Origin of the sequence: Caulobacter sp. Root655 (assembly GCF_001427665.1) — a bacterium.
Taxonomy (GTDB): Bacteria; Pseudomonadota; Alphaproteobacteria; order Caulobacterales; family Caulobacteraceae; genus Caulobacter.
In genome coordinates this window covers 1-55,602 of the sequence record NZ_LMHC01000024.1, presented here as the reverse complement: position 1 = coordinate 55,602, position 55,602 = coordinate 1, and the positions used below count along the sequence as shown (strand labels likewise).

The following is a 55,602-nucleotide window of genomic DNA, read 5'->3' as shown; positions in this document are numbered from 1 at the left end:
CGCGCCAACTGGAGCTGGACGTCGTCCGTGATCCCGACGGCGGCCGTTTCGCGACGCCGCGCACCGCGCTGGGCCAGGGCGCCGACCTGACGCCGGCCTTCAAGGCGGCGATGGCGCGTCCAGGCTTCAAGGTCATGCACATGCCCGACGTCGACTTCCGATCGTCGTGCCCGGCCTTCGTCCAGTGCCTGACCCTGGTGCGGGACTGGTCGCGCGCCCATCCCGACCACACGCCGATCCTGATCCTGATCAACGCCAAGGAGGGCCCGCCCAGCCTGCCCGGCGGCGTGGCCGCCCTGCCGTTCGACGCCCGGGCCTTCGACGCGCTGGACGCCGAGGTGCGCTCGGTCTTCGCCGACAGCCAGCTGATCACGCCCGACCATGTGCGCGGCAAGCGCGCCACCCTGCGCGAAGCCGTCCTGGCCGGCGGCTGGCCAACCCTGGCCCAGGCGCGCGGCAAAGTGTTCTTCGCGCTCGACGAAAGCCCGGAGAAGGTGGCGATGTACCGGGGGGCGCGGACGTCGCTGGAAGGCCGGGCGATGTTCGTCAACACCGACGAGCAGTCGCCGGCCGCCGCCTATCTGACCCTCAACGATCCCGTCGGCCAGCACGACCGCATCGCCGCCGCCGTGCGCGCCGGCTTCATCGTCCGCACCCGCGCCGACGCCGACACCTGGGCGGCGCGGCGCAACGACGTCACCCAGCGCAGCGCGGCCCTGTCCAGCGGCGCGCAGTACGTCTCGACCGACTACATGTGGGCCGACCCCCGCCTGGCCGGCGGCTATACGGTCCGATTGACGGGCGGCGCCGTCGCGGTCTGCAACCCGGTGCGGGCCGCCGAGCGCTGCGCGGGCCTGCCTCTGGAAACCCTGCCGGGCGCGCCCCCGCGCGGCTATCTGGCGCCCGACCAACGTCCCGACCAACGTCCCGACCTGACGACGATCCTGGCGCCGCCGCCGGCGGCCTCTACGCCTGGGGACGGGACTATGCCGAAAGCCGCTACATCTGCGGCTCGCACAGCGTCGGCGCCGCCGAGGCCGGGATACAGTCGGGCGCGGTGATCCACGGCGCCGAGCACGCCTCGCCGCTGTTTCGTCAGGACATGGACGCCGCCCGGGCCAAGGCCCCGAAATCACCCCAGCGGTTGGAGATCAGCCCGACCACGCGCGGCGTGACCCTGTCGTCGGTGTTGCTGTTCTGCGGGGCGTTGGCCGACAGCACGGCCTTGAAGCCCGGATAGTCGAACGGCTGGCCGGTTCGGTCATCGACCGAAAGCCGCCGACGGATGGGGAGCCGCGAGACGGTCGCGTCCGGCCGACGGCGAGTTTGACGGAACGCTCGCCATCGATGATGCATGCGGCGTCTATGCGACTTGACAGGCGTCGATATATTCAAATTGAAATCGTCGTACTTTACTGATTTTGCATACATGTATCCAGATGCGCGAATTTTTCGCTGCATAACAAGTACTTGCTACTCATAAGTGTCGATAATAGTCTTTTTGACTACCCAATTTTGGGTGCGATTTCGCGCCGAAAATATCATCCAATGATGAAAGGAGCTTTGCTCTGCTCGTTGAAGGTGCATCTATTCTTTACGGCAATGTGAATACCTGGCGCAACTCTGCGCTTCATATTCATTTGCCCGTCCGCGCAACCTCTCGACGACCAGACAGGCGAAGGCAGCGAGGGTACGCGAATGGGGCTGGCAAAGATGATCGAAGTCGTGGATTCGGCTGTCGAGCGAGGGGTCTTCGAGGCGCATATCGCCAACGCCGTTCTCAACCTGGTGAACTTCGGCGTCATCGTCGTCGACGGTCAAGGTTGCACCTATGCCGCCAACGATCTGGCCTGGGGCTACGTGGCCCGAGGAGACGGCCTGGCCGAGAGCGGCGGCCTGTTGGCGGCCGAAAGCGGGTCCGAGACAGAGGGCCTGCGGAGTCGCATCGCCGGGGCGGTTCACCAAGGGCGCTCGGGGGCGATGCAGATCCACCGTTCGCGCAGCGCCAAGCCTTTGGTGCTGCTGATCGAACCCTTGTCGGCCGGCGACGGCGCTTTCCGCTGCGCGCTGATCACCGTGCGCGAGGTCGGTCGCGCCTCGCCGCGCTTGGCCGAGCGGGCGCGGATGATGTTCAGCTTCTCCCCGGCTGAGGCCGAGATCGTTTCCAGGGTCGCCCAGGGGCGCGAACCGGCCGAGATCGCCGCCGAGCGCAACGTCAGCATCAACACCCTGCGGGTGCAGATGGCTTCGGCCATGATCAAGGTTGGCGTGCATCGCCAAGCTGAGCTGGTCTCGGTGATTTCGTCGGCCGACATACTAGAGTGATGGTTGATTCCGGCCTGTGGAATAAAATCTACACAATATAGTAAGGCGTTGTTATTGTTAAGTGTTCTTGATGTGGTAGTATTTGTGTGTCGCGGGACAAGGCCTCCCCCGTTTTGTCTTCTCCGCGACTGGGATCGGTTCGTCGATGTTGCTGCAAAGCCATCGGCGATCATCGACGGCGCCCCCGCCCGTCGAACGCCGGATCAGGGCATCAGCACCATGCCTTGATCCGGCGTCGGTCGATCAGCCCGCACCGATCGCGCTGATACCGGGATTTTATCTCGCCAGGGATCGAAAATATTCAAGACTACTGCCCGAATATCTCACTAGTAAATTCTTACTAGTGAGATATTGCTATGTGAAGTTGCGTATCAAATATTGCATAGCGGCGATACGTCATTATTGTTACATAATTTGTTTACCATATTTTGGGGCCGGTTGCTTAACCTCGACCCGCGATGATCATTCCATCATCCGCAAATGGGGTTTGCTATGCGTATCAAAATGCTCCTGGCTGCGGCCGCCTTCCTTGGCCTGGCCACCAGCGCCGTCGCCGCGCCGAATGACGCCGCGCCGAACAATTATGAACTGCGACTCGAAGGCCATGTGCCGGTGATCTGCCGCGTGGACCTGGAAAACAGCTCCGCCTCGGCCAGCCAGGCGACCGAGCTGGGTCGCATGACCGAGTTCTGCAACAGCGCCGCCGGCTACGAGGTCTGGCTGTCGCACGCCCAGGGCCTGCATGACGCGGCGATCTATGTCGACGGCCAGCGGATCGCCCTGTCGTCGACCGGCGTCACCCTGATCAGCCGGTCCGCGACGGCCGCCTCGCAGGCGCACATGGTGCGCTTGGATCCGGGCGCGGACGCCGGCCAGATCGGTGACCTTTCGCTGCGGATCGCCGCGCTCTGACGACGACGGAGCGCCGCCGTCGGAGCGCCTGTCGCCCTTACATGCAGGCGACGGGCGCGGACGCCGGCGGCACCGCCAGGGGCGTGATCGTCACGGTCAGGATGTCCTGGTAGTTGGTCGAGGGAACCTTGCCCGCGCCGCCCTCCAGCAGGGTCGGGGTCACGGCCAGGTACTGGCCGGTCAGTCCCGCCCGCTGGCAGGTCACCGTGGCGAAGGTGGGCGAGGCCGTGGTCTTGGACTGGCCCAGGAAATCCAGAACATAGGGGATCCGCTGGTTGGTCGTCGCCAGGGATCCGCCCGGATAGGTCATCCGGAACTGGTTCTGCGAGGTCAGGTCCACCGAATAGGGACCCGAACTGGCCACCCGCACATTGCCCGTCCGCTGCTTCACCGAATTGGGCGTCGACGGCAGGGCGGCGGTGGTCAGGGTTCCGATCTCGCCGAAGTCGAGGGCCGGGCCTACGAAGCTGGCCTGCAGGGCGCTGAGCACGTTGATCCGCACGATCAGCGAGTTGGGATCGATTCCCGAGTCGTGGGGCGCGTTGCCGGTGCGCTTGCAGAAGTATTTCAGGTCCAGATTGAGGTCGGTCGTCCCGGCCGGCAGGTCCGCGCCGCTGGGCACGGTCACCGTCACCACGAAGGTCTTAACGTCGGGCTGGCCGACGCCGCCGAAGTTCAGTTCGACCTCGTTGGGGTTGACGTTGTTGGGGTCGAGGACGTGTCCGGGCGGGTTCTCGAGGATCTGGCCGCCCGTCGCGGTCTGGACGATGGTCAGGCTGGCGGGCGTGTCGGGCCGGCGCAGATAGATGAAATCGACCTCCTGCGTCTTCATGCCGCCGACCGCCGGCGGGCGGTGAGCGGTGATCGTCAGGGTCTGCACCGTCGTGCCACTGGGATTGAACGGGTCGAAATTGCCCGACAGCACCACCGGGTCGAAGGTGACGCACTGGGCCATGGCCGACCCGCCGGCCAGCAGGCTGGCGCCGGCGGCGAGTCCGAGGAGCAGCCTGGGGCGGCGGGGGTTCATGGTTGGCCTCCGGAGGTGTTGGGCTTGAGGTCGCCGGTCTTGACGAAGCCTTCGGCGCTGGCGGGAACGTCGAGCCGGTAGACCGTGGGGGGCGTGGTCCCCATCTCGATCCGCCATTGGCCAGGCCGCAGGCCCGAGGCGCCGAAGCGTCCGTCGCGGTTGGTGAACAGGATGACCGGCGCCTGGTCGGGCTTGGCGACCTCGACCGCGCGGCCCGAGATCAGGACCAGCGGCGCGCCGTCGGCGTCGAGCAGGCGACCGATGGCGGTGATCGAGTAGTCCGAACCCACCACCAGCTTGTAGCCGCCGCGATAGGGCGGGAAGACCCGGAAGGAGCCCGTGCCCAGGTCGTATCCCGGCGGGGCGTTGGTCGCGTCCACCGTGATCGTCCGTTCGGCATAGGCGCTGAGATTGGTCTCGAGCGCCGTACCCAGCGCGCCGGTGTTGGAGGTGTAGCCGAACGGCGTCGGGTTCACCGTGATGTCGGCGCCCTTCAGGCTCTTGTGGCCCTGGACGATGGCGAAGCTGTCGTAGATCGGCCGGCCGATCGACACGGCGCCGTCGGCGAAGCCGATCGAGGTTCCGAGCCGCATGGAGGTGCGGCCGTTGTCGGGCCCGTCGAAGGCGGTGAAGTGCGAAAGGCCCAGCTCCGCCCGGTTGGCGATGTAGTTGAAGCTGCCGTTGAAGGCGGAGTCGTCGGGCGAGCGCGACACCTCGGCATAGGCGTTGTAGGAGCCCACGCCCTGGCCGTGCAGCACCTGGTAGGCCAGGCGGGCCCGATCCTCGCGGCCGTCATATTCGGCGCGCAGGCTGGAATTGTTCGAGAATTGCCAGCTGAGCGAGATGAAGGCCGAGGTTTCGCGCCGTCCCGGCACGTCGTCGTACATCAGGTTGGCGGTCAGGGCGAGGTTGGAGGCCAGGCGGTAGCCGACGCCCAGGCGGTAGCTGCTGGAGTCGGGATAGTTGTCGCGGCCGTTGGAATAGCGGCCGTCGAGGCTGGCATAGACCGCGTCGCTGAAGGCGTGCGAATAGCCGACCCCCAGCTCGTAGTTGTAGCGGTTGTCGGGGAAGAACGTCCCCACCGGCCCGAACTCGCGGCTGCGGGTCTCGAGCGACAGGTTCAGGGCGTCGGCCTGGCCGCCGGCGAACTGGAACAGCCGCTGGAAGGTGACGGTCGCCGCGTAGCCCGAGCCGAAGGTGTCGATGTGCGACAGGCCGAAATCGACGCCCAGGGTGCCGAAGGGGGTCCCGAACAGGCCCTCGGCCCCGGCCATCACGGTGCGCTCGTCGCCCTGGGCGTTGACGCCCAGGGTCACCCGGTTGGTGATCCCGCGACGGTAGAAGCCGCTGGCGGTGAAGTTGTCCTGATAGTCGGGGCCGTCGGCCAGCAACGGCGCCATGACGCCGGCGTAGAGACCGAATTCCGACAGGCCGGGATCCAGCTGGGCCCGGTCGAAGAAGACGTTGAAGCGCAGGGTCTCGCGACGCCCGGTGTCGTCCTCGATCACCAGGCGCACGTCGTTGGAGCCCTGGGCGAACGGGAAGTCGCGGACGTTGTAGCGGCCGGGGTCCAGGTGCAGGCGACGGGTTAGCTGGTTGTTGAGGATGACGCTGACGTCCGAGGACCGCGCCAGGGTGAAGCTTTCCTGGCCCCGAGGCCGCGCGATGGTCTGCGGCTGCAGCACACTGTAGGAGCGAAAGATCGAGATCCCGGCGATGTCGGGCGCCGACTGGAACCCGCGGCTGGTGGCCTGCAGGTCGCCGGCCGTCCAGCGCAGGGTGTTCTTGACGTCGTCGAACACGACGCGGGTGCCCAGGCGCTGGTAGTCGTTGGTCGCGCCCGGTTGCCACACCGCCTCGTTCTCCAGCACGAAGCCGTTCAGGCGGATGGCGCTGTCGAGCAGGAAGGTCGGGTCGCCGAAGCCGTCGCCCAGACCCTGTTCGACATAGTCGACCGAGCCGCGGACGTTGAGATAGCCGCTGAACCCCGCTGGCGGGACGTACGAGCCGATGTTCGCGCGGTCCATCGCCGAGATCTGCAGGCTGCGCACGGCCTTCAGCTCGGGCGGGATCTGCAGGCGCAGCTCCAGCGTGCGCGGGTCGTAGGTCATCTGGATCCGGGCGTGGGTCACCGCGTCCGGTCCCACCATCAGCCGGCCGTTGAAGGCCGACTTCAGGGCGACCATCGAGGGACCGTCGAGCACGCCGGACAGCAGGCCCAGCAGCCGGTCGGACGGCATCGACAGCTGTCCGTCGGCCGAGATCGTCAGCGGCATGTCGCCGAGGTAGAAGTCGCCGTCCTTCAGCGGAACCGTCAGGTTCACGTCGCGGCCGGTGGGGTTCAGCTGACGCTGGGCGTCGGCCGGGCTGACGGTGCGGGTCGGTTCCTGTGCGGCGGGCGGGCCGACGGCCGGGGTCGAGGCCGGGGCCGCCAGGGCGACGACCGGAGTCGCGCCCGCCAGGCAGCAGGCCAGGAGCCAGCGGCGGTAGGCCATGAGCCTAGCGCCCTTCGTCGGACGAGAATTGGGCTTCAAGGGAGCCTCCTGCTGCCGCAGTCAAGGGCAGTTCGATGGGAACGGCGATCCGGCGCGTCTGGCCGGGTGCGATCAGGCCGAAGCCGATCGTCTGCTGGATCTCGGGGCCGGGAAGGGTCCGTTGGAAGACGGCCTTGCCGGTCGCGTCCTTCTCGGTGATCCGCAGGCGTCCGCGCGACAGGTAGCCGTGCGTGTTGGAGGTGTTGGCCATGTAGACGACGGCGATCGGCTTGCCGGCGGCGTCGACGCCGATCTCGGCCTTCGACAGCGACAGATTGGGCTTGCCGCCCGTGGGACTGACGCTGGCCAGCACTTGGAAATTGTAGAGGATCTGGATGGCCGACTGGCCTTCCGGCAGCTTCACCGGCATCTGGGCGACGGTGACGTAGTAGTGCTTGCTCTGCGTCAGGGCCGGGTCGCCGACCCACTGGATGCGGAACGCCTGGGTCTCGCCGGGCTGGATCACCGCCTGGGGCGGGAAGATCAGCAGGTCGTTGGACGGGGTGTCGCCCGGATGGGCCCCCTTCTCGTCGAAGGTCAGCTCCTCGGCGCGCAGTTCGACGGGCAGCGGGTTGGCGAAGGTGTTCTGCACCGTGACGATCTGCGACATGCCGCGGCCGGTCGGCTTCAGGTCGATGACGACCGGTTGCACCGTCATCGCCACCGCGCGTCCGCCGGCCCCGGGCAGGCCCGCCCCAGGCAGGCTGGCCAGGACCAGGCTCGCGGCGGCGACGGCCCCCAGCCAGCGCTTGCGATTGTTCTTCGAACGCATCATGCCGGTTCCATTCCTAGGGTTCAGTTGGACGCTTCGAGTTCGACGACGAGCGTTCCGGAATAGTCGCCCGCCACCAGCGGCGCTCCGCCGCCGGGGACGTCGACAATGAGGTTCATCTGGCCCGCGGCGCCGTTGGCGGTGCGCAGGTCGATGGGGGTGAGCGCGGCGCTCGAGCCGACGGCGCGGGCTCCGGCCCAATCGGCCGAGAGCTCGAAGCCGAGGCGGTCGCGGAAGCCGGGGGCGGGCGCCGCTCCGGCCGCGCGGGTCAGGCCCGTCCCGTCGGTCCGCACGGTCAGCCGGTGGGCCGAGTTGCAGACCACGGGGAAGGCCAGGCTGATCGAGGCCGCGCGCGGCTGGGCCGTTTGCGGGTCGACGAACTGGGTGAAGCGGACCACGCCGGCCTGGCCGCCCTGGGCGGAGAAGCTGGCGTTGGACCCGGCGGCCGCGGCGGGCGGCGACAGCACGCAGGCGCTGGGGGCTCGGCCGAACAGGTCCAGCGAGCTGCTGGCGCGGTCGCCGGTCGAGGCCGTCTGAGCCCAGGTGGCGGCGGGGGCGCTGGTCGCGGCGAGGGCCGCGGCGATGAGGAGGAGGGCGGTTTTCATTGGGGTTCCACCGTCAGCCGCAGGGTGTCGCGATAGACGCCGGACACCAACGGAGCATTGGTCTGCAGGTTGGTCGCGCCCGGCTGGATATCGAGCCGCAGCACGATGGCGCCGGCCACGGGCCGATCGACGGCCTGGGTGCGGTCGCGGATCCGGCGGGCGCTGGCGTCGGCCTGGAGGCTGGTGTTGATCGGCCCCCAGACCAGGGTGGCGGTGTAGGGCACCGCGTCGCTGAAGCCGGTCGGGGCCGGGGTGAGGCCCAGCTCGGACCGCCACAGGCCGTTGTTGCGGCTTTCCAGCACGACCTGGTGGGCGAAGTTGCAGACCGCCGCGAAGCTGATCTCCGCCGAGGCGGCGCGCGTCGACAGGGTGACCGGGTCGGTCAGCTGGTCGACCTCGAGGCTGCTGCCGTTCAGCGTCCGGAAATTGTTCAGGGCGCCGCCGGCCAGGGTCGGCGTGGCCAGGGTGCAGACCTGGGGCACGCGTCCCCGCACCAGCATGTTGCGGGTGTTGTCGCCATCGGTCTGGGCCCGCGCCGCTTGTCCGGCCAGGAGAAGGGCCAGGGCCGAGGCGGTGGTCAGGGCGGTCGCCGCGAGGATGTTTGGGCTGTTCATGGCGCGTCTCCTTCAGCTGGCCGCGGCCAGGGTGACGACCACGGCGCCTTGGTAGGTGTCGTCGGCCACGGGGTGCAGGGCGTCGCCGCCCGTTGTCGCGAAGTTCGACAGGCTGATCGTGATGTCGGCCGCGCCGGGAGTTTCGCGGACCTGGGTGGCGGCGGCGTTGACGCTGGAACCGGTCGAGTAGCTGGCGCTGGTCGGCGTCCAGCCCGAGGCGGTGGCCGTATAGTCGACCGCGCGCGAGAAGCCGGCCGGCGGCGTGGCGGTGAAGGCCTGGGCCGTCATCGTGGTGGCGGCGATCGTCAACAGGCTGCGCGAGCTGCACTGCGTGCCGGTCAGCACCTTGGGCGGGGCCGACAGATCGGGTCGCAGCAGGCCGGTGGCCGTGTCGATCATCACGCCGACGTCGAACAGGTTGTCGCCGTCGCTGAGGTTGCCCAGCGTGCAGATGTTGTTGGGGACGAAGCCAGAGATCTGGATCGGGCCGACGGAGTCCGACGGGCCGGCGGTCTGGGCCGCCGCGGCGGTGGCCAGGACCAGGGCCAGGGGCGTCAGGGCGGCCAGGAGGGGGAAGGAGCGGCGCATGGTTCAGCTCCCCGATGCGGTCAGGCCCGCGTCGGGCCCGAGGGTGATGGTGACCAGGGCCAGGTAGGCGCCCGGTTGCAGCAGGTCGTCGGTGGCGGCGGCGAAGTCGGAGACCACCAGGACCAGGTCGGTTTCGCGCGGAGCGGCGTTGGTCGAGCTGACGCCGCTGCCGGACGAACTGGAGGCGCTGGTGCGGACCGTGGCCGCCGTCGCGCCCCAGGCGCTGATCGTGCAGGTGTAGTTGACCGAGCCGACGAAGCCGGTCTGGGTCGTGCCGCTGGTCAGGGCCAGGGGCGAGGCGGCGATGGCCAGGGCCGCGCCGGCGTAGTTGCAGAACGAGTCGGGCAGGGTGATGGCCTGGGAGGCGATCGTCGCCAGCCGGCCGACCCGGGTTCCCGAGCCTTCGGAAATCTGGCCGAGCGTCAGGCCCGCCGGGGTTGGGGCGCCCAGCGCGCAGAGCCGGCTGACCTGGGCGTCGAGGCCGACATTGCCCTGGACGGGCCCCTGGCCCTGGGCCAGGGCGCCGGTCGCCGCGGCCGAGGCCGCGAAGGCGAGGGCGGTCGCCGCGAGTCCGACGAAACGGGTTCGATGCTGGATCATGACGACCTCCTTCTCCTTGCGCTCAGGTGACCGGCGACAGGGTCACGACCACGGAGCCCGCATAGGATCCCGCGATCAGGCGTCCCCCGGTCGGCGTCGCCGGCGTGGCGAAGCTGACGGTGATGTCGCTGCTGAAGATGCCCGTGGTGCTGGCCGTGCCACCGCCACTGGCCAGGGTGCTGTCCGACGCCGAGACCGCGCCGCCGGTCGGCTGCGCCGTGGCCGTGGCGGTGTAGTCGATCCGCCGGTCGAAACCGGACGGGGCCGCGTCGGTGAAGCTGGTGTTGAGGATCGGCAGGGCCTCGACCGCCATGCTGGCCGAGACGCCGTTGCACCAGCCGTTGAGGGTGGCCGTGCGACTGGTCACCTTGCTGGCGTCCAGGCGGCCCAGGGCGGCGGTGTCACCGCTGAGCAGGGCCAGCTCGCCCAGGTCCAGGACGACGTCGCCGGTCACGAACAGGCAGCGGTTGGCCACCGTGCCGTTGACCAGCACCGTTCCCGTCTGGGACTGGGCCAGGGCCGGCCCGGCCCCGCAGACGAGCGCGAAGCTCGCCGCGGCGGCCGACAGGAGGATCTTGTGTCGCATGATCATTCTCCCGATCGCCGTGGTCAGACCGGCTCGATGGTGATGGAGATGACGCTCGCGTAGTTGCCGGCCATCAGCAGGTCGCCAGCGCCGGTGTTGAGGGCGTAGGCCTTGACCGTCAGGTTGTTGGGGCTGTTGGCCAGGCTGGCCGACAGCGACTGGACGGTGGGGGCGGGCAGGGCGGCGGCGGTCACGTAGGCCACCGTTTCGGTGCTGCCCGAGGACAGGGCGGCGTCGAGCGCGGCGGTATAGTCGATGACGCCGGTGTAGCCGGCGGGGGCCGCGACCGACGGCGTCAGGGACAGGCGGGTCGAGCTGATCGTCACCTTGGGCGCGGCGCTGTTGCAGTTGACCCGGAACTGGGTGGACCCGGCGGGGCTGGCGTTGGTCGAGCCCGAGAGCGTCGTGGCCAGTGTGCCGTCGGTTCCAGCCAGTTCGCCCAGCGGGATCGAGCCCGAGAAGCTGGAGCCGCTGCCGCCGGTGATGACCACGCATTTGGCCGCGACGCTGCCGGTGACGTTGACCGTGCCGGTCACCGTCTGGGCCATGACGGCCGGGGCGACGGCGAGACCCAGCAGGGCGGCGCCGATCAGGATCGTCTTGTTCATCTCATCCACTCCCAATATTGATCCGGTCTGGCCGGTCTCTTGGTTCCGTTTGCCGGGGCGGTGGCCCCATCCCCTGAAATGTCGACCGGAAACCGCCGGGGAAGCGGGGCCGGAAGGGGCGTCACGGCGAGACGCTGAGTGTCACCGTGAGCGAGTCCGCATAGGCGTTGGCGGCGGTCAGGATCTCGGGGGCGGCGTAGGCGCCGCGGTGGACCCGCAGAAACGAACCGGGGGTGTCGTAGGACGAGCCGTCCAGGCGCAGCCCCTGGCCGGCGGTGGCCGGTCCCTTGAAGACGCAGCCGGCGCCCGACGAGGTTTGCAGGTCGGCCGTGTCGCAGGTGCCGCTGACCGGCGTGACACCGACGTCGCCGACCAGGTTCAGGTCGACGAGGTAGGGCGCCAGGTTGGTGTAGCCGACGGCGGGCGTGACGCTGGGGGCCAGCAGGCCGCCATTCTGCGAGATCACGGCCGCGCGGAACGGCACGGTGCATTCGAGCGTGAACGGGAAGTCGGCGGAAAAGGCGTTGTTGACCTCGCCGACGTCCGTCGAGCCGCTGGGCGCCAGGCCCGGGGCGAAGCCGCATCGCCCGCCGACCGACGCCGTCACGGGGATGGACAGCACGATGTTCGAGGGCGATCCGCCAGCATAGGCGGTGACCTGCGCTTGGGCGTCGTCCAGACACATCAGAAAGACAGCCCCCGCTAGAAGACCGCCACCGACGATCCACTCCCAGCGGGCCGGCTTACGTTCTGAACGGACGGCGCGCGGAATTCTCGCGTACTTCCCTGCCATGGCCCCAGCCCTTGTTTGCTTAACAAGTTCTTAATGTCTGGATGACGATTGCAGAGAACTTAGCCGGTGAAATCCCCCAGCTTGGGTACACTTGATAGTTTCACCTGGTGCGGGAATTTACATTGCTTAACAAAATGTAGTTTGGGCTTAGTAATACAAACGACTATTTGTGCAACTTAGATGCGACTGACTTGCACCTAACTTGCGGCAAACTGCCGCTATGGTGTTCGTGTTAATTCTAGGTTGTAGAACATTAGCCCCTAATTGGTTTTAAATAGGGAAAGATTGGACCGAAAAAACCAGGTCCAGCTAGACGCCGGCGCCACGCCGGTCGCAGGGAGGCTCAACGATGGACGGGTCGTTTTCCACCGCGAGGATGGATGATGTCGGCGCCAGCCGTTTCTGTTTGGACGAAGACGTCGCCCGGATCGTGATCGATCCGCATGGGATGTTTCTCTGGCGCTCGCGCGCCGCCGCGACCTTGCTGGCCGACGGCGGCCCCCTGGTCGACCGGGGTGGCAGGATCGCCGGCGCCGATCGCCGCGCTCAACAGTTCCTGACCGAGCGCCTGGCCGAGACGCTCGCCGGCGAAGAGGTGTGCCAGTTCATCGACAGCGACCTGGACCGGCGCTTCCTGTTGCGCATGCGCGCCGTGAGCGAGGCCGGGACCCGGGTGGTGGTCATCACCTTCAAGGACTTCGACGTCCCCGCCCACCTGCCCAGGCTGGAGCGGCTGTTCGGCCTGAGCGCCATGGAGGCGCGAATCCTGCAGCACATCATCGAGGGCAACAGCGCCGAACGCATCGCTGACAGCAAGGGCGTCTCGATCCTGACGGTGCGCACCCACATCAAACATATTCACGGCAAGATGGGCGTGCGCTCGAAGGAAGAGATCCTGGCGATGATCGTCAAGATCTTCGCCTGACGTTCAGGCTCGCGCCGGATCCAGCAAAAAGACTAGAGCGCGGGGCCTGATGCAATCAGGTCGGGCGCTCTAATCCAGCTTCAGCGCTTTGGCGATCGCCGACCAGGGCACGAGCTTGAAGTTCTGGTTCTCCGGCGGCGAGACGTTGCGGCCGTCCTGTGCGACGAAGGCGCCGCCTTCCAGGCCCGCGCCCAGCGAGGCGCTGGTCACGTCGAGGCCGTCGGTTTCCGAGATCCCGTCGATGCCCGCCGCGCCGTCGGCGACCGCCGCGAAGCTGCCGACATAGGCGTGGTCGCCCTCGCGCCGGAACAGGGCGTAGCTGTTGTTGCCCTGGCTGGAGACCACCAGATAGCCCTTGCCGCCGGGCTGGGCGTAGAGGCCGACACCCTCCAGATCGGCCTTCAGGGCGGGATTGTCGGCGATGCGAACCACGGCGGTCTTGGCCTGGCCCGCCGTCGGCTCGGCGCCCAGCTTCCACAGGGCGACGTCCTCCTCGGCCACGTAGAGCGCCCCGGTCTCGTCGTCGGCGACGCAGCCCTCGGTCTGGGTATCGAACTTCAGGTCGCGGACCTTCTCGGCGCGGACCCTGCCGGCCGGCGTGGCGACCAGCCTCCACTGGCGCACGCCGCCGTCTGGATCGCTGATGAACACATAGGTCGGGCCCTTGCGGCTCTTGTACAGGCACAGGCCATAGGGGTCGGACAGGTCGGTGGCCTGCACCCCGTCGGCGACGCTGGTCAGCATCCGGGTTTCGGGATCGATCGTGTAAAGGGCGATCGACTTGTGGGTGCGGTCGCTGGCGACGACCAGGGTCGCGGTCTTGCCGCCCAGCTTGAAGCCGCCGCGCAGGTCGACATTGTTCATCTTGCCGTCGGACAGGAACTGCAGCGGCTTGCCGGCCAGGTCGTAGACATAGAGTCCGGCCTTCTTGTCGGTGGCGACGATGACGCTGCGAGCCGGGTCGGTGGGGTGGACGAAGATCGCCGGGTCGTCGGCCGCGTCGCCACCGTGCTCCACCGGCCGGGTTTCCAGGGTCGGCTTGACCAGGGCCAGCCGGCTCGGCGCGGTCGGCGGCGCGATCTGGCCGGGCGAGACCTTCAGCGCCGCCGCCACATCCTGCCAGGACAGCAGCTTGGTGTTGGCCCCGACCTTGCGGTCGTCGGTGACCAGCAGCGCGCCGGCCGGCAGGCCCGCCCCGACCGGCGCGCGGACGCCGAACAGGCCCGAGGGACCTTCGATGGCGTCGACGCCATCGGCCTGGATGCGGAAGCGGCCCAGGAACCGGTCGTCGGCGTTGCGGTCATAGACGTTGTAGTCGCCGGCGTCGGCGTTGACGGCGACCAGGTAGTCGCCCTGCGCGCCGCCGTTCAGGATGGCCAGGCCGCCGACCTCGCCGGCGATATGGCCCAGGCGGTTGATGTCGACGACGGTCGCGACCGCTTCGGCTTCCGGATCGGCGTCGTAGCGCCAGACGCCGACCGCCTGTTGGGCGACATAGAGCACGCCGCTGGCGTCGTCGGTGACGCAGTACTTGGCCTCGGACGACAGGTGCAGGCGGCGCACGATGCGGCCGTCCAGCTTGCCGTCGGCGGTGGGGAACAGCAGCCACTGGTCGAGCTGGCCGTCGCCGCCGAGGGCGAAGGCGTACAGCGAACCGTCGCGGGCGCTCCTGTGCAGGCACAGGCCTTCGCCGGCATAGCCCAGCATCAGCGGCCGGGCGTCGATGGCGCTGACCTGGCCCGTGGCGAAGTCGTAGCGCGACAGGCGGATGCGGCCATCCTTGCGGTCCAGCACGGCCAGGACATCGTCGCGCACGTCGACGCCATAGATCTCGCCGCCGGGCAGGGCGCTCTTGCGCGCGCCGTCCAGGCCGTGGAACTCCAGGCCCCCCAGTTCGCCGGTCGTGGCGATGACGCTCTTGCCCGGGTCGGCGCGGTTGTAGAGCAGGGCGGCGGCGTTGGCGCCACCTTCGGCGGTCGGGACGGTGGCGCCGACCGGCGCGACGGCTTGGGCGGAGGCCTGTCCGGCGACGGCGCCGAGCATCAGGGCCAGGGCGCTGGCGGCGGCGAGGCGTTGGCGGCGATGGATCATGGCGTGTGCCCCTGTTGTCACGTCTTGTGTCGTGCGATTCGGCGACGCTTCGTTGCGCGCAGCCGTTTCCCGCGGATCACCGAGCCCCGAAGCGCGCTTCGTGCCCGCGGCGCGGCATCGCCACTTGACGGGAGGGTTCATCGCGATAGAGGCAGGTCTTGGCTTCGCCGGAGCAGTGGCGCGATGATCAACTTCCCCGACGACATCTTCAGCGAGCCCGAGGACGTGGACCCGGAGACCCTGGCCAATCTGGGGCCGCTCCGACCGCTGGCCGGTGTGTGGGAAGGGCGCAAAGGGGTCGACGTGAACCCGAAGGCCGAGGGCCCTGAACGGCGCGACTATCTCGAGCGCATCGAGATGCAGCCTATCGACCCCCAGGCGAACGGGCCCCAGCTGTTCTACGGGCTGCGCTACCACGTCCATATCGTCGCGTCGGACGAGGACACCACCTTCCACGACCAGACCGGCTACTGGCTCTGGGAGCCGGCCACCGGGCTGATCATGCAGACCCTGGCCATTCCACGCGGCCAGGTGGCGCTGGCGAGCGGTCGCGCCGCGCCGGACGGTTCCAGCCTCGTCGTCAGGGCCGAGCGAGGCGGCCCCGGGTACGGCATCTGTTCGACGGATTTCCTGGAATGGGCGTTCCGGACGGATTCCTACCAGCTCGATGTGAGCTTCAACGCCGACGGCGGCTGGAGCTACGTGTCGACGACCATGCTTCAGGTCCGCGGCCGATCCGAACCCTTCCGGCACGTTGACCGCAACGCGCTCACCAAGGTCGCCGAGCCGCGACCCAATCCCCTGGCGCGGATCCGGGCGGGCAAGGCCACCCTGGCCGAGGCGCACGGCTTCAGCCTGGTCGGCGACCTGGCCATTAGCCGTTAGCGGTGGAGGCTCCGGTCCGAACGCATCGACGCCAAGGCGTGCGCGCTTGTGTTCGGTGAGTGGTCGTAGAGTGGCGAAAAACGTCGTAGAGACGCGGGCGAAGGGTGAACCTGAACACGTCTCGGCGTGCTGAAACTAGTCGAAATGCAGACATATCAACCACATAGACTATCTGTCGCGCCGATGATGGACTGGAGCGACCGGCATTGCCGGTCGTTGCACCGGGTGCTGTCGCGCAAGGCGCTGCTGTATTCGGAGATGGTGACCAGCGGGGCGGTGCTGAACGGCGATCGCGAGAAGTTGCTGGGCTTCGACGCCGGCCAGCATCCAGTGGCGCTGCAACTGGGCGGCTCGGAGCCGGCCGATCTGGCCGCCGCGGCGCGGATCGGCGAGGACTTCGGCTATGACGAGATCAACCTGAACGTCGGCTGCCCGTCCGACCGCGTGCAGAGCGGACGGTTCGGGGCCTGCCTGATGCGCGAGCCGGCCCTGGTGGCCGACTGCATGGCGGCCATGGCGGCGGCGGTGTCCGTGCCGGTGACGGTCAAGTGCCGGATCGGCGTCGACGACCAGGATCCGGAGCAGAGCCTGTTCGAGCTGGTCGACCTGTCGGCCAAGGCGGGCGTCACCAGCTTCGTGGTCCATGCCCGCAAGGCCTGGTTGAAGGGCCTGTCGCCCAAGGAGAACCGCGACGTGCCGCCGCTGGATTATCCGCTGGTCCATCGCCTGAAGGCCGAGCGTCCGGACCTGACCATCGTCATCAACGGCGGTATCCCCGACCTGGACGCCTCGCTGGACCAGTTGGAGCACGTCGACGGCGTCATGCTGGGCCGGGCGGCCTATCACGAGCCGGGCTTGCTGGGGCAGGTCGACCGCCGGGTGTTCGGGGAGGGGCGCGACGTCGACGCCTTCGAGGCGGTCGAACTCTACAAGCCCTACATGGCCGGTCAGCTGGCGGCGGGGGTGCATCTGGCCGCCATGGGCCGCCACATGCTGGGCCTGTTCCACGGCATGCCGGGCGCGCGCGCCTGGCGACGCATCCTCACCGTCGAGGGCGTCGCCGCCGGAGCGGGGCTGGAGGTGGTCGATCGCGCCCTGGCCGCCGTCCGCCAGGCGGTGGACGCGCGCGAGGCCCGGACGCTGGAAGCGGCCGCGAGCTGAGCATTTTCGAGCGAAGTGGATTCCGGTTCGCGCGAAGAAAATGCGCTAAACAAATATCGTAGGCCTCTACGACCGAAGGATCAGCGCGCGCGGCGTAGCCTGGAAGCTGGACAGCCGGCCCAGATAGCTCATGCCCAGCAGCGAGGTCTCCAGGCCCTTTTCGATGACCATGGCGTCGACGTCGCGCACCTGGGCGCCGGCCACGGCCACGCTGGCCAGTTTCACCGAGGCGGCGCGGGTCTGGCCGGAGGCGGTGATCACCTTGTACTTGTAGTCCAGGCCGCGCACGTCGATGCCCAGGCGCTGGGCGTCGGTCTGGCTGAGGGCGACGGTGGTGGCGCCGGTGTCGATCAGGAAGCGCACGGCGCGGCCGTCGACCTTGGCCTCGGCCCAGAAGTGACCGTCCGGACCCTTGACGATCTGGGCGGCGCCGTCGTCCGCGACGGCGGCGGCCGGCGCGGGGCCGCGCAGGTCCGGTTGGCGCAGATCGTCCAGCGACACGACGGCTTTCGCCGCCCCGACCGCCGAGAGCGCGCCTACGATCGCGATGGTCGCGAACTTGAGCATCGAAGTCACCCCGCCTTGCAGGCTGCTGGCCGTTTCTACGACCGTTGCCTGGAGAATAGAGGCAAAGGGGTTCTCAACCCGTGAATCAACGGGTCGGCAAAAATTTACAGTTAATGAAGCGGTAACTCAGCGGCAAATTAAAAAAGTGTAATACTTGCCACTACTCAGATTACACCCATGTAATGTGCAAGATAACTTCGATGTAACTTAATATCCGCGCGGTTTTGCGGCACGTTGCCGGTCAGCAAGTAAGTGCCTATCGAGGGAACACCGCCATGAACAAGATCATTGTCGCGACCGTCGTCGCCGTTTCGGCTCTGGCGGGCGCGGCCCAAGCCGCGACCCCCATCAGCAATTTCGATTTCCTGCAGGCCGCCCGCTGCCGCGGTCTGGCCGCTTCCGAAGGCCTGGGCAAGCTCGACACCGCCGGCATCGACGCGTTCCTGACGCAGGAAACCGGCAACCGCGAACTGCCGATCCGCGCCTCGGCCAAGAACAAGATCGCCGGCGCCCAGAAGGAAGGCGACAAGGCCGACAGCGCCAAGAAGGAAAAGCTGCTGGCCGAACGCTCGGGCGTCTGCTCGGCCTGGCTCAGCGGCGCGACGACCGGCGCGGCCGTCAACACCTCCAACTAGGCTTTCGGGCAACTAAGGTTTCAGACCTGGCCAGCCATCAGGCTGGCCATCGGGTCCGGGCGCTGGGGCAGGGCGGCCATGATCGCCGCCCGCTCCTCGTCGCTCAGCCGCGACCAGCCCGCGATCTCCGGAAGGGTTCGCCGGCAACCCAGGCAAACGCCCGTCAGGCCATCGACGGCGCACACCTTCACGCAGGGCGTCACGATGGCGCGGGGAGGGGCCAGGGTTGGCGGGATCGGATCCGAAGACATGCGTAAATCTCGCCGCTCCGGGCCAGCCGCGCAAGGGCCGCCTGAAGGGACGGGGTCTGTATCGGATTTCACATCCCGTCACCCTTCCTTCGGAGATCGGACCATGCCGGCCTTGAAGCCCTCGCTCGCCCTGGCGCTGGCCGTCGCGTGCGTGACGACCGTTCCCGCCTTCGCCGCGCCCGCGCGCATCAGCGACGGGGACCTGTTGCGCGCCTCGCGCTGCCTGGGCCTGGCCAGGGCCCAGAACCTGGGCGCCGTCGACGCCAAGGCGCTCTCGGATTTCGTCGAGGTTCAACGCAAGGGCCGTGACCCGGGTATCCGCGACCGGTCCGATTCCCTGGAGACGACCGCCAGGCGGGAAGGTTCCAGCGGCAACGAAACCCGCAAGGCGGCGCTGACCGCCGAGCGGGATGGGGCCTGCAAGGGCTTGATCGAGAACCCGACCGGCGCCTGATCGACCGACGATCGACGTCACGCCCTTTGCATCGGGCGCGGGCTGGCTTAAGTCCGCGCCCATGACCGTTTCCCCCTTCGACGACATCCGCAAGCTGGCCGCCGACGCGCCGGTTGTCGCGCCCCCGGCTTTCACGACCGGCGGCGATCGCCTGGCCGAGATTTCGGCGTGGCTGACGGCCTGGACCGGCAAGACCCCGCCCGCGGTCCTGCGCCCCGTCGTCGCCCTCTATGCCGGCGCCCGCCAGGGCGTGGGGCCGCGCGGCTACGCCCGTGAGCGCCTGGAGGCCGTGGCCTCGGGCGGAGCCAATGTCTGCCGCATCGCCGGCGCGCAGGGCGCGGGGCTGGAGGCCTTCGACCTGGCCGTCGACCGCCCGACGCCCGACGCGACCCTCAAGGCTTCGATGAGCGAGAAGGAATGCGCCGCCACCATGGCCTTCGGCATGGAGGCCCTGGCCAAGCAGCCCGACCTGCTGATCCCCGGCGTCATCGCCGCCGAGGCCGAACGGGCCGTGGCGGCCATCGCCCTGGCCCTGTTCGGCGGGGAGGCCGGCGACTGGAGTGACGCGCCCGAGCCGGTCGCCGCCGCCGTGGCCCGCGCCGCCGGCGAGGCCGACCTCTCCGACCCGTTGCAGGCCTTGCGCGAACTGGGCGGACGCGAGACCGCCGCCCTGGTCGGCGCGATCCTGGCCGCCCGGGTCCAGAAGATCCCCGTCCTGCTCGACGGCTACGCCGCCTGCGCGGCCGCCGCCGTGCTGCATGCCCTCGACCCCGCCCTGATCGCCCACTGCCTGGCCGCCCATGTGGGGCCGGCCAAGGGGCACGCCCGCCTGCTCGCCGTGCTGGGCAAGCGGCCGCTGATCGACCTGGACATCGCCGAAGAGGAGGGCGTCGGCGGGGCCACGGCCCTGGCGCTGGTACGCCTGGCCTGCGAGGTCCTGTGACGCCGTGCGTCCTTCGAGGCCCGCTGCGCGGGCGCCTCAGGATGAGGAATTCAGAGCCGACCCACGCGCCTCATCCTGAGGTGCGAGCCGCTTGGCGAGCCTCGAAGGACGCACGGCGGCTCCCTCGAACTAACCATCGTTTACGTTGACGCTAAGGTCATCTTTCCAAACGCTCGTTCGAACCCTATTGTGACTCCCGACAGTCAAAGACGGCCCCTTGAGAGGCCGATTACGGGAGCCCGCCATGAATCTCGATTTCTCGCCTGAAGACGTCGCCTTCCGCGACGAAGTCCGGGCCTTCATCGCCGAAAACTACCCGGCCGGCCTGCGCGAGAAGCAGGAAGAGGGCGAGGAAATGGCGAAGGAGGACTTCCTGTCCTGGCACCGCGTCCTGGCCAAGAAGGGCTGGGTCGCCCCGGCCTGGCCGGACAAGTTCGGCGGTCCGGGCTGGACCTCGGTGCAGCGCTACATCTGGTCGGAAGAGACCGCCCGCGCCGACTGCGTGCCGATCCTGCCGTTCGGCATCAACATGGTCGGGCCGGTGATCTACACCTTCGCCACCCCCGAGCAGAAGGAACGCTTCCTGCCGCCGACCCTGTCGGGTGACATCTGGTGGGCCCAGGGCTACTCGGAGCCGGGCGCTGGGTCCGACCTGGCCAGCCTGAAGACCAAGGCCGAACGTTTCACCGGCGACGACGGCAAGGAATACTACCTGGTCAACGGCCAGAAGACCTGGACCACCCTGGCCCAGCACGGCGACTGGATCTTCTGCCTGGTCCGCACCGACCCGGTCGCCAAGATCCAGGAAGGCATCTCGTTCCTGCTGATCGACATGAAGTCGCCGGGCGTCACCGTGCGGCCGATCATCACCCTGGGCGGCGAGCACGAGGTCAACGAGGTCTGGCTCGAGAACGTCAAGGTGCCGGTCGAGAACCGCATCTACGAGGAGAACAAGGGCTGGACCTGCGCCAAGTTCCTGCTGGCCCACGAGCGTTCGGGCATCGCCGGCGTGGCGCGCTCCAAGCGCGGCATCGAGCGCATCCGTCAGATCGCCGCCGAGGAGCTGGGTGACGACGGCACGGCGCTGATCAACGACCCGATGTTCAAGCGCAAGGTCGCCGACCTGGAGATCGACCTGACGGCGCTGGAATATACCGAGCTGCGCACCCTGGCGGGCGAGGCGGCCGGCAAGGGTCCTGGACCCGAGTCCAGTGTGCTGAAGATCAAGGGCACGGAGATCCAGCAGCGGATCACCGAGCTGGTGCTCGAGGCGGCCGGCCACTACGACGCGCCGTATTTCCGCGGCTTCCCGAAGGACGGCGACAACGCTCATCCGATCGGCCCCGACTTCGCCCATCGCGCGGCGCCGACCTACTTCAACGTCCGCAAGACGTCGATCTACGGCGGCTCCAACGAGATCCAGCGCAACATCATCGCCAAGATGGTGCTGGGGTTGTGATCAAGGCCTGAGTATTTGCAGTTCCCCTCCCCCTTGCGGGGAGGGGGTAGGGGGTGGGGGTGTCAGCACGAACGCCAGGACCTTTGCACACATCGGAGCGGGCCGATCGATCAGCCCGCCGGATGCGTCGTGAACCAACCTTGGCCGAAAAGCTGTTCTGGAAGGCGCTGCGGAAGGTCGAGATCCCCGGATCGCACTTTCGCCGCCAATCCCCCTTCGGCCCCTACGTCGTGGACTTCGTCTGCCACCATCATCGCGTGATCATCGAGGTGGACGGCGGAATTCACGAGCTACCCCACGTGGCGTCCCGCGACGCCGAGCGCCAATCCTGGCTTGAATCGCGCGGCTATACGGTGATCCGTATTCCAAACGAGCAGGCCATCCACGACCCGCATACCGCCGCTCAGCGCGTAGTCTCGATCATCGGCGCTGACATCCCCACCCCCAACCCCTCCCCGCAAGGGGGAGGGGGGCAATAAGAGGAAACCGCCCTCATGGACTTCAACTTCACCGAAGAACAGTCGATGGTTCGCGACACGGTCGCGAGCTTCCTGCAGGACAAGTACGACTTCGAGACCCGCCGCAAGATCGTCGCCTCCGAAAGCGGCTGGCGCGCCGACTACTGGCAGGCCTTCGCCGAGGAGCTGGGCATTCTGGGCGCCTCGTTCAGCGAGGAACTGGGCGGCCTGGGCGGCGGCGCGATCGACAACATGATCATCATGGAGGAGTTCGGTAGGGCGCTGGTCATCGAGCCCTATCTGGGCACCGTGGTGATCGGTGGCGGCTTCATGAAGCACTCGGGCTATGCCGGCGCGACCTCGGTCGTCGAGGGCATCATCGCCGGCACGACCACGATCGCCTTCGCCTATGCCGAACCGCAGGCCCGCTACACCTGGCAGGACCTGAAGACCACGGCCAAGAAGGACGGCGCGGGCTACGTGCTCAACGGCCACAAGGCCGTGGTGGTCGGCGCGCCGTTCGCCAGCCACCTGGTGGTCACCGCCCGCACCGGCGGGGCCCAGCGCGACGCCGGCGGCGTCTCGGTGTTCCTGGTCGACAAGACCCTGCCGGGCATCGTCACCCGCGACTATCCGACCGTCGACGGCGGCCGCGCCTCGGAAGTCTATTTCGAGAACGTCTCGATCCCGGCCGACGCCCTGATCGGCGAAGAGGGCGGCGGCCTGCCCCTGGTCAACAAGGTGATCGACGAGGCTACCGCCGCCGTCGGCGCCGAGGCCGTGGGCGTGCTGCGCAAGCTGCACGAGGGCACCCTGGATTACGCCAAGCAGCGCAAGCAGTTCGGCACGGCGATCAGCAACTTCCAGGTCCTGCAGCATCGCATGGTCGACATGTTCATCGAGGTCGAGCAGGCCGTGTCGATGACCTACATGGCCACCATCAAGCTGGACGAAAGCGACGCCGAGCGCGCCAAGGCCGTTTCCGCCGCCAAGGTGCGGATCGGCCGGGCCTGCAAGTTCGTCGGCCAGAACGCCATCCAGATTCACGGCGGCATGGGCATGACCGACGAGCTGGCGATCGGCCACTACTTCAAGCGCGCCTCGATCATCGAGGGCCTGTTCGGCTCGGTCGACCACCACCTGAAGCGCTACGAAGGCCTGTCGTTCGGCCAGGTGGGCGGTAAGGCGGCGTAAGCGCGATCAGCTGAAGTGGAGGCCGGTTCGGCGTCTGATCGCGCGTCAAAACAAAGAGACCGCCTACGGACAACCGCCGATTGAAGTCGAAACCGCCCGCGACACGCCGTCGCGGGCGGTTTTTCTTTGCGGTTCGACGGTTTCCCCGCCCCGCCGGCCAAGGGATGAGCGTTCAACACCGCAGGACAACAGATGGACCGCGCCGTGACCGATTTCCGCCTCGCCAAGACCGCCCAGCCGCTCGCCGAGGTCTTGGCCGGGCGCTTTTCGTCCGTGCGCGAAGCGTCGCCTTGGCGGATGAAACCGGGTCGTTCGGGGCGTTCATCCGTAGGCGGATTTCATCCGTGTTCGGATTATTTTTCTTGCTTTCGTCAAGCTCTGGCGCATGCTTTTCGACGACGCGCTGACGACTAGGAGGGTGAGCCCCTGTAAGCCGCGCGCGTCTCCTGGTCCAACGGCCTGTCTGGGAGACGCCGCCAATGAACGTATCGAAGATGAACCACGCCATGCTGTCCTTCGCCTTGCTCGGCGGGATGCTGGTCGGTGGAAGGCAAACGCCCAAGCCGCCGGTGGCGGAGCCGTCGAAGAGCCCGGAGCGCAAGTAAGAGAAAGGGGCGGCCCGCCGTGCGGACCGCCCCTGGTCTTCGGCTGAATGTCGGCCGCGTCTAGGATTTGGCGGCGGCGTTGCAGTCGGTGAGGCCGGCGGCGTCGAGTTCGGCTCCGCGATAGTTGAACGAAACGACGGCGCCCAGTTCGGCGGCGACCTTGCGGCAGGCGCGGCCGATCGGCAGGGCCTTGACCTGGGGCGCGGCGCAGACGTCGCCGGTGCAGCGCCAGGCGGCGCCGTCCTGGATCAAGGTCGGGACCTTGGCCGGAGCCTGCAGCTTGATGACAGCGCCTTCGGCGGCCAGGGCGGCGGTCGACATGGCGGAAGCCGCGACAAGCGCGGCGACAAAGATACGCATGGTTGTTTCCTATATCCCCAGGCCGGCAATGGGAGGGCGGCCCAACCCTAGGTTCGTTTCTTTTCGCAACTAAGTCAACAGGCGAACCGTGTCTGAAACGTCCGTTTGCCCGCTTTTTACGCTCCAGGAAAGGAGGGTGGGCGTTATGTCGCCGGCCTTCTCGACGGATCGCCAATAGTCGGCCAGGGCGGGTGGGGTCAGACCCTCGTCGATGGTGTGCCGCAGCAGGGCGAACAGAGGGTCCCAGAAGCCGCGGGGATTGTGGAAGACGATGGGCTTGCGGTGCAGGTCCAGGCGTCGCCAGGACAGCAGTTCGATGATCTCCTCCAGCGTCCCGATGCCGCCGGGCAGCACGACGAAGGCGTCGGAGCGCTCGAACATCAGCATCTTGCGCTCGTGCATCGAGGTGACGATCACGGTCTCGACATCGTCGAACGGCTGCTCGCGGTCGCGCAGGAAGTCCGGGATGATGCCCAGCACCGCGCCGCCGGCCGCGTGGGCTCCGCGGGCGGTGGCGCCCATCAGGCCCACGCCGCCGCCGCCATAGACCAGCTTCAGCCCCGCCCTGGCGAAATCGGCGCCGATCTCGAAGGCGGCCTCCAGGAAGGCCGGGTCGGCCGCGTTGGACGAACCGCAGTAGACGCAGACCGAGGTCAGGGGAGCGTCTTGGCCGCTGGACAGGTCGGGCATCGTCGTCCACTCCAGAAAAATAAATAGCGCGCCGGTCCTTGTGAATAAGGTCGGCGCGCCGCACGTGAACACCCAGGAAACGGGCCGCCAAGGCGTCGGCGACCGTTGGATACGCCATGATCAGGATTCGCAGGATCGGTTTCAAGTCGGCCTCGGCTTTCGCCGTGCTCGTCGCGGTGGCGCTGGGGGGCTGCGATCGCGACGAACAGGGCTGGCGGCCCGACGCCGCCCCGGCCAATTCCGGGCAGGCCGCGCCCCACGCCGGCTATCTGAAGCCGCCCCGCGTCTTGTCGGCCGAGCGCAAGGGCGACGCCGTGGCGCTGTCGGGCGAAGCCGCGCCCAAGGCCAGCGTGAGGCTGGGCGCGCCGACCGGCGAGGCCCTGCTGGGCAAGGCCGACGCGTCCGGCCGCTGGCGGCTGGTGGCCCCGCTGGCCGCCGAACCGCGGCTCTACGGCCTGTCGATGACCCTGGAAGGACGCACCGTGCAGGCCCAGGGCTATCTGATGGTCACGCCCAGCGGAAACGCCGTGATGCTGCGGGCCGGGGCGGGCGCCGAGGTGATGGCGCCGGACTCGGCGTCGCCCAGGATGCTGGCCATCGACTATGACCGCAGCGGCGGCGGGGTGATCTCCGGCGTCGCCGCGCCCGGCGCCGGCCTGGGCGTGCGCGTCGACCGCGCCACGCGCGGCGAGAGCAAGACCGACGCCGCCGGCCGGTTCACCGTGTCGCTGAGCCAGGCCCTGGAGGCCGGCCCGCGGGTCATCCAGGTGTCCGGTGAGGGCGGCGAGCAGCAGATCGTCCTCGAAGTGGTTCCGCCACAACCGCCCTCGGGGGGGCCGGCGCGCTCGACCCTGACGCCGCTGGGCTGGCGGATCGACTGGATGACGCCGGGCGGCGGCGTCCAGACCACGCAGTTGCTGGAAGGCGCCCGGTGAGGGGCATGTCGGCGCGCGGCGCGCCCGTGGCCGGCGCGGTGGCGGCCCCCGAGGTCAAGCCCGACGGCTGGAAGGCCCTGGCCGACCTGGCGCGCCTGGTGATGCGTTCCAAGGCGCCCGGCCTGCGCTGGCGGGTGACCCTGGCCCTGGCCTTCACCTTCGTCGGCAAGTTCCTGGGCGTGATCGCGCCGCTGCTGCTGGGCAAGGCGGTCAACGAGCTGGGGGCGGGGCACAGCGCCGCGGTCCAGGTCAGCTACGCCTTCGCGGGGCTGGCCGCCGGCTGGGCCCTGATCCGCTTCATCGCCGCCGCCGCCCCCCAGGCCCGCGACGCGGTGTTCACCCCGGTGGCCCAGGCCGCCCAGACCCGGGCGGCGGTCGAGACCTTCGCCCACGCCCTGTCGCTGTCGATCGACTTCCATCAAACCAAGCGCACCGGCTCGCTGTCGCGGATCATCGATCGCGGCGCGCGGTCGATGGACTTCCTGCTGCGCGGCCTGGTGTTCAACATCGCCCCCACCGCCGTCGAGCTAGTGATGGCCGCCGTTGTGCTGGCCAAGGCCTATGACTGGCGCTTCGCCCTGACCGCCATCGTCACCGTGGTGATCTATGGCGTGCTGACCTTCGCGATCTCCGACTGGCGGATCGGCCACCGGCGGGTGATGAACGAGGCCGACGCCGAGGCGGCCGGTCGGGCCGTGGACGCTCTCTTGAACTACGAGACGGTCAAGGCCTTCGGGGCCGAGGACCGGGCCGTGGGCGGCTACGAGCGCGCCCTGCGGACCTATGGCGAGGCCAACATCCGGGCGACCAATTCGCTGACCCTGCTCAACGTCATCCAGTCGGCGGTGATGAGCCTGGGCCTGGGCGTGATGGCCATTCTGGCCGGCAGCGAGGCGGCCGGCGGCCGCATCGGCCCCGGCGACGTCACCGCCGCCGTGCTGATCCTGGTCAACCTCTACGGACCGCTCAACATCCTGGGCTTCGCCTATCGCGAGATCCGCCAGTCGTTCATCGACATGGAAGCCATGCTGGAATTGCGCCGCGCCCAGCCAGACGTCGCCGACGCCCAGGACGCCATCGACCTGCCGCCGCCCGCCGACCGGCGGGGCGGGGCGGTGTCGTTCGAGGCGGTGTCGTTCCGCCACGGCGCGCGCTCCGAGGGCCTGCAGAACGTCATCTTCTCGGCCGAGCCCGGCACGACGGTGGCGATCGTCGGGCCGTCGGGGGCGGGCAAGACCACCCTGGTGCGCCTGGCGCTGCGGATGATCGATCCGCAGGGCGGCCGCGTCACCCTGGACGGCCACGATCTGAAGGCCCTGAAACAGGCCTCCTTGCGCCGGGCCGTGGCCCTGGTGCCGCAGGACGTCGCCCTGTTCAACGACACCCTGATGGCCAACATCGCCTTCGCCCGTCCCGAGGCCTCCGAGACCGACGTCTGGGCCGCCGCCGAGGCCGCCGAGCTGGGCGAGTTCATCCGAAGTCTGCCCGAGGGCATGGACACCAAGGTCGGCGAGCGCGGGCTGAAGCTGTCGGGCGGCGAGCGCCAGCGGGTGGGCATCGCCCGGGCCCTGCTGGCCGATCCCCGGGTGCTGATCCTCGACGAGGCCACCAGCGCCCTGGACAGCCGCACCGAGGCCGCCATCCAGGCCACCTTGCGCAAGGCCCGGGCCGGCCGCACCACCCTGGTCGTCGCCCACCGCCTGTCGACCATCGCCGACGCCGACGAGATCGTGGTCCTGCGTCGCGGCAAGGTGGTGGAGCGCGGGACCCATGCCGTCCTGCTGGAAGCCGGCGGCGAATACGCGGCGTTGTGGCGGCGGCAGACTCGGGAGAAACCGGTGGCGGCCGAGTAGGGCGGACATTGACTCACGCGGCCGTCGGGCTAGAACAAAACTAGAACTGAAACGGCGGTTATTGTCATGTTGACGCGAAAGATCGATCAGGCCCTGGACGCCATGGCCGCTTGCCAGGACCGCGTGCCGGCCCTGCGCGAGATCTATCGCGCCGACAGCCCCGAGAGCCTGGCCCTGGGCAACCTGCTGGAGGCCGTGGAGCGGGCGCGGCGCGTTCTGCGGGGCGAGACCGCGCCGACGGCGAAATAGCGCCTGACGGACCGCTTCGGCGACAATTGTGGGCTGCGGGAAGGGGCGCGCCCGCTGTATCCTCGAGGCCAAGCCCCCGTTCGAGATCAGGAGCAGCCCCTTGCGCTATCTGCACACCATGGTTCGCGTGAAGGACCTAGACGCCTCGCTGCGGTTCTATTGCGAAGGCCTGGGCCTGACCGAGATGTACCGGATGGAGAACGACAAGGGCCGCTTCACCCTGGTGTTCCTGGCCGCCCCGGAAGACGCCGAGCTGGCCAAGGAGCGCAAGGCGCCGCTGGTCGAGCTGACCTACAACTGGGACCCCGAGGACTATGACGGCGGCCGCAACTTCGGCCACCTGGCCTATCGGGTCGATGACATCTACGAGACCTGCCAGCGGCTGATGGACATGGGCGTGACGATCAACCGCCCGCCGCGCGACGGCCACATGGCCTTCGTCCGCTCGCCCGACAACATCTCGGTGGAACTGCTGCAGGACGGCAATCTGGACGCCGCCGAGCCGTGGGCGTCGATGCCGAATACCGGGGTCTGGTAGGGGGCGAGGAGACTCTGTGACCCCCTGACCCCGCTCATCCCGGCGAACGCCGGGACCCAGATCCCAAGGCGCAGGGATGATGGGAAGGGCTCGGCGTGCTTGGCGTCAGCCCCACCGCTATTCCATCTGGGTCCCGGCATTCGCCGGGATGAGCGGAAGTACGGGGCGTATTGGACGGCGGCCCTAAACCAGTTTGACGCGCGGCTCGAGCGGCGCGTAGACGGCGGCCAGGGCCTCCAGCCGGCGGGCCGGGTGGTCGATGATCGCCAGCCACACCAGGCGGGCCAGTTCAAGCTTGTAGGCGGTCGCGTAGCCCGTCGAGAACGGCGACGGCGTGCTGCCCGGCGGCTCGGCGGCCTTGGCGGTCAGCAGCCGCTGGCGGGCCAGGATGGCCGGCCGATCGATCAGCACCTCGCCTTCGCCGCCCGCCACCCAACTGTCCACCACCGCGGCGGCGGCCACGGCGTGGAAGACCATCACCGGCAGGGCCCGCTTCTGGGGCGCCGGCTCGGCGATCATGGTTGGCGAGGCGTTGGGAGGGCTGGTGATCTGGAAGTCCAGGGCCGTGACGCCCCGCTGCAGGACGGTCTTCCAGTGATGGTTGCTCTGGCTCATGGTTAAGCCTGTATCCGCTGCGCGGCGCGGGGTGAAGACCCAACGCGGCAAATGGCGCAGCGGATACAGACACGGGCGGAAATGCCGCGCCCGGAGCGGTTTCGGCTATTCCGCGGCGACGGCCACGGGCGTCTTCAGGGCGGGATAGTCGACATAGCCCTCGGCCCCGCCGCCGTAGAAGGTGGTGGGGTCGGGGGCGTTGAGCGCCGCGCCGGCGCGAAGGCGCTCGACCAGGTCGGGATTGGCGATGAACGCCTTGCCGAAGGCCACGGCGTCGGCGGCGCCGGCGTCGAGGGCCGCCTGGGCCGTCTCGCCGGTGAACTTCTCGTTGGCGATATAGACGCCCCCGAACGCGGCCCGCAGGTCCGCGCCCAGGCTGTCGGGGCCGTGGTATTCGCGGGCGCAGAGGAAGGCGATCCCGCGCTTGCCCAGTTCCGTGGCCACATAGCCGAAGGTGGCGGCCAGGTCGCTGTCGCCCATTGAGTGACCATCGGCGCGCGGCGCCAGGTGCATGCCCACGCGGCCCGGACCGAACACCGAGATGGCGGCATCGGTGGCCTCAAGCATCAGCCGGGCGCGGTTCTCGATCGAACCGCCGTATTGGTCGGTGCGCTGGTTGGAGCCGTCCTGCAGGAATTGGTCGAGCAGGTAGCCGTTGGCGCCGTGCAGTTCGACGCCGTCGAAGCCGGCGTCCTTGGCGTTCTGGGCGCCGATCCGGAAGGACTCGACCACGCCGGCCACTTCCTCGGTGCTCAGCGCGCGCGGGGTGGGGTAGGGGCGCTCGGGACGCAGCAGGCTGACGTGACCGTTGGCGGGCAACGCGCTGGGGCCGACCGGCGCGGCGCCGTTGTGGAACGAGGGGTCGGAAATCCGGCCCACGTGCCAGATCTGCATGAAGATCCGGCCGCCCTTGTGGTGCACGGCCTTGGTGACCAGCTTCCAGCCTTCGACCTGTTCCGGCGACCAGATGCCGGGGACGCCCTGATAGCCGACGCCTTGCGGCGAGACCGGCACGCCCTCGGTGATCAGCAGGCCGGCCGACGCGCGCTGGGCGTAGTACTCGGCCATCAGGGCGTTGGGGATCTGGCTGTCGCCGGCCCGAAGACGGGTCAGCGGGGCCATCACCACGCGGTTGGGCAGGTCCAGGTCGCCGAGGCGAAGCGGGTCGAACAATGTGGGCATGAAAGCGGTCCCTGAAGGATTGGCCGACGACCGCGCCGGCATCCCGCTTATCTGGAGCGTCGCGGCTTTATCGCAACTGCCACAGGAGCTGATTTTATTCTGACGGCCGACCCAGGGAATCTGAAGGGTCGCCTGGCGGATCGACAAAAAGGCCGGCGTCGTCCTCGGCAAGGGCGGATCAAGGCTCGACCAAGGCGCGTGGTCCGGTCTATTCGCGACAGGACCTCTTCCACGCGCCACAGAGAACGCCCATGCCCTCCGGCCTTGCCGCCCTGCTCGACGACATCGCCGGCATCACCAAGCTCGCCGCCGCTTCGCTGGACGATGTGGCCGGGGCGGCCGGCAAGGCGGGGACCAAGGCGGTCGGGGTGGTGGTCGACGACGCCGCCGTGACGCCCGGCTACGCCATGGGCTTCACGCCCGATCGCGAGCTGCCGATCGTCTGGAAGATCGCGGTCGGCTCGTTCCGCAACAAGCTGCTGTTCCTGCTGCCCGGCGCGCTGCTGCTCAGCGCCTTCGCGCCCTGGGCCGTGACGCCGATCCTGATGCTGGGCGGCGCCTATCTCTGCTTCGAGGCCACCGAGAAGATCATCGAGGCCTTCAGCCCGCACGAGGCGGGGGAGGAACTCGAAGAACTGGCCCTGAGCAGCAAGGACCTCGAGGCCCAGAAGGTGGCCGGGGCCATCCGCACCGACCTGATCCTGTCGGGCGAGATCATGGCTATCGCCCTGGCCGACGTCGCCGACCGCCCCCTGGCCATTCAGGCCGGATCCCTGGCCCTGGTCGGGGTGCTGCTGACCATCGCCGTCTACGGCGTCGTCGGCCTGATCGTGAAGATGGACGACATCGGCCTGCACCTGGCCCAGCGGCGGACGCGACTGGTGCGCGGACTGGGCCGGGGGCTGGTGAAAGCCATGCCGGTGACAATGGAGGCGCTGACGGTGATCGGCACGGCGGCCATGCTGTGGGTCGGCGGCGGGATCATCGTCCATGGACTGGAGCATTTCGGCCTGGACACCGTGCCGCACCTCGTTGAGGGCGCGTCGCACTGGGCGGCCGGCGTCCCGGGTGTCGGCGTCGTGACAGGCTGGATGGCCATGGCGGCCGGCTCGGCCGTGGTCGGCTTCATCATCGGCGGGGTGATCGTCGCCGCCGTCCATCTGATTCCGCGCAAGAAGGCCCACTGAGGCCGGTCGCGCCCCTAGACCTCGGCGGCGATCTTGCGCAGGGCCTGCTCGAAATACTCGGCCGGCTGGCCGCCCGAGATCAGGTAGCGGTCGTTGATCACCACGGCCGGCACCGATTTGATGCCCGCCGCCTGCCAGGCGCGTTCGGCGTCGCGAACCTCCTGGGCATATTGGCCGGACCTCAGCACCTGTCGCGCCGCGGCTCCATCGAGGCCGACCTTCTCCGCGGCGGCGACCAGGACGTCATGGTCGGCCGGGCTGAGCCCATCGGTGAAATAGGCGTCGAACAGCGCGCGCTTCAGCGCCGGCTGGCCGCCGACGATCCCGGCCCAGTGCAGCAGGCGGTGGGCGTCGAAGGTGTTGTAGATGCGGCTGTTCTCGTTGGTGGTCATCGTGAAGCCCACGGCCGCCGCGCGGTCGTGGATAGCCTTGCGGTTGGACGCCGACTGCTCGGGCGTCGCGCCGTATTTCTCGGCGACGTGCTCGACGATGTTCTGGCCTTCGGGCGGCATGTTGGGATTGAGCTCGAAGGGCTGGAAATGGATTTCCGCCTCGACCAGGTCGCCGACCCGTTCGAGGGCCTGTTCCAGCCCGCCCAGACCGACGATGCACCAGGGGCAGGAGACGTCGGAGACGAAGTCGATCTTCAAAGGCTTGGTCATGGCGGAGTCCGGTCGAGAGGAGATCCGACATATAGGGAGCGATGTGGAGAATTCAGGGGGTGGTCGCTGATCGATTCCGACGAGCTCAGACTTGCGAACTTCGAGTCCCGAAGTTCGCAAGTCTGAGAGGTGGCTCCCCTTCGTTGACCGCCGTTTCCAAAGGCGTTCTCGGCGACTTTGATTTTCGTTAGAACTTGAAGCGCACGCCGGTGCGATAGATGCGGCCGACGATGTCGTACAAGGCGGGGTTGGCATATTGAGGCGACTTGGCGGGGTCGTGATCGAAGACGTTGTCGACCTTGAAATAGGCTGTGACGTCCTTGCGAATATTATAGGTTCCGCCGATGTCGAGGTAGAACGCCCCCGGCATGAAGTTGTTGTCGATCGTAGGCGCGTTGACGGTCGAGGCGGGGCAGCTTCCCGCGGCGCAGACGACATATTGGTTGCCGTAGTTGCCGTCGCTGAACCAACGCTCCTGCACCGTCAGGCTGAAGCGATCGCCCTCGTAGGTCTGGATCGCCAGCCATTTCCAGTCCGGCGTCGATCCGGTGTTCACACCCGCCGAGTCGGTTGGAATAGTGCCCGGCAGCCCCGTGTCGGTGATGAATTCACGGATGTGGGTGGCCAGCGCTCGCAGGGTGAAGTTGCCGTCCAGACCGAACGGGCGCTGCCAGCGATAGCTGGCCTCGATGTCGAAACCGCTGGTCTTCCACGAGGCCAGGTTGAACGACTGGACATTGATGTAGTTGGGGCCGCTGGTGTTGTTGAGATTATAGGTTCCGCAGGTCTCGGGCAGGATGTTGCGGAAGCAATAGTCGACGATCTGGGCCGCCCCCAGGCTCGAAACGACGTCGTCGATCTTGATCTTGTAATAGTCGAACGAGGCGCTGAAGCCGGGCAGCCACGGGGGATTGGCCAAGACCACTCCGAGCTGGGTGTTGCGGGCGATCTCAGGGGTCAGATTGGGATTGCCGACCACACTCTGGATCGCCACCACGCTCACATTGCGCGCCGGATCGAGGAAGTTGGGCAGGGTGGTGGTGACCGGCGCGGCGAACAGTTCCGACAGGTTGGGCGCGCGCACGTCACGCGAGGTGACGCCGCGCAGGCGCAGCCCCTTGATCGGCGTGTCCCAGGTGCCGCCGGCCTTCCAGGTCCAGACGGTTCCCGACGTGCTGTAGTCGGTCACCCGCGCCGCGGTGTTGAAGTTGGCGCGCCCGAGGGCCTCGGTGTCGATCAGGGGAAGGTCGACTTCGAGATAGGCTTCCTTGACGTGATAGGCGCCGTTGCCGTTCTTGTAGTTGCCCGCGTACCAGTTGTTGCCGATGGTCGACAGGACAGGATCGGCCGGGAACTCGGTGGAGTTGGGACTACGGTCGGAAACGCCGGCGCCATAGGGGTCGGCGTGGACGGTGTAGAATTCGCGGCGATATTCGGCGCCGAACGCCACCGATAGCGGCCCGGCCCACAGGTTGAGCGGAGCGCCCGAGAAATTCAGGCTGGCCACGTCTTGCGTCATGCGCAGGCGTTGGAACGGGCCGTTTTCCGGCTGGACATAGGCGAGCGCCGCCGCCGATGGCGTCTTGCCGCCGATGATGTTGAGCGGCTGGCAGCCGTTGGCCCGGGCGATGGGGTCGGCGCAGACGATCGCGCCATTGAGCGTGGTGGCCTGGATCGCCTGATTGAAGCGCGGGTTCAGGATGATGTGATCGACGTCGACCGCCGTCTTGTTCACCCCGTGCTCGTAATAGGCGTCATAGCTCCAATCGGTGTCGAGGAGCGCGAACTTGCCCTTCAGCCCCCCGACGACGCGATACTGGCGACGATCGGTGTGGACCTCGGTGTTGGGCAGCAGCGCATTGCTCGTGCCGAACTGGAAGCTGGTGACGCCCGCGCTCGCGCAGGCCGCCTGCACCGAGGCGGGCACGTACGGGTTGGCGCACTGCAGGGTCAGGCCCGGGCGATTTTCCCCGTTCACCGGCTGGTTGCTGGTTTTGACCTGGCCGAGATTGAACGAGACATAGGCCTCGTTGTTGTCGGCGAAGTCGTAGCCGACGCGGCCATAGGCCACCCGGCGCTCGATCGCCGACTGCAGCGTGCGGCCGCTGTCGATATTGCCCGACAGGTCGCCGCCGACGCAGGAGCCGGGGAAGCAGCCGGTGACGCTGCCCGAGGCGTTCTTGTCGGGCACGCCGTTCGAGCCGTACTGGAACTGGAAGGGTTGGCCGTTCTGGTCGAAGGCGATGCCTTGCAGCGGGCCGGCGGAGATCAGGCCGTACTTGGTGTAGGCGTAGGGCTGGGCGTAGTCGCGCATCAGGTACTGCGGCGAGCCGTCGTTGGTGACGTTGCGGTTGATCATCGTGGTCTGGGTGAACCAGTCGCGGTCGCCGGCCAGATCCAGGCCAAAGCCGCCGGGACCCACGCCGTCCTCCTTGGCCCATTCGCCGCTGGCGACCACGTGCAGGCGGTCATTGAGGAAGCTGCGGCCGCCGGCCAGTTGCACCAGGCCTTGCTCATCGTCGCCGTAGGTGGTGATCCCGGCCTGGACGTTGCCCTTGAACCCGGTGAAGCGGGTGTCGGTGATGAAGTTGACGACGCCGCCCACCGCATCGGACCCGTAGGAGGCCGAGGCCCCGCCGTTGACCACGTCCACGCGCTGGATCAGCAGTTGCGGAAACAGGCTGACGTCGGTGACGCCGGTATAATAGGCGCCGACCACGCGCTGGCCGTCGAGCAGGGTCAGGGTGCGGATCGTGCCCAGGCCGCGCAGCGAGAAGGAGCTGAGGCCCTGCTGGCCGCTGGAAGTGCTGAAGGTGTTCGTCGTCGAGCCGCTCGACCCTTGCAGCGACGGCAGCTGAACGATGGTGGCGAAGATATTGGGTTGAGCATTGTTCTGGATCTGAGCCTCGCCGATCACCGACGTCGGCGTCGGTGCGGTGAAGCCCGTGGTCTGAATGCGGGTTCCCGTGACGACGATCTCGCTGACCGCGGCGGTTTCCGGCGTGGCCCCCGGCGCGGGCACCACGGCCTGGGCCAGGGCCGGCCCGGCGAACAGGCTGGCAAGCAAGGCGGCCGCGCCGGCCGAGCCGAAAGCCTCGCGCCTTATTTGCCGGACTAAACGGCCTCTGACGGTCGGGGCCGCGGCGCTGTCCTGGTGGGAGCCCCTGGCGCTCTTGGCGCGCGAACTCGAAGGCTCAATGCCCTTTGAAAACATGTTCATTCCCTCCCAAGCGCCGTTGGCCGGCGCGATTTGGCGCTCTCCCGCGGGCTTGGACCGCCGCGATGGTAGCGTTACCTCAAAATTGGGTATGTCTGCTGTCCTGGCAAGTCAATACTCTGACATAATAACATTGAAACAAGCGTCAGCCTTCGCTAGACGGGAGCGAAGACGGTGCTGTCGCGCACAAATTCGGCGCGAATGGCCGGAAAAGGACGTGTCATAAGACGACGTTCGGGGATGGTAACGTTATCGGAGGCGCGGTGCGCGGTTCTCACGGCAGCTTCGGTCTCGGCCTGGAGCCAAGGCCCGGATTTCCCATGGTGCGATGGACCATCATCGGACTGTTCGTCCTGGCCATGGTCCTGAACTACCTCGCCCGCTCGGTGCTGGGCGTGTCCGCGCCGATGATCCTGAACGAACAGTCGATCTCGAGCGAACAGTACGCCTGGATCACGAGCGCCTTTCAGCTGGGCGTGATGTTCCAACCGATCGTTGGCTATTTCCTCGACGGGGCAGGGCTGAGGCTTGGCTTCACCGTGTGCGTGGCGCTCTGGTCGCTGATAACCATCGCCCACGTGGCGGCCCAGGGATGGGCTCCGTTCGCGGGGCTGCGCTTCGCCCTGGGGCTGGCCGAGGGCTCGGCGCAGCCGGCCGGTCAGAAGCTGACGGCCGAATGGTTCCCGGCCCGGGAGCGCGGCCTGGCCAGCGGCGTCTACAATATCGGAGCCTCGTTCGGCGCGGTGTTCGCACCGCTCCTGGTGGCGTGGGCCGTGGCCACCCACAGCTGGCGGCTGGCCTTCGTCGTGGCCGGCGCGCTGGGCCTGGTCTGGACGGTGGCTTGGTTGTTCTGGTACCGCCCGCCCGAGCGACATCGTCGGCTGGGCGCGGCCGAGCGCGCCTACATCGAAGCCGGGCAGGAGATGCAACTGGCTGCTCGGGACAAGCGGCCAAGCTGGGCCGACTTCGTGCGACGCCGCGAGATGTGGGGGATCGCCCTGCCGCGCCTGCTGGCCGACCCGGTCTGGGGCATGCTCTCGTTTTGGATGCCGCTCTACCTGGCTCGTGTCCGCGGCTTTGATCTGGCGCACATCGCGATGTTCGCGTGGCTTCCGTTTCTCGCCGCCGATCTGGGCTGCTTGTTCGGTCCGGCCATCGTGGCGTTCCTGCAGGGACGCGGCGTGCACCTGATCGACGCGCGGCGCTGGGCGTTCACGCTCGGGGCTGTTCTGATGACCGGCATGATCTTCGTCGGCCTGGCGGCGAACCCCTATGTGGCCATCGCCCTGCTGTGCCTGGGCGGCTTTGCCCACCAGACCTTGTCGGTGACGGTGATCACCATGGCCTCGGATCTGTTCGCCCGCAACGAGGTGGCGACCGTGGCCGGTATCGCCGGACTGGCCGGCAATCTTGGGGTCCTGGTGTTCACGCTGGTCCTTGGCCGTCTGGTCGATCAGATCGGCTATGGCCCCTTCTTCATCGTGCTCGGCCTGCTCGATCTGGTCGGCGCCGCCCTGCTCTGGACCCTGGTGCGCAAACCCGCATGAACACGTTTCGCAATCCTATCCTCAGGGGGTTCAATCCCGATCCCTCGATCGTCCGCGTGGGCGACGACGCCTACATCGCCACCTCCACCTTCGAGTGGTTTCCCGGCGTCCAGATTCATCATAGTCGAGACCTGGTTCACTGGCGCCTGGCGGCCCGGCCCCTGACACGGCCCGCGCAATTGGACATGCGCGGCGATCCCGATTCCTGCGGTGTATGGGCGCCGGACCTGACCCATGCCGACGGCCGTTTCTGGCTGGTCTATACCGACGTCAAACGGTTCGGTCAGTCGACGCTCGACGGCGCCAACGGCGTGACGCTGCGTGACTTCCACAACTACCTGGTGACCTGCGATCGCATCGACGGCGAGTGGTCCGACCCCGTCTATCTCAACAGCAGCGGGTTCGATCCGGCCCTGTTCCATGACGACGACGGCAAGAGCTGGCTGCTGAACATGCTCTGGGACCATCGCCCCGACCGGCCGCGCTTCGCCGGCATCGTCGCCCAGGAGCTCGACCGTCGCACCGGCGCGCTGGTGGGTGAGCGGCGGCTGATCTTCACGGGCACGGAGCGCGGCTTCACGGAGGGGCCGCATATCTACAAGCGCGACCACTGGTATCATCTCCTGGTCGCCGAGGGCGGAACCGGCTGGGGACACGCGGTCGTCATGGCGCGTTCGCGCAGCCTGTTTGGACCCTACGAGCCGCACCCCGATGTCGTGGTCTTGTCCTCGGGCGGAAGCCGGGAGGGTCCGCTCGCCCGCGCGGGTCATGGCGACCTGATCGAACTGGCCGATGGAACCGTGTGGATGGCCTATCTCTGCGGGCGGCCGTTGCCTGACCGCCAGCGCTGCGTTCTTGGCCGTGAAACGGCCCTGCAGCCGATGCGATGGTGCGAGGACGGCTGGCTCAGAACCATGACCGCCGACGCCGCGCCCGATCCCCAGCCGCCGGCGCCCGGTCTGCCGTCCGCGCCGTGGCCGGAAGACGTCTGGGACGGCGGCTTCGACGCAACCTCGCTGCCGGCCCAGTTTCAATGGCTTCGCACCCCGTATCCCGACGAGATCTTCAGTCTCACCGCTCGCCCGGGCCATTTGCGCCTCTATGGTCGCGAGACCGTCGGCAGTCCGTTCCGGCAGGCCCTGGTCGCGCGTCGCCAGGAGCATTGGCGCTATTCGGCGACGACGCGGCTGGATTTCGAGCCCGCCGACTTCCAGCAGGCGGCGGGGCTGATCTGCTACTACAACAGCACAAAGTTCCACTACCTGCATGTCACCCGGGACGACGGCGTTCGGCGCTTGCAGGTCATGACCGCGTCGCCTGATCTCGGCGGCTGCGCCCTGAAGGTCGTCGAGGCGGCCTTGCCTGACGGCCCCGTCGAACTGCGGGTGGAGGTCGATCACGATCGGCTTTGGTTCGCCTGGCGCGGGGGAGAGGAGGTCGCGTGGCGGCGATTGCCCGACGTGCTCGACGCCAGCATCCTCTCGGACGAAGCCTCGCTGCCGGGGCTGCCCAATTTCACCGGCCCCTTCGTGGGCATGGCCTGTCAGGACATGGCCGGCGCCGCCACGCCGGCCGACTTCGCCTATTTTCGTTATGAAGGGCGCGAGGGCGACTAGCGCTCGGGAGGCGAGGCCGACAGGCGCGTGATGATCTCGTGCTCGAGCACGCGGTCGTTTTCCTGGCCCAACGGTTCGCCGCCGGCGATCTGAGCGGCCAGCAGGCCAAGCGCCTCGGCCGCGAGCTTGCGGACGGGCTGATGGACCGTCGTCAGGGGCGGCCAGAGGGTGACCGCGGCCGAAGTGTCGTCAAACCCGACGACGGTCAGTTCGCTCGGCACGTCGAGGTGGCGTCGATGGGCGACGGACACCACGGCGGCCGCCATGTCGTCGTTGCTGGCGAAGATCGCGGTCGGCGACGGGGTCGCGTCGAGCAATTGTTCGGCGGCCGCCAAGCCGGAAGTGAAGCTGAAATCGCCCTGGGCAATCGCCGTCGTCACGCCGCCGGCCTCACGCACGGCCGCATAGAAGCCCGCCAATCGTTCGGCGCTCGCCGCCTGGTCCGGATTGCCCAAGATGAAGCCCAGACGGCGATGGCCAAGATCGATCAGTTCGCGCGTCATCTCGTAAGCGGCCTTACGGTCGTTGATGCGCACGCAGATCGCGCCCTCGACGTCGTAGGCGCCGACGGCCGCCATCGGCAGCCGCGCCTTGCGAAGCACCTGGAGCACGACGGGGGACTCGCCAAGCGGCGGGGCCAGGATCAGGCCGGAAACACCTGATGCGATCAGGTGTTTCAGCGCCGCGGCCTCGGGCGGACGTCCGCCTTGCCCGCCCTTGAGCAGGATCAGGTGGGCTCCACGTGCCGAGGCTTCCTCGTACACGCCTGTCAGGAAGTCGCTCATGAAGGCGGCGCTGGGGTTGGAGTAGATCACGCCGATCCTGAGTTCGGCGGACGTCACCAGGCTGCGCGCGGCCACGTTGGGCGTATAGCCCAGAACCTGAACCGCCTTGACCACCGCCGCGCGTGCGTCAGGTCCGACGCCCGGGCGTGCATTGATCACGCGCGAGACGGTCATCGGCGACACGCCCGCCTCCGCCGCGACGTCGAGAATGGTCGGGCGAGCGCCCCCAGCGTTCCTTGCCAACCCGTCCCCCGTCACCGTCGCGTTTGACGCTACCTAATCCATTGCGCACTCGACGCAATCAGCGATCGTCGTGGCGCCTCCAACGCCAGCGTTGGATAGCAGGCCGCCTGTCGAACGAAGTTTCGATCTTTAGTCGGAGCTTACGGCGCATCCAAGGCTCATTGCTCGCGCCATCGTGGCCGCTTGCGTTCGGTTCTGGACCTTGAGCTTGCGCATCAGCGCCGTCATATGCGCCTTGACGGTGGCTTCGGCGATGCCGAGATCCCACGCGATCTGTTTGTTCGGCAGGCCCAGGTTCACGCCTTGAAGCACCTTCCGCTCAGCCGGCGTCAATCGACTAAGGCCGGCGTGCGGGTCGTTGGCGGCTTGGCGCCGGACATCGGCCCTGGGCGTGCTTTCCATCGCTGATTTCCGTCCGACATTTGTATGCGATCGGCCAGGACGATCTGGTTGATGGATAGATTTTATCTCGACTGCGGTATGATATTGGTTGGACAAATCCAAGTAAATAGACCAATGTTAACGCAACCATTGTCGTAACTAGGCGCTGTTGGGTGAATCTGTTGTGCAGATTTCCTAAAGCTGCTGCGGCCATTGGCTGTCTTGGACCGCCCGCCCTCCCTTCCCCCTGGGCGGTCTCGCCCGGGCCCAGGCCGGCCTCAGCGCCGCCCTCAGGCCCGGGCGCTTCTTTTTCTATCGAAATGCTCAGACGGTGGTGGTTGCAGCGATTGGCGACGCCGCGGTCCTCGCCGCGCCGGCTTGGCGCGACGGCTTTCGGGCGCCAGCTCGCCGCCCGCGCGGAGCGGGCGGCGAGTATCTTCGGGACGAGGCTTCCGAACACGCTAAGGCTTGGGCTTCAGCATCCCATGCATGCCGATCCAGCGCACATAGGCGTCGAACCAGCGCCGGTGATGTCGGCGACGTGGCCCGACAGGTCGTGGATCTGGCCGTCGGCGTCGAAAGGCCGAGCCCCAGCCTTTTGGCCAAGGCGCGATGGTCGGTTCGTCTACTTGGCCACCGCGACGGCCGCGTCGACCGCGAAGTCCGCCGACCGGCTTGCAACCCCGGTGTCAGGCTGGCCCGAACCGACGCTGACGCGATAGCGGCCCGCGCTCACGCGGCGCTGGCCATCAAGATCGACAGAACTGAGATCGCGAGACGAGAGCGTGAAGGTGAGGTCGCGGGTCTCGCCCGGCTTCAGCGCGATCCGCTGGAAGCCGCGCAGGGCTAGACGGGGCGCGCCAGGCGCCTTGGGGAAGTCCAGATAGAGCTGAGCGACTTCTGAGCCGGGCCGAGCGCCTGTGTTCTTGATCGTCGTGACCACGCGCACGCCCTGGCCCGCCCCCTTGGCCGCCGGTTCCACCTTGAGCGGGCCGTAGTCGAAGCGGGTGTAGCTGAGGCCGTAGCCGAAGGGATAGACGGGCGTTCCTTCGAAATAGCGATAGGTGCGGCCGGCCATGGCGTAGTCGTCGAACGAGGGAAGATCGTCGGTCGACCGATAGAAGGTCAGCGGCAGACGCCCTGCCGGATTGGTCTTGCCGGTCAGGACATTGGCGATCGCCAAGCCGCCGGACTGGCCGGGGTACCAGGCTTCCAGGAGAGCCGAGGCGTTGTCCTTGGCCCAGGAAAAGTTCAGCGGGCTGCCGTTCATCGCCACGACGATCAGCGGCTTACCCAGGGCCTTGGCCTGTTCGAGCATGGCCCGCTGGTCGGCAGGCAGATCCAGCGTGGTCTTGTCGCCGCCCTTGAAGCCCGGGATCTCGACTGGAGACTCCTCGGCTTCCAGGTCCGAGGTCAGGCCAACGACCGCCACCAGCACGTCGGCCTTGGCCGCGGCGGCCTTGAGTTCGGCGGTCGGATCGGTGGCGACCCGTTTCCAGACCAGGTTGACGCCGGACAAGGCGTGCGACTCCGACGTCACCTCGATCGGGTAGCGACGGTCTTTTTCCAGGCGAATGGTCTTCAGGGTCGGCAGGCTCGCCCAGCCGGCCTTGCGAAGATCGGCGAATGGTTTGCCGTCGAACTTCAGCTCCCCGTTGAAGCCCGCCAAGCCCAGGCGATAAGTCCCACTCTCGGGCGGAACCAGGAAGCCTGTCCAGACAACCCGGTGGTGGTCGGAGACGCTGGCCAGGTCCAGGCTGCGGGCCGCCACGTCCGCCTCGACCCGCGTGGCCACCGGCTTGTCGGCATAGGTCATCTTGGCGACGGTCTCGCCGAACGTCCCGGGGGCGAACCGGGCGGGCGCGGGTTCGGCGGTGTTGAAATAGCGCGCCAGCAGACCGGCCTTTCCGTCGGGGGTGCGCAAGGCGGCGGTCGGAACGCGATCGCCATCGGTGAACGAGGGTCCAAACGGCGCGTAGCTGACCTGAGCGGAGGGGAGGGTGCGCCGCAGACCGTCGACCACCGAGATGGGCGGCGCCGACAACGCCGAGGAGTAGTTGCCACGCAGCACGCGGGTGGCGTCGCCCAGGGGGCCGATCACCGCGATGCGCAGACCCGGCTTGAGCGGCAGCACTCCGTCGTTCTTGAGGAGTACGAGACTCTTCTCGCTGGCGGTCAGGGCCAGGGCCTCGTGTTCGGGCGTCGTCACCCCGCTCGGAGCCGCGCGTCCGCCGGGCTGGCCCTTGGCCGGCAAGTCGCCATTGCGAAGCCTGGCCGAGAACAAGCGCACCAGAGCCGTGTCGATCTCCGCGGTGGTGATCAGGTCGCGATCCAGCGCCTCGCGGTATCGACCCGCCAGGCCGTCCGTATCGGTCAGGGTCGCGCCGTTGCACTCGTTGTCGACGCCGGCTCGCAGTGACGCGGCCACGGCGCTGGCCGCGTCGGGCGCATACTTGTGATGATCGGCGATGTCCTTGACCGCGTCGCAGTCGGACACGACATAGCCGTCGAATTTCCACGCGCCGCGCAGATGATCCTTGAGCAGGAGATCGCTCGCGCAGGCCGGCTGGCCGTCGATGCGATTATAGGCGCACATGATCGAGCCGGCGCGGCCTTCGACGACGGCGGCACGGAACGCCGGCAGGTAGGTGTCCTCCAGATCGTGGCGCGAAACGAAGACATTGGCGCTGTGGCGCGTGGATTCTGGCCCACTGTGGACCGCGAAATGCTTGGGGGTCGCGATAATGCGCGGATGATCAGGGTCATCGCCTTGGACGCCCTGAACGAAGGCCACGCCCATCCGCGCCGTCAGGAACGGATCCTCGCCGTAGGTCTCCTGGCCGCGGCCCCACCGCGGGTCGCGAAAGATGTTGATATTGGGCGACCATGTGTTCAGGCCTGTGCCGATGCGGCCCATGCGGCCGGTCGCGCGCGCCAGGGCGTGCAGGTCCTGCATCTCCGTTCCGATCGCGCCGGCGACGTCGTGAACGAGCGCGGGATCGAAGGTCGCCGCCAGGCCGATAGGCTCGGGGAAGTTCGTGGTGGGCAGAGCGCCCAAGGCGCCGTGCAACGACTCTGTCCACCAATTATAGGCCGGGATTCCCAGGCGCGGGATCGCCGGCGCGGTGTTGAGCAGTTGCTCGAGCTTCTCGTCGAGCGTCATCTGGCCCACCAACTCCGTGGCCAGTCGATCGGCCTTGGCGCGTTCGGCCGACGTCGGCGGCGAGACGGGCACGCTTGGCGCCACGGGCGCGGCGTGGACGGGCGGGGCGCTCACGGACAGCGCCGCACAGAGCGCCGTCGCCAAGCCGCATCGTCGCCAATTGGACCTGAACATGTAAGCTACCTCGAGGATTGAGCGGATTTTCGGGGAGGGGCGTCAGCGGGACGGAGCCGGGCCGGCGCGCGCGATCACGCCGCGCGCGCCTTCAGGCCAGGCCTGGCCCTCGACGGGGATGTTTTCGACAAGGCGATTGTTGGCGTAATCGGACCAGCTCGCGCACGGCGGCCTGGGCCCGAGCGAGACTGGCGAACGGGCGGGCGGTCGATCCGTCGCCGGCGTCCGAGCCGCGCGGCGAAACCTCGAAGACCAGCGGAACGGGCTTCGGGCGTTCGTGGATCTCCACCGCGGCGAAGGCCTGTTCGGAATTTGGCCGATCGCTCGACGTGACCTTGGGGATCGCGACGGTCGGTAGCGACTGGGCCTGAGCCAGATCCGCGCCCAGCAGGCATAGCGCCAAGACAGAGGCGGACACGCCGGGCAGCGTCATACGGGCTGCAGGCCGTGTTCGACGATCTTGCGGATCAGGTCGCGGTGGCGCGGCAGGCTGGCGCGCAGTCGCTCGGTCTGGGCCGCGGTCTCGCGCAAGGCGCGCTCGGCGAGCACCCGCTCATCGGCCAGGGCTTGCGGCTCGATCTGCGTGCGAAACCCCATGCCGTAGAGGACGTATTGATAGCTGGCCGCCGGAAAGACCTCGTCGGCGCGGTCGAACTCGTCGTGCAGCCACGGCGGTTGATGGCTCCAGAGCAAGAGCAGATCGGCCAGCCGGTCGGGGATCGTCTCCCGCGCGCGGTTGTCCCGCCAAAAGGCGCTGTCCGACCGCTGGCTGAGAACGTAGTGCAGCTTCAGGAAGTCGATGATGCGGCCCCACCGGTAGTGCGTGGTGGCGTTGAACCGCGCGGCGACGATGTCCATTACCTCGCGGCAGGCGGGCATCTGCTCGGCGATCAGTTTGGCCGACAGCTCGATCAAGACGATGGCGGACGCTTCCAACGGCTCGAGGAAGCCGGCGGCAAGGCCGACGGCCACGCAGTTGCGCTTCCAGAACGTCTCGCGATGACCCGAACGGATCGGGATCTTCCTGGCCGGAAGGTCGCGGCCCGCCGGGCCGATATAGGCCCGCAGTTCGCGCTCGGCGTCCTCGTCGCTGATGTGGCGACTGGAATAGACGTGCCCGACGCCGCGGCGGGTGGGCAGGCCGATATCCCAGATCCATCCGGCCGACTGGGCCGTGGAAATGGTGTGGCTGGCGATTGGGCTGGTTTCGGTTTCGTAGGGAACCTGGATGGCCAGCGCGGTGTCGCAGAACAGCACGTCGCCGCAGTCGCGGAACGGCACGCCCAGCGCGTCGCCCAGCAGCAAGGCGCGAAAGCCGGTGCAGTCGACGAACAGGTCGCCCTGGATCTCGCCATGCTGCTTCGTCACGACGCCGCGAATATCGCCGTCGTCGGTCATGGACACGCTCTGCACGTCGGCCAGGACGTGGCGCACGTCGAGCTTGTCGCAGCAGTGTCGCTGCAGGAAGGGCGCGAACTTGCCCGCGTCGAGGTGGTAGGCGTAGTTGGCCGCGCCTTGATAGGGCGCCGCGGTGATGGTTTTGGGGGCCAGCCCCTCGTCGCAGAGTCGTCCCTGTGGGGTGACCGCGTCGCAGAAGCTCTGCCCGCGGGCGCCGACGAGCCAGTGCGGCGCGAGGTTCACCTGCGCAAAGCCCTGCGGCAGCATCAGCGGATGATAATAGGCGTCGTCGGCCGCGCCGGTCGTCCAGCGCGCGAACTTGGCCCCCTGCTTGAACGCCGCGTCGCATTCGCGGAAGAAGTCGGTCTCGGAAACGCCGATCTTGGCCAGGCTGGTGCGCAAGGTCGGCCAAGTGCCTTCGCCGACCCCGATGATCGGCGTGTTCGGCGATTCCACCAAGGTGACGGTGAAGCCCGTCGCCAGGCGCGCGCGGTGCTTGGCGGCGATGAGGCCGGCGGTGAGCCATCCGGCGGTCCCGCCGCCGACGATCACGATGTTTTTGACAGGACGCACCATGGCCTCGGCACAAAGAAGCGGCTGGGAACGCCGCCGAAGCGACGTTCCCAGCCAAGGGGACCTAGAAGCGGAAGCGAGCGCCGGCGGTGTAGCGCCGGCCGTAGGCGAACACGTCCAGCAGCTGGTTGTCGAACCGTCCGTGCGTGCTTTGCGTCTCGTTGGTGAGGTTCAAGGCCTCGAAGAACAGATTGATCTGCTTGGTCAGCGCGTAGCTGGTGCTGAAGTCGATCTGCAGGTTCGGGTTTTCGAAGGTCGGTTCCGAACCGAAGGCGCCGGTATTCTGGTTCTGGCCAAAGCCGCGCAGATATTCCTTGCGGTAGTTGATCGCGACCCGCGCCTCCAGGCCGTTCTTGTCATAGAAGGCCACGAGGTTGGCGGAGTCCGCCAGGCCGGTGATCGCAAAGCCGCTCTGGGAAATGTCGGTGCGATCATAGGGCTTGTTGGTGTCGACCAGAGTAACGTTGCCGTTGAAACCAAAGCCGCTGTCGCCGAACACGTGCTGCCAGGCCAGTTCGACGCCGCGCACGGTCGCCTCCGGTCCGTTCACCTGCTGGGTGACGCTGAAGATCGCCGGCTGGCCCGTGGAGGGATCGATCACGCCGTTGATCGTCTGCCGCTGGGTGCCGCCGACGATGAAGTTGCTGACGTCCTTCACGAAGAAATCGATCGAGGCATAGGAGTTGGGCCGGTAGTACCACTCCAGCGCCGCGTCGAAGTTGTCGGCCAGATAGGGCTTGAGCGCCGGGGCGCCGCCGCTGGCCGTCAAGGCGCCGACCCGTTGGCCGGTCCCGACGCTGAGCACGGGCGTCAGCAGGTTGAGGCCCGGACGGGTCAGGGTCCGCGAGGCGTCCAGACGCAGGTGTAGGCTCTCGGTCAGTTCCAGCTTCATGTCGAGGCTGGGCAACAGGTAGGAGTAATTGCTCTTGGTCGAGACGGCCTGGGGATCGCTCAATTTCACGGTCAGCAGGGTCGGATCGCCGGCCCCGCGCGTGATCTCCGTGGGCAGCTGACCAAAGCCGTTGGCCGTGACGTGGGTGTTTTCTTCACGCACGCCGGCGTTGAAGTGGAACGGCATACCGGCCACGTCGACCTCGAAATTGGCCTTCACGAACAGCGCCCAGGTCTTTTCGGTGATGTCGCGGATGCTGCCGTTGTCGAGCGCCATGTCGAACGCGCCGGTAAAGTTGGCCCCGACGGTCCCAGGGACCTTAGGGGGGGGGCCATAGTTGAAGCCAGGAATGTTCTGGGTCTGGGGATTGCCCAGGCTCGTCAGGAACTGCTGATAGGCGTGGGCGTCGAACTTCAGCAGGTACGGCGGCAGGGCGCCGTCGAAGCCGGGGATGAAGTTGTTGGTGCTGACCTTGCCGGTGAACAGGCTGGCCGGAACCATGACGCCGCCGTTGGCGCCCGAGGCAGGGCCGTAGCCGGGATAGGCCTGCCAGTAGTTGTTGACGAAGGTGTTGCTCTGCTGGAACTGGTAGTGGTCTTCCAGGTAGCTGCCGCCCGCCTTGATGCGGAAGCCTTCCTGCTCCCAGGCGCCGGCGAACCGCAGTTGCTTGACGACGTCGGTGTTCTCCTGGGCCTGGCGCACGGTGACGTGCGAGCCGATGACCGAGGTGTCGACCCAGCGCGCGGCGTCGCCGTTGGGGCCGTAGCCGTGCAGCACCGGCAGGGTGTTCTTGCTGTCGCCGCCGATGCTGATGCCCAGGGACGGCCCGATGCCGAAGCCGTAGCCCACGTCGGCGTTGTCGCTGGTGATTTGGCCGCCGGGATTGAGCCAGCTCTTGGCGTAGCTGGCGTCGGCCTCGAACTTCAGGTTGTCGGACACGTCCCATTTGAGGTTCAGGCCGGTCTGGTTGGTCTGCAGGACCGAGCGATCGGTCCCCGCCGTGAAATCGGTCTGTGCTCCGGACTGCGTGAAGTCGACCGTCGTGCCGTTCTCGTCCAGCTTGACGTTTCTCAGGTTGTCCTGGTTGAACCAGATGCCGTAGCCGAAGTTGTCTGAGCGGATGGTCTGGCGCGAATAGTTGTCGTCAAGCGTCACCGTCACGCCGTCGACCGGGCTCCATTGCAGGGCGATGCGGCCGTCGACCCGCTCATCCTTGGTGTAGACCTGGGTGGCCCCATACTGCTGCTCGAACCAACCGAGGATGGTCTTGTTGGTCGGGTCGCGCAGCTCGGCGTCCGTACAGGTGGGCGTCAGCTGGCAAGGCCTGTAGTAGCCGCCCGGCCAGCCGCTGACGAAGACGCGGTTGGTCTGGGTGTCGTGGCGCGTGTACATCGCGTCGACCAGCACCCCGAACTTGTCGTCGGCGAAGGTGTCGCTGAACAGGGCGCCGATGGTCGGCACCACCTTGCCGGCGTCGTCCTGCAGCGAACCGGAGGCGGTGAACGCCATGCGCCGGCCGGGACGGTCGAACGGCTTGGGAAACTGGACATTGACCGTCGCGCCGATCGAGCTGCTCGACAGCGACACGTCCGGGGTCTTGAGCACCGACAGGCCGCCGACGAAGTCGGCGCCGACGGTGCTGAAGTCCACCGAACGTCCGCCCGTGGCGGTCGAGATCCGGCGCCCGTCATAAAGGGTTTCGTTGAAGTCGCCGCCAAAGCCGCGAACGGTGATGCCTTGCGGTTCGCCGCGGGCGCCGGACCGCTGGATGGAGACGCCCGGCAGGCGTTGCAGCGACGCGGCCACGTTGGAATCGGGGAACTTGCCGATGTCCTCGGCCGAAATGGCGTCGACAACGCCCTCCGAGTTGCGCTTGATGTCGAGATTGCGCTGCAGCGAACCGCGCAGGCCCGTGACGATGACTTCGCCGACGGTGGTGGAGTCGTTGGACTGGGGAGCGGCGGCCGGTTCAGCGGCGGGCGCGGACGTGGCCGCGGCCGTGGCCATCGGCTCATCTCCGGCGCGCTCGGCGGCGTTGGCCGCGCCGCAGAGCACAAGGGTCAGAAGACTGGAAGCGCCAACCAGGGCGGCCTTGGAAACGCGCTGACGCGCGGTCGTATTACTCTGATTAGAAAGCTTGGGCTTTTTCATTTTTCCCCTCCCGGTTCAATGGAATGAACGCGTGCGTACTCGCTCGGCCGAACGCATGTTTCGGCCGTAACTTATTGTATTCACGAGTAAAGGGGATTCAGCCGTCGTCCTTGCGGTCCGATCGCATCACAACCTCCCTGCGTAATTTTATATTCTTGTTACTAGGAAGGTAGCGCTAACAGGTACCGGTATCAAGAGTATTTGTCGGTGTAATCGCTACTGGGTTGGACGTGCGTTCTGATCGCCGCTATCGATCGTTCGAAGACGCATGCAGGCCAAGCCGACAAGCGGCCCGCAAGGAGGAAGAACCATGGCGATGGACTTGGAATTGCTGAACGCTCAGCATCACGCCGGCTTGCGCCAGGCGGATCTTCCGACCGAAGAACCGTATTTCGTCCAGATCGTGGCCGCCGAATTCGCGGCCGCCGCGGCGACTTGCCCGATCTTCTTGACCAAGAATCCGGAGACGGGGCAATTCTACGCCGGGGCGATGTTCGGCTTCGAGCCGGGCGAGAATCTGCTGCTGCGCGACGCGCCCGGTCGATGCGCGTTCCTGCCGTTGGATCTTGAACGTCAGGGGTTTTTCCTCCCGTCCGGGGGCGCGATCGCGATCGATCCCGGCCATCCCCGTTTCGCCACCGAGCGCGGAACCGCGCTCTTCGAGGCGGACGGGCAGCCGAGCCAGGCGTTGCGGCGAATCCAGCATGTGCTGGGTCAGCTCAGCGTCGGCGTCCCGGAGACCGACGCCTTCATCCAGGCGATCGTCGCCCGTCGCCTGGTTGAGCCGATCGATGTCGATCTGTCGTTCGACGATGGGCGGTCCCTCAGTCTTGGCGGTCTCTACACCGTCAGCCTCGACACGCTGGCCGAACTGGAAGACGCGGCCGTGCTCGATCTTTTTCGCCGCGGCTACCTGCAACTGATCTTCGCCATGGCCGGATCGCTCAAGCAGGTCTCGGTCCTGGCCCACCTGAGAAACGAGCGGCTGGCGGCATGACCTCGGGGCGACCGGTCGAGGTTGTCGAGCTCGATCCCGCGCCGGAATGGGACGCGGCGGGCTTCGCGCGCGACGTGGCCCAGTCCTGCGGGCCCGTGGTGCTGAGAGGTCTGTGCCGCGACTGGCCCTCGACACGGGCGGCCGCCCGATCCTGGCAGGATCTGGCCGACTATCTCCTGGTCCTCGACGCCGGATTGACCGGCCAGGCCTTCATCGGCGCGCCCGCCATCGCCGGGCGGTACCACTATGGCGAAGGTCCTGACGGCTTCAACTTCGATCGCGAGTCGCTGACCCTGCGCCAGGCCTTGGAGCGCATCGGCCAGGCCGCCGCCGACACGAGCCGCGCCACTGTCTACATGGGCTCGCTCCCGACCGAGGACTATCTGCCCGGCTTCGACCTCGAACACCGGGTCGCCTTCCTGCCGCGAACCGCACGGCCGCGCGTCTGGCTCGGCAACGCCAGCCGGGTGGCCTGCCACTACGACACCTACGACAACCTGGCTTGCGTGGTCGCCGGCCGGCGGCGCTTCACGCTTTATCCGCCGGACGCCGTCGGGGATCTCTATGTCGGACCCATCGACCACACCCTGGCGGGCCAACCCGTGGGGCTAGCGGTCGGCGCCGAGCCGGGCGATCCACGCTATCCGCGCTTCGAGCAGGCGCGGGATCGGGCCGCCGTGGTCGAGCTCGCGCCTGGCGACGCGCTCTACCTGCCCAAGCTGTGGTGGCATCAGGTCGAGGCGCTCGAGCCCAGGAACCTGCTCGTCAACTACTGGTGGGATGGGTTTTCAGCCGGACCCGACGCGCCGTTCGCCACGATGATGCTGGCCATGATCGCCATCGCCGAGCGTCCGCCGGCCGAGCGCCAGGCCTGGCGCGCGTTCTTCGATCATTACGTTTTTCGCCCGGATGGGCATCCTCTGAGCCACCTGCCGCCGTCGCGTCACGGCATCCTCGGGCCGCTGGCGGACGGCGCCTACGGAAAGATCCGCGCTGGCGTGATGCGGATGCTACGAGGCGGTTGAGGGCGCCGATCGCCGAGGTCGACGCCCCGCATCCCTATCGATCGCCGGCCGCGACGGGAAACTCGAACACGGTCGCCGAGATCGGCCCAACCACTAGGCGAGACCCAGGGCGATAAGCCGAGCTGGTGACCGTCACGCCGGCGGGCGTACCGACCTTGTTGGCCGCCTCCAGCGACGCGCCGGTCAGAATCCAGCGCCGACCCGCGCCGCGAACCGCCAGCGACTTCAGGTCGAGGTTCAGGGACTGCTCGGTGAAGGTGGCGTTGACGACGCCGATCCGCAAAGTCTTGCCGTCGGGGCTCAGACCCGCGATCACGTCGAGCGGATAGGTGGGGCTGCCGGCCAGCACCTTGGGGTGATCATAGCCGACCGGATATTTTGGCTCGGGCTGCGGCGCGTTTCCCGAGATGGCGATCGGGACGACGCCGGCGCCGAAGTGCTCGCCATAGAACTTGAATACCGCCCCGGTCGAATTGAGCGTCGCGTCGGTCGAGGTGATGTCCATGGTCGAGGCGCCGGTCGTGAACGCCCCCATGGTCAGGAAGTCGGTGTGGCGCAACATCTCCTGCAGGACCAGAGCGTAGGCCAGGGCCGACTTCAGATTGACCTCGCCGAAATAGGCGTACTCGTCGATCGACAGGAAGACCTTCTTGTCCTTCATGGCCGGGAAGCGCTGCTCGTAGATCTTCCATTCCTCGGCCTTCATCCGCACCTGGTTGGAGGGCGAGCGCGCATATTCCATCAACTCGGCGTCGGCCGGGGCGTTGGGACGCTTCTCGGGCCGGTCGTACCAATGCTCGGAAATGCCGTCGAAATTGCCCCAGGCCTTGGCCAGGAGGCCGCCCGTCCAGTCCTGTTCGGTTCCGAATTTCGGCGCGATGCTCTCGAGCGAAGCGTTCTCCTGGGCCTCGCGCGGATGCAGCTGGTCGGGCATGGCGCCGGATCCGATCAGGGTGATCGTCGGGTCGACCGCGCGCATCGCGGCGGCGAAGGCGTTGTGCTTGATCATGAAATAGTCGAGCGAGGTCTTGCCGATCTGCCACCAGCCATAGGGCTCGTTGCCGATGTTCCAGAACTTGACTCCATACGGCTCGGGGTGGCCGTTGGCGGCCCGGCGCGCGCCCCAGACGCTGGTCGCCGGCCCGTTGAGATATTCGACCTCTTCGGCCGCCGAATTGGCGTCTCCAAGTCCGGCGTCGACGGTGACGTAGGGCTCGACGCCGAGGATCTTGGTCAGGTCCATCCATTCGTCCATGCCGATGTCGTTGGGCTGCATCGCGCTCCAGGCGTGGTCGAACATCGGGGCGCGCTTGTCCCGCGGGCCGAGCGCGCCGTGCCAGTCCCAGTTCGACAGGAAGTTGCCGCCGGGCAGGCGCCACATGCCCGAATTGAGCGAACGGGCGATCGCCGTACTGTCGGCGCGCCAGCCGCGAACATTGTCGGAAGGCATCAAGGACACCGCGCCGACGCGGAACGAGCCCGAACCCAGGCCGGTGATCTCCAGGCGCGCATCGGCGGCGTCGGCGGCCGGGGTGAAGCTGAACGCGGCGCGCTTCCAATCGGCGCCGGGAGAGGGAAGGGCGATGGTCTGTCGGTCGTCCGTGCCGGGGCCCCAGACCAGCGCGACCTCGACCTGGGCCGACGCGTCGCCCGACAGCAATACATAACCGTCGTAGCGCTTGCCCTTGGCCAGCCCGATGCCCGATTGCGAAAAGCCCTTGCGGATCGTCCCGTCGAGGGCGACGCGAGGGCTCTGGACGCCGACATAGGCCGCCTTGGAATCCATGATCACGGCGTCGTCGCCGCCGATGGGCCGCCACTTGCGATAGCTGACGCCGGGGCGTCCCTCGGCGTTCAGGGGCGGCGGCGCGTCGAGGGCCGCCGGCACGACCGGATAGTAGAACTTGCGGTCGTCCAGCATTTCCGCCCACAGCGTGCGCGCCACCAGGCCGCCGATGGGTTCGATGAACATGCCGTATTCGTACTTGGTGACCGGGGCGGCGCGGCGCGCGCCGTCGATCGTCACCTTGACCGGTTCGGCGTCGACCCCTGTCGGCACGGCCATCGCCCAGCCCAGGCAGGTGGCCAGCATCCATCCATAGCGCATGACGTTCTCCCTAATTACTCAGTCATTTTATCCTTCCGCCCCTTTGCAATCAGGCGGTGGTGCTTTTGCCCGTCGTCCGCGCGAATTCGATGGAGCATTGGGTTGGTGGCGGCGCTGGCGGCGTTCGTTCTGACGAAGTTGGTCCACGAAAGGCAGCTCAGGCCCTTCGGCGTCCCTTGACATGACTATATTTAGCCCGACAAATGGTAGCGCTAACAAGTCGCGCCATGCAATGTCAAGATGTGCGACGGGGGAGGATTGAATGATCGCCTGTGACACGCGGGGCGGCGGCGTCCGCGGTCTTCGGTCCTGTGTTCGCCTCGCGGCGATCATGGCGCTCGGACTGACTCTACCGACCATGGCGGGCGCCCAGGTGACGACGAACGCGCCGCCTCCAGTGGCCGGCGCCAAACCCGCGACGGTCGAAAGGATCAAGGTCCATTCCCTCGCCATCGAAGGCAATCTGGAAGGCGAGAGCGCCGATCGCGACGTGATCGTGGTCTTGCCGCCGGGCTACAAGAGCCATCCTGACCGGCGCTATCCGGTCGTCTACGCCCTTCACGGCTATTCGATCGGGGCGGAGCAGTGGATTGGCGAAATCCACGTTCCCCAGACCATCGAAGGCGCCTTCGCGCGCGGCGCGGCCGAGATGATCGTCGTGCTGCCCGACAGCAAGACGGTCCACAACGGATCGATGTATTCCAGCTCGCAGACGACGGGCGATTTCGAGACCTTCATCGCCAAGGACCTGGTCGGCTACATCGATGGCCACTACCGCACCCTGCCCAGACGTGAGAGCCGGGGCCTGGTGGGCCATTCGATGGGCGGCTATGGCGCCAGCCGCATCGGCATGCGCCATGCCGACGTGTTCGGCGCGCTCTACATGATGAGCCCGTGCTGTCTTTCGCCGCGCGACCCTGGCCAGTTCAACGCCGAGGCCGCGACGGCCCTGGCCCAGGTCAAGACGCTCGAGGACGCGCAGAAGCTGCCTTGGGGCCTTCGGGCCCAGATGGCGACGGCGGCGGCCTGGTCGCCAAACCCCAAGAAGCCGCCGCTCTATCTGGACCTTCCGGTGGAGAACGGCCAGGTCCAGCCCGACGTGCTGGCCAAGTGGGCGGCCAATGCGCCCTTGGCCTTCGTCGACCAGTATGTCGGGGCGTTGCGCCGCTACAAGGCGATCGCCATCGACGTCGGCGACCGCGATAGCCTGAAGACCGACGCGGCCAAGTTGCACGAATCCATGGACCGCTACGGCGTCGCCAACAGCTTCGAGATCTATCCCGGCGACCACACCAGCGACGTGGCGCGGCGGATCCAGGATTACGTACTGCCGTTCTTCGGCGCCAACCTGGCCTTCACGGCGCGCTAGACCGACGGACCAAGCCTTTGCCCAGGACGCCCATGATCTTCGCTCGCTCCGTCGCCGCGGTCCTCGCCGTCGTGCTCGCCGGCTTCGCCACCGCCGCGAACGCCGATCCGCTCGCGGCGGCTGGCCGCTGGACCGCCTACGAGCGCGCCGCGGCGCGCACGCCGCCGATGGGATGGAACAGCTGGAACGCCTTCACCAGCGACATCGATGAAGAAAAGGTCATGGCCTCGGCCCAGATCCTGGTCGATGCCGGCCTGGCGGCCAAAGGCTATCGCTATGTGAACATCGACGACGGCTGGTGGCTCAAGCGCCGCGCCAGCGACGGCCGCATGCTGATCCGCACGGCCCGCTTCCCGTCGGCCGCGACGCCGGACGGCGGGACCAGTTTTCGGCCCCTGACCGACCGGCTCCACGCCATGGGCCTGAAGGCCGGTATCTATTCCGACATCGGCCGCAACAGCTGCGGCCAGGTCTTCACCTCGACCCTTCCCAACCAGCCCGAAGGCGACGTGCGCGAACGGGAAGTCGGCCTCTATGGCCACGTCGACCAGGACATCGCCCTCTATTTTCAAGAGTGGGGCTTCGATCTGATCAAGGTCGACGGGTGTGGGGTGCGGGGCTTGCCGCCCACCGACGCTCGGGTCAAGGCGGGACAATATCGCGCGCTGGGGCCACTGGTCGACGTCGACTCCCTCGGGCGCACGGACATTCCGGCGGTTCGGTCTCTCTACCAGGCGGTGGGCGCGGCCTTGGATCGCAGCAACCCCGACGGCGACTTCGTCTATTCGATCTGCCTGTGGGGCGCGGCCGACGTGCGCGCCTGGGGCAAGGACGTCGGCGCCATGTCGCGCACCAGCGAGGACATTTCGCCGACCTGGAGCCGGATGCTGCACAATCTCGACAGCGTCTCCCGGCGGGCCCTCTACGCGCATCCCGGCTCGTGGAACGATCCGGACATGCTGTACGTCGGCAAGGGCGACTTTGACGAAGCGCACCTGGTCGAGGCTCGATCGCATTTCGCGCTCTGGGCGATGGTCAATGCGCCGCTTATCATCGGCTACGACCTGAGGACGGCCGCGCCGTCGCTGCTGGACGTGCTGGGCGCTCGGGACATCATCGCGCTGAACCAGGATCCGGCGGGCAACCAGGCCGTGCTGGCCTTCGATTCCGGCGACCTCTCCATCTTCGTCAAGACGCTCGCCGGCGGCGACAAGGCCGTGGCGATCCTCAACCGCACGGCCGCGCCGGCCGAGGCCGTACTCACCGCGGATCACCTGAAGTTCCTGGCCACGGCCGACATCGAGCTCACGGATCTCTGGACCGGCGCGGCGAGCCGCTTCCGCGCCGACCAGAAGTTCCAGTTGGCGCCGCGCCAGACTCTGGTGTTCCGAGCCAGGGGCGCGCGCAAGCTCACCGACGGCGTCTTTCTCTCTGAACAGCCCGGGGCGGTGAACCCCGCGATCGACGGGGTCGTGACCCCGCAGGCCGACCCGCTGGTCCACCGCGCCATCCTGCCCTGGCGCGGCACGCGCGGCTTTGGCGAGCCGCCTCGTTACGGCGGTTGGGGCGGGGCCCAGGCCGACCGCACCCCCTACGACCAGGAACTGGCGATCGCCGGGCGGCGGTTCGAGACCGGCCTTGGCGTCCTGGCCAATTCGCGCCTGGAAGTGCGCAACGCCGGCTTCCGTCGCTTCACCGCCAGCGTCGGCGTGGACGATTCCGCCCAGGATCGCTCTGGGCCCGTGACCTTTCTGGTCTATGGCGACGGCAAGCTTCTGGCGAAGTCGCGGCCGCTGAGATTCGGCCAGCCGCCGCAGAATCTCGGCGTCGAGGTTTCAGGGGTCAAGCTGCTGGAACTGGTCGCGCGAACGCCCGGCGCCTCGCGACATCCTGATCCCGTCACCTGGGGCGACGCGGCGCTGCATCGTTAGCGCGAGGCGGCGATCCAGCCGCGAGGAAACCGAAGTGCGATTGAAGACCTGTACGAAATGGGACGATTGACGTCATGAGCTCTGCCGCCGTTCCGCCCCGCGCCCTTCGTTCGCGCGCCTGGTTCGACAATCCGGACAACGCGGACATGACGGCGCTGTATCTGGAGCGC

52 protein-coding genes (1 of these 52 only partly in view) are annotated in these 55,602 nt (G+C 67.6%); 26 read left to right on the top strand and 26 right to left on the bottom strand.

Annotated features, from left to right (window positions below; translation table 11 throughout):
- The 4 genes from ASD79_RS18170 to ASD79_RS18155 all read left to right on the top strand — a co-directional run.
- On the top strand, positions 1-1,061 hold the 3' portion of the coding sequence (locus ASD79_RS18170; protein ID WP_082585011.1) for a phosphatidylinositol-specific phospholipase C1-like protein. 226 nt of this gene lie to the left of the window's left edge; 1,061 of the gene's 1,287 nt are visible here — the last part of the coding sequence; its start codon lies beyond the left edge, outside the window; the stop codon is at positions 1,059-1,061.
- On the top strand, positions 1,058-1,240 hold the full coding sequence (locus tag ASD79_RS25200) for a hypothetical protein (protein ID WP_156400573.1): 183 nt from the start codon (positions 1,058-1,060) through the stop codon (positions 1,238-1,240). The genes ASD79_RS18170 and ASD79_RS25200 overlap by 4 nt, the downstream gene beginning before the upstream one ends.
- A 473-nt stretch (positions 1,241-1,713) precedes the next feature.
- Entirely contained in the window at positions 1,714-2,325 is a 612-nt protein-coding gene (locus ASD79_RS18160) for a LuxR C-terminal-related transcriptional regulator (RefSeq protein WP_235524514.1), read from the top strand.
- 492 nt (positions 2,326-2,817) lie between these two features.
- Entirely contained in the window at positions 2,818-3,237 is a 420-nt protein-coding gene (locus tag ASD79_RS18155) for a hypothetical protein (protein WP_156400572.1), read from the top strand.
- Between the two features lie 37 nt (positions 3,238-3,274).
- Here ASD79_RS18155 and ASD79_RS18150 read toward each other — a convergent pair whose 3' ends face one another.
- From ASD79_RS18150 to ASD79_RS18105, 10 genes are all read right to left on the bottom strand, one after another.
- The gene (locus ASD79_RS18150) at positions 3,275-4,264 is read right to left on the bottom strand and encodes a hypothetical protein (protein WP_056724229.1); all 990 of its coding nucleotides are present in this window, start codon (positions 4,262-4,264) and stop codon (positions 3,275-3,277) included.
- Entirely contained in the window at positions 4,261-6,759 is a 2,499-nt protein-coding gene (locus tag ASD79_RS18145; protein ID WP_235524513.1) for a fimbrial biogenesis outer membrane usher protein, read from the bottom strand. The genes ASD79_RS18150 and ASD79_RS18145 overlap by 4 nt, the downstream gene beginning before the upstream one ends.
- Positions 6,760-6,763: 4 nt before the next feature.
- Positions 6,764-7,573, bottom strand: a complete 810-nt coding sequence (locus ASD79_RS18140) for a molecular chaperone (RefSeq protein WP_056724226.1) — start codon at positions 7,571-7,573, stop codon at positions 6,764-6,766.
- Between the two features lie 20 nt (positions 7,574-7,593).
- On the bottom strand, positions 7,594-8,175 hold the full coding sequence (locus ASD79_RS18135) for a hypothetical protein (protein ID WP_056724224.1): 582 nt from the start codon (positions 8,173-8,175) through the stop codon (positions 7,594-7,596).
- A complete protein-coding gene (locus ASD79_RS18130; RefSeq protein WP_056724222.1) occupies positions 8,172-8,789 on the bottom strand; it encodes a hypothetical protein in 618 nt (205 codons plus the stop codon). The genes ASD79_RS18135 and ASD79_RS18130 overlap by 4 nt, the downstream gene beginning before the upstream one ends.
- A gap of 12 nt (positions 8,790-8,801) precedes the next feature.
- Positions 8,802-9,377, bottom strand: a complete 576-nt coding sequence (locus tag ASD79_RS18125) for a hypothetical protein (RefSeq protein ID WP_056724219.1) — start codon at positions 9,375-9,377, stop codon at positions 8,802-8,804.
- A gap of 3 nt (positions 9,378-9,380) precedes the next feature.
- Positions 9,381-9,977 (bottom strand): hypothetical protein, encoded by a 597-nt coding sequence (locus ASD79_RS18120; protein WP_056724217.1) that lies wholly within the window; start codon positions 9,975-9,977, stop codon positions 9,381-9,383.
- Between the two features lie 22 nt (positions 9,978-9,999).
- A complete protein-coding gene (locus ASD79_RS18115) occupies positions 10,000-10,563 on the bottom strand; it encodes a hypothetical protein (RefSeq protein ID WP_156400571.1) in 564 nt (187 codons plus the stop codon).
- 23 nt (positions 10,564-10,586) lie between these two features.
- Positions 10,587-11,171, bottom strand: coding sequence for a hypothetical protein (locus ASD79_RS18110; RefSeq protein WP_056724214.1), 585 nt, complete (start codon positions 11,169-11,171; stop codon positions 10,587-10,589).
- Positions 11,172-11,292: 121 nt separating this feature from the next.
- Positions 11,293-11,856, bottom strand: a complete 564-nt coding sequence (locus ASD79_RS18105) for a hypothetical protein (protein ID WP_056724212.1) — start codon at positions 11,854-11,856, stop codon at positions 11,293-11,295.
- Positions 11,857-12,412: 556 nt separating this feature from the next.
- Between ASD79_RS18105 and ASD79_RS18100 the strand changes: the two genes are divergently transcribed.
- The gene (locus ASD79_RS18100) at positions 12,413-12,889 is read left to right on the top strand and encodes a helix-turn-helix transcriptional regulator (RefSeq protein WP_162252382.1); all 477 of its coding nucleotides are present in this window, start codon (positions 12,413-12,415) and stop codon (positions 12,887-12,889) included.
- A gap of 69 nt (positions 12,890-12,958) precedes the next feature.
- Here the strand turns inward: ASD79_RS18100 and ASD79_RS18095 are convergent, their stop codons facing one another.
- Positions 12,959-14,980, bottom strand: a complete 2,022-nt coding sequence (locus ASD79_RS18095; protein ID WP_056724209.1) for a phytase — start codon at positions 14,978-14,980, stop codon at positions 12,959-12,961.
- A gap of 183 nt (positions 14,981-15,163) precedes the next feature.
- On the opposite strand from ASD79_RS18095, the gene ASD79_RS18090 reads away from it, so the two are divergent.
- A complete protein-coding gene (locus ASD79_RS18090) occupies positions 15,164-15,865 on the top strand; it encodes an FABP family protein (protein ID WP_056724207.1) in 702 nt (233 codons plus the stop codon).
- 144 nt (positions 15,866-16,009) lie between these two features.
- Positions 16,010-17,026 carry a tRNA dihydrouridine(20/20a) synthase DusA gene (gene dusA / locus ASD79_RS18085; RefSeq protein WP_082585009.1) on the top strand — a complete coding sequence of 339 codons (1,017 nt, stop codon included), beginning with the start codon at positions 16,010-16,012 and terminating at the stop codon, positions 17,024-17,026.
- A gap of 66 nt (positions 17,027-17,092) precedes the next feature.
- Here the strand turns inward: dusA and ASD79_RS18080 are convergent, their stop codons facing one another.
- On the bottom strand, positions 17,093-17,593 hold the full coding sequence (locus ASD79_RS18080; RefSeq protein WP_056724203.1) for a TIGR02281 family clan AA aspartic protease: 501 nt from the start codon (positions 17,591-17,593) through the stop codon (positions 17,093-17,095).
- Positions 17,594-17,868: 275 nt separating this feature from the next.
- On the opposite strand from ASD79_RS18080, the gene ASD79_RS18075 reads away from it, so the two are divergent.
- Entirely contained in the window at positions 17,869-18,228 is a 360-nt protein-coding gene (locus ASD79_RS18075; protein WP_056724201.1) for a hypothetical protein, read from the top strand.
- A gap of 20 nt (positions 18,229-18,248) precedes the next feature.
- Here the strand turns inward: ASD79_RS18075 and ASD79_RS18070 are convergent, their stop codons facing one another.
- Positions 18,249-18,479 (bottom strand): DUF1289 domain-containing protein, encoded by a 231-nt coding sequence (locus tag ASD79_RS18070; protein ID WP_056724199.1) that lies wholly within the window; start codon positions 18,477-18,479, stop codon positions 18,249-18,251.
- Positions 18,480-18,582: 103 nt separating this feature from the next.
- Here ASD79_RS18070 and ASD79_RS18065 point away from each other — a divergent pair, with 103 nt between their 5' ends.
- From ASD79_RS18065 to ASD79_RS24055, 6 genes are all read left to right on the top strand, one after another.
- Entirely contained in the window at positions 18,583-18,933 is a 351-nt protein-coding gene (locus ASD79_RS18065) for a hypothetical protein (protein ID WP_056724196.1), read from the top strand.
- 61 nt (positions 18,934-18,994) lie between these two features.
- Complete coding sequence (locus ASD79_RS18060) at positions 18,995-19,876, top strand: nicotinate-nucleotide--dimethylbenzimidazole phosphoribosyltransferase (protein WP_056724195.1); 882 nt, start codon at positions 18,995-18,997, stop codon at positions 19,874-19,876.
- A gap of 244 nt (positions 19,877-20,120) precedes the next feature.
- Positions 20,121-21,335 (top strand): acyl-CoA dehydrogenase family protein, encoded by a 1,215-nt coding sequence (locus tag ASD79_RS18055; RefSeq protein WP_056724192.1) that lies wholly within the window; start codon positions 20,121-20,123, stop codon positions 21,333-21,335.
- A gap of 53 nt (positions 21,336-21,388) precedes the next feature.
- On the top strand, positions 21,389-21,814 hold the full coding sequence (locus tag ASD79_RS18050; RefSeq protein ID WP_368664871.1) for an endonuclease domain-containing protein: 426 nt from the start codon (positions 21,389-21,391) through the stop codon (positions 21,812-21,814).
- A gap of 15 nt (positions 21,815-21,829) precedes the next feature.
- Positions 21,830-22,987, top strand: coding sequence for an acyl-CoA dehydrogenase family protein (locus ASD79_RS18045; protein WP_056724188.1), 1,158 nt, complete (start codon positions 21,830-21,832; stop codon positions 22,985-22,987).
- Positions 22,988-23,466: 479 nt separating this feature from the next.
- Positions 23,467-23,592, top strand: a complete 126-nt coding sequence (locus ASD79_RS24055; protein ID WP_156400570.1) for a hypothetical protein — start codon at positions 23,467-23,469, stop codon at positions 23,590-23,592.
- A 60-nt stretch (positions 23,593-23,652) separates the two neighbouring features.
- Here ASD79_RS24055 and ASD79_RS18040 read toward each other — a convergent pair whose 3' ends face one another.
- Complete coding sequence (locus tag ASD79_RS18040; protein ID WP_056724187.1) at positions 23,653-23,952, bottom strand: hypothetical protein; 300 nt, start codon at positions 23,950-23,952, stop codon at positions 23,653-23,655.
- Positions 23,953-24,021: 69 nt separating this feature from the next.
- Positions 24,022-24,642 carry a TIGR00730 family Rossman fold protein gene (locus ASD79_RS18035; protein WP_056724185.1) on the bottom strand — a complete coding sequence of 207 codons (621 nt, stop codon included), beginning with the start codon at positions 24,640-24,642 and terminating at the stop codon, positions 24,022-24,024.
- Positions 24,643-24,758: 116 nt separating this feature from the next.
- On the opposite strand from ASD79_RS18035, the gene ASD79_RS18030 reads away from it, so the two are divergent.
- The 4 genes from ASD79_RS18030 to ASD79_RS18015 all read left to right on the top strand — a co-directional run bounded on the left by ASD79_RS18030 (position 24,759) and on the right by ASD79_RS18015 (position 28,217).
- Positions 24,759-25,577, top strand: coding sequence for a hypothetical protein (locus ASD79_RS18030; RefSeq protein WP_056724183.1), 819 nt, complete (start codon positions 24,759-24,761; stop codon positions 25,575-25,577).
- Positions 25,508-27,430 (top strand): ABC transporter ATP-binding protein/permease, encoded by a 1,923-nt coding sequence (locus tag ASD79_RS18025; RefSeq protein WP_156400569.1) that lies wholly within the window; start codon positions 25,508-25,510, stop codon positions 27,428-27,430. The genes ASD79_RS18030 and ASD79_RS18025 overlap by 70 nt, the downstream gene beginning before the upstream one ends.
- 66 nt (positions 27,431-27,496) lie before the next feature.
- Positions 27,497-27,679: a hypothetical protein gene (locus tag ASD79_RS18020; protein ID WP_056724179.1), complete on the top strand. Its 183-nt coding sequence runs from the start codon at positions 27,497-27,499 to the stop codon at positions 27,677-27,679.
- A 100-nt stretch (positions 27,680-27,779) separates the two neighbouring features.
- Positions 27,780-28,217 carry a VOC family protein gene (locus ASD79_RS18015; protein ID WP_056724177.1) on the top strand — a complete coding sequence of 146 codons (438 nt, stop codon included), beginning with the start codon at positions 27,780-27,782 and terminating at the stop codon, positions 28,215-28,217.
- A 183-nt stretch (positions 28,218-28,400) separates the two neighbouring features.
- On the opposite strand, the gene ASD79_RS18010 is transcribed toward ASD79_RS18015, so the two are convergent.
- Positions 28,401-28,832, bottom strand: a complete 432-nt coding sequence (locus ASD79_RS18010) for a hypothetical protein (protein WP_056724175.1) — start codon at positions 28,830-28,832, stop codon at positions 28,401-28,403.
- Between the two features lie 105 nt (positions 28,833-28,937).
- Positions 28,938-30,014 carry an alkene reductase gene (locus tag ASD79_RS18005; RefSeq protein WP_056724742.1) on the bottom strand — a complete coding sequence of 359 codons (1,077 nt, stop codon included), beginning with the start codon at positions 30,012-30,014 and terminating at the stop codon, positions 28,938-28,940.
- A gap of 251 nt (positions 30,015-30,265) precedes the next feature.
- On the opposite strand from ASD79_RS18005, the gene ASD79_RS18000 reads away from it, so the two are divergent.
- Complete coding sequence (locus ASD79_RS18000) at positions 30,266-31,201, top strand: DUF808 domain-containing protein (RefSeq protein WP_056724173.1); 936 nt, start codon at positions 30,266-30,268, stop codon at positions 31,199-31,201.
- A gap of 14 nt (positions 31,202-31,215) precedes the next feature.
- On the opposite strand, the gene ASD79_RS17995 is transcribed toward ASD79_RS18000, so the two are convergent.
- Positions 31,216-31,863, bottom strand: a complete 648-nt coding sequence (locus ASD79_RS17995) for a DsbA family oxidoreductase (RefSeq protein ID WP_056724171.1) — start codon at positions 31,861-31,863, stop codon at positions 31,216-31,218.
- Positions 31,864-32,050: 187 nt separating this feature from the next.
- The gene (locus ASD79_RS17990) at positions 32,051-35,077 is read right to left on the bottom strand and encodes a TonB-dependent siderophore receptor (RefSeq protein ID WP_082585036.1); all 3,027 of its coding nucleotides are present in this window, start codon (positions 35,075-35,077) and stop codon (positions 32,051-32,053) included.
- Between the two features lie 323 nt (positions 35,078-35,400).
- Here ASD79_RS17990 and ASD79_RS17985 point away from each other — a divergent pair, with 323 nt between their 5' ends.
- Positions 35,401-36,627, top strand: a complete 1,227-nt coding sequence (locus ASD79_RS17985) for an MFS transporter (protein WP_056724169.1) — start codon at positions 35,401-35,403, stop codon at positions 36,625-36,627.
- Positions 36,624-38,243, top strand: a complete 1,620-nt coding sequence (locus tag ASD79_RS17980) for a glycoside hydrolase family 43 protein (RefSeq protein WP_056724167.1) — start codon at positions 36,624-36,626, stop codon at positions 38,241-38,243. Before ASD79_RS17985 ends, ASD79_RS17980 begins: the two co-directional genes overlap by 4 nt.
- Here the strand turns inward: ASD79_RS17980 and ASD79_RS17975 are convergent.
- From ASD79_RS17975 to ASD79_RS17950, 6 genes are all read right to left on the bottom strand, one after another.
- Entirely contained in the window at positions 38,240-39,238 is a 999-nt protein-coding gene (locus tag ASD79_RS17975; RefSeq protein WP_255356999.1) for a LacI family DNA-binding transcriptional regulator, read from the bottom strand. The two genes, ASD79_RS17980 and ASD79_RS17975, sit on opposite strands and share 4 nt — an antisense overlap.
- Positions 39,239-39,400: 162 nt before the next feature.
- Positions 39,401-39,673 carry a helix-turn-helix transcriptional regulator gene (locus ASD79_RS17970; protein WP_056724163.1) on the bottom strand — a complete coding sequence of 91 codons (273 nt, stop codon included), beginning with the start codon at positions 39,671-39,673 and terminating at the stop codon, positions 39,401-39,403.
- Between the two features lie 604 nt (positions 39,674-40,277).
- Positions 40,278-42,929: a glycoside hydrolase family 3 C-terminal domain-containing protein gene (locus ASD79_RS17965; protein WP_235524511.1), complete on the bottom strand. Its 2,652-nt coding sequence runs from the start codon at positions 42,927-42,929 to the stop codon at positions 40,278-40,280.
- Between the two features lie 151 nt (positions 42,930-43,080).
- Complete coding sequence (locus ASD79_RS24050) at positions 43,081-43,407, bottom strand: hypothetical protein (protein ID WP_235524510.1); 327 nt, start codon at positions 43,405-43,407, stop codon at positions 43,081-43,083.
- An 11-nt stretch (positions 43,408-43,418) separates the two neighbouring features.
- On the bottom strand, positions 43,419-44,963 hold the full coding sequence (locus ASD79_RS17955; RefSeq protein WP_082585007.1) for a tryptophan halogenase family protein: 1,545 nt from the start codon (positions 44,961-44,963) through the stop codon (positions 43,419-43,421).
- Between the two features lie 61 nt (positions 44,964-45,024).
- Complete coding sequence (locus ASD79_RS17950; protein WP_056724157.1) at positions 45,025-48,003, bottom strand: TonB-dependent receptor; 2,979 nt, start codon at positions 48,001-48,003, stop codon at positions 45,025-45,027.
- A 310-nt stretch (positions 48,004-48,313) separates the two neighbouring features.
- Here ASD79_RS17950 and ASD79_RS17945 point away from each other — a divergent pair, with 310 nt between their 5' ends.
- Together ASD79_RS17945 and ASD79_RS17940 are read left to right on the top strand one after the other, a co-directional pair.
- Positions 48,314-49,000: a SapC family protein gene (locus ASD79_RS17945; RefSeq protein WP_235524508.1), complete on the top strand. Its 687-nt coding sequence runs from the start codon at positions 48,314-48,316 to the stop codon at positions 48,998-49,000.
- A complete protein-coding gene (locus ASD79_RS17940; RefSeq protein ID WP_056724154.1) occupies positions 48,997-50,025 on the top strand; it encodes a cupin-like domain-containing protein in 1,029 nt (342 codons plus the stop codon). Before ASD79_RS17945 ends, ASD79_RS17940 begins: the two co-directional genes overlap by 4 nt.
- 34 nt (positions 50,026-50,059) lie before the next feature.
- Here the strand turns inward: ASD79_RS17940 and ASD79_RS17935 are convergent, their stop codons facing one another.
- A complete protein-coding gene (locus tag ASD79_RS17935) occupies positions 50,060-52,132 on the bottom strand; it encodes an alpha-L-arabinofuranosidase C-terminal domain-containing protein (RefSeq protein ID WP_156400568.1) in 2,073 nt (690 codons plus the stop codon).
- 331 nt (positions 52,133-52,463) lie between these two features.
- Here ASD79_RS17935 and ASD79_RS17930 point away from each other — a divergent pair, with 331 nt between their 5' ends.
- The 3 genes from ASD79_RS17930 to ASD79_RS25195 form a co-directional block, all read left to right on the top strand.
- Positions 52,464-53,501 carry an alpha/beta hydrolase family protein gene (locus ASD79_RS17930; protein ID WP_235524507.1) on the top strand — a complete coding sequence of 346 codons (1,038 nt, stop codon included), beginning with the start codon at positions 52,464-52,466 and terminating at the stop codon, positions 53,499-53,501.
- A gap of 32 nt (positions 53,502-53,533) precedes the next feature.
- Entirely contained in the window at positions 53,534-55,432 is a 1,899-nt protein-coding gene (locus tag ASD79_RS17925) for an NPCBM/NEW2 domain-containing protein (protein ID WP_056724149.1), read from the top strand.
- 74 nt (positions 55,433-55,506) lie between these two features.
- Positions 55,507-55,602, top strand: a 96-nt coding sequence (locus ASD79_RS25195; RefSeq protein ID WP_235523774.1) for a hypothetical protein, incomplete at its 3' end; no start/stop codon positions are given.

What these genes read in the sequence shown, in the direction of transcription:
- ASD79_RS18150 (WP_056724229.1), bottom strand. Translation starts at nt 4,264, where the DNA reads ATGAACCCCCGCCGCCCCAGGCTGCTCCTCGGACTCGCCGCCGGCGCC.
- ASD79_RS17945 (WP_235524508.1), top strand. Translation starts at nt 48,314, where the DNA reads ATGGCGATGGACTTGGAATTGCTGAACGCTCAGCATCACGCCGGCTTG.
- ASD79_RS17930 (WP_235524507.1), top strand. Translation starts at nt 52,464, where the DNA reads ATGGCGCTCGGACTGACTCTACCGACCATGGCGGGCGCCCAGGTGACG.
- ASD79_RS18030 (WP_056724183.1), top strand. Translation starts at nt 24,759, where the DNA reads ATGATCAGGATTCGCAGGATCGGTTTCAAGTCGGCCTCGGCTTTCGCC.
- ASD79_RS18130 (WP_056724222.1), bottom strand. Translation starts at nt 8,789, where the DNA reads ATGAACAGCCCAAACATCCTCGCGGCGACCGCCCTGACCACCGCCTCG.
- ASD79_RS18140 (WP_056724226.1), bottom strand. Translation starts at nt 7,573, where the DNA reads ATGATGCGTTCGAAGAACAATCGCAAGCGCTGGCTGGGGGCCGTCGCC.
- ASD79_RS18160 (WP_235524514.1), top strand. Translation starts at nt 1,714, where the DNA reads ATGATCGAAGTCGTGGATTCGGCTGTCGAGCGAGGGGTCTTCGAGGCG.
- ASD79_RS18045 (WP_056724188.1), top strand. Translation starts at nt 21,830, where the DNA reads ATGGACTTCAACTTCACCGAAGAACAGTCGATGGTTCGCGACACGGTC.
- ASD79_RS17970 (WP_056724163.1), bottom strand. Translation starts at nt 39,673, where the DNA reads ATGGAAAGCACGCCCAGGGCCGATGTCCGGCGCCAAGCCGCCAACGAC.
- ASD79_RS18135 (WP_056724224.1), bottom strand. Translation starts at nt 8,175, where the DNA reads ATGAAAACCGCCCTCCTCCTCATCGCCGCGGCCCTCGCCGCGACCAGC.
- ASD79_RS18090 (WP_056724207.1), top strand. Translation starts at nt 15,164, where the DNA reads ATGATCAACTTCCCCGACGACATCTTCAGCGAGCCCGAGGACGTGGAC.
- ASD79_RS18040 (WP_056724187.1), bottom strand. Translation starts at nt 23,952, where the DNA reads ATGCGTATCTTTGTCGCCGCGCTTGTCGCGGCTTCCGCCATGTCGACC.
- ASD79_RS18120 (WP_056724217.1), bottom strand. Translation starts at nt 9,977, where the DNA reads ATGATCCAGCATCGAACCCGTTTCGTCGGACTCGCGGCGACCGCCCTC.
- ASD79_RS24055 (WP_156400570.1), top strand. Translation starts at nt 23,467, where the DNA reads ATGAACGTATCGAAGATGAACCACGCCATGCTGTCCTTCGCCTTGCTC.
- ASD79_RS18100 (WP_162252382.1), top strand. Translation starts at nt 12,413, where the DNA reads ATGTTTCTCTGGCGCTCGCGCGCCGCCGCGACCTTGCTGGCCGACGGC.
- ASD79_RS18115 (WP_156400571.1), bottom strand. Translation starts at nt 10,563, where the DNA reads ATGCGACACAAGATCCTCCTGTCGGCCGCCGCGGCGAGCTTCGCGCTC.
- ASD79_RS17925 (WP_056724149.1), top strand. Translation starts at nt 53,534, where the DNA reads ATGATCTTCGCTCGCTCCGTCGCCGCGGTCCTCGCCGTCGTGCTCGCC.
- ASD79_RS18065 (WP_056724196.1), top strand. Translation starts at nt 18,583, where the DNA reads ATGCCGGCCTTGAAGCCCTCGCTCGCCCTGGCGCTGGCCGTCGCGTGC.
- ASD79_RS18075 (WP_056724201.1), top strand. Translation starts at nt 17,869, where the DNA reads ATGAACAAGATCATTGTCGCGACCGTCGTCGCCGTTTCGGCTCTGGCG.
- ASD79_RS17995 (WP_056724171.1), bottom strand. Translation starts at nt 31,863, where the DNA reads ATGACCAAGCCTTTGAAGATCGACTTCGTCTCCGACGTCTCCTGCCCC.
- ASD79_RS18035 (WP_056724185.1), bottom strand. Translation starts at nt 24,642, where the DNA reads ATGCCCGACCTGTCCAGCGGCCAAGACGCTCCCCTGACCTCGGTCTGC.
- ASD79_RS18125 (WP_056724219.1), bottom strand. Translation starts at nt 9,377, where the DNA reads ATGCGCCGCTCCTTCCCCCTCCTGGCCGCCCTGACGCCCCTGGCCCTG.
- ASD79_RS18010 (WP_056724175.1), bottom strand. Translation starts at nt 28,832, where the DNA reads ATGAGCCAGAGCAACCATCACTGGAAGACCGTCCTGCAGCGGGGCGTC.
- ASD79_RS18000 (WP_056724173.1), top strand. Translation starts at nt 30,266, where the DNA reads ATGCCCTCCGGCCTTGCCGCCCTGCTCGACGACATCGCCGGCATCACC.
- ASD79_RS18020 (WP_056724179.1), top strand. Translation starts at nt 27,497, where the DNA reads ATGTTGACGCGAAAGATCGATCAGGCCCTGGACGCCATGGCCGCTTGC.
- ASD79_RS17990 (WP_082585036.1), bottom strand. Translation starts at nt 35,077, where the DNA reads ATGTTTTCAAAGGGCATTGAGCCTTCGAGTTCGCGCGCCAAGAGCGCC.
- ASD79_RS17940 (WP_056724154.1), top strand. Translation starts at nt 48,997, where the DNA reads ATGACCTCGGGGCGACCGGTCGAGGTTGTCGAGCTCGATCCCGCGCCG.
- ASD79_RS18110 (WP_056724214.1), bottom strand. Translation starts at nt 11,171, where the DNA reads ATGAACAAGACGATCCTGATCGGCGCCGCCCTGCTGGGTCTCGCCGTC.
- ASD79_RS17950 (WP_056724157.1), bottom strand. Translation starts at nt 48,003, where the DNA reads ATGAAAAAGCCCAAGCTTTCTAATCAGAGTAATACGACCGCGCGTCAG.
- ASD79_RS17935 (WP_156400568.1), bottom strand. Translation starts at nt 52,132, where the DNA reads ATGCGCTATGGATGGATGCTGGCCACCTGCCTGGGCTGGGCGATGGCC.
- ASD79_RS18070 (WP_056724199.1), bottom strand. Translation starts at nt 18,479, where the DNA reads ATGTCTTCGGATCCGATCCCGCCAACCCTGGCCCCTCCCCGCGCCATC.
- ASD79_RS18145 (WP_235524513.1), bottom strand. Translation starts at nt 6,759, where the DNA reads ATGGCCTACCGCCGCTGGCTCCTGGCCTGCTGCCTGGCGGGCGCGACT.
- ASD79_RS17980 (WP_056724167.1), top strand. Translation starts at nt 36,624, where the DNA reads ATGAACACGTTTCGCAATCCTATCCTCAGGGGGTTCAATCCCGATCCC.
- ASD79_RS18105 (WP_056724212.1), bottom strand. Translation starts at nt 11,856, where the DNA reads ATGTGTCTGGACGACGCCCAAGCGCAGGTCACCGCCTATGCTGGCGGA.
- ASD79_RS17955 (WP_082585007.1), bottom strand. Translation starts at nt 44,963, where the DNA reads ATGGTGCGTCCTGTCAAAAACATCGTGATCGTCGGCGGCGGGACCGCC.
- dusA (WP_082585009.1), top strand. Translation starts at nt 16,010, where the DNA reads ATGCAGACATATCAACCACATAGACTATCTGTCGCGCCGATGATGGAC.
- ASD79_RS18095 (WP_056724209.1), bottom strand. Translation starts at nt 14,980, where the DNA reads ATGATCCATCGCCGCCAACGCCTCGCCGCCGCCAGCGCCCTGGCCCTG.
- ASD79_RS18055 (WP_056724192.1), top strand. Translation starts at nt 20,121, where the DNA reads ATGAATCTCGATTTCTCGCCTGAAGACGTCGCCTTCCGCGACGAAGTC.
- ASD79_RS18080 (WP_056724203.1), bottom strand. Translation starts at nt 17,593, where the DNA reads ATGCTCAAGTTCGCGACCATCGCGATCGTAGGCGCGCTCTCGGCGGTC.
- ASD79_RS17985 (WP_056724169.1), top strand. Translation starts at nt 35,401, where the DNA reads ATGGTGCGATGGACCATCATCGGACTGTTCGTCCTGGCCATGGTCCTG.
- ASD79_RS18060 (WP_056724195.1), top strand. Translation starts at nt 18,995, where the DNA reads ATGACCGTTTCCCCCTTCGACGACATCCGCAAGCTGGCCGCCGACGCG.
- ASD79_RS18155 (WP_156400572.1), top strand. Translation starts at nt 2,818, where the DNA reads ATGCGTATCAAAATGCTCCTGGCTGCGGCCGCCTTCCTTGGCCTGGCC.
- ASD79_RS18005 (WP_056724742.1), bottom strand. Translation starts at nt 30,014, where the DNA reads ATGCCCACATTGTTCGACCCGCTTCGCCTCGGCGACCTGGACCTGCCC.